The 57,671-nt window shown below is 59.3% G+C and carries 39 protein-coding genes, 2 tRNA genes and 1 pseudogene (1 of these 42 running past the window's edge); 22 read left to right on the top strand and 20 right to left on the bottom strand.

Features of this window, described 5'->3' with window-relative positions; all coding sequences use genetic code 11:
- Positions 1-319, bottom strand: partial view of an ATP-binding cassette domain-containing protein gene (locus tag DSM100238_RS05395; protein ID WP_152355669.1) — the 5' portion only. Its footprint begins 719 nt before the window's first position; 319 of the gene's 1,038 nt are visible here — the first part of the coding sequence; its start codon is at positions 317-319; the stop codon falls past the left edge of the window.
- Complete coding sequence (locus DSM100238_RS05390) at positions 316-1,809, bottom strand: ABC transporter permease (protein ID WP_167511059.1); 1,494 nt, start codon at positions 1,807-1,809, stop codon at positions 316-318. The genes DSM100238_RS05395 and DSM100238_RS05390 overlap by 4 nt, the downstream gene beginning before the upstream one ends.
- Positions 1,810-1,980: 171 nt before the next feature.
- On the opposite strand from DSM100238_RS05390, the gene DSM100238_RS05385 reads away from it, so the two are divergent.
- The 3 genes from DSM100238_RS05385 to DSM100238_RS05375 all read left to right on the top strand — a co-directional run bounded on the left by DSM100238_RS05385 (position 1,981) and on the right by DSM100238_RS05375 (position 5,096).
- The gene (locus tag DSM100238_RS05385; protein ID WP_240812361.1) at positions 1,981-3,855 is read left to right on the top strand and encodes a DUF6541 family protein; all 1,875 of its coding nucleotides are present in this window, start codon (positions 1,981-1,983) and stop codon (positions 3,853-3,855) included.
- A gap of 317 nt (positions 3,856-4,172) precedes the next feature.
- Positions 4,173-4,448, top strand: coding sequence for a hypothetical protein (locus DSM100238_RS05380; protein ID WP_152355667.1), 276 nt, complete (start codon positions 4,173-4,175; stop codon positions 4,446-4,448).
- A gap of 360 nt (positions 4,449-4,808) precedes the next feature.
- Positions 4,809-5,096 (top strand): DUF5963 family protein, encoded by a 288-nt coding sequence (locus tag DSM100238_RS05375; protein WP_152355709.1) that lies wholly within the window; start codon positions 4,809-4,811, stop codon positions 5,094-5,096.
- 607 nt (positions 5,097-5,703) lie between these two features.
- Here the strand turns inward: DSM100238_RS05375 and DSM100238_RS05370 are convergent.
- A tRNA-Ser gene (locus DSM100238_RS05370) sits at positions 5,704-5,788 on the bottom strand.
- 560 nt (positions 5,789-6,348) lie between these two features.
- On the opposite strand from DSM100238_RS05370, the gene DSM100238_RS05365 reads away from it, so the two are divergent.
- On the top strand, positions 6,349-6,975 hold the full coding sequence (locus tag DSM100238_RS05365; protein WP_152355666.1) for a DUF5701 family protein: 627 nt from the start codon (positions 6,349-6,351) through the stop codon (positions 6,973-6,975).
- Positions 6,976-6,980: 5 nt separating this feature from the next.
- On the opposite strand, the gene bcp is transcribed toward DSM100238_RS05365, so the two are convergent.
- The 5 genes from bcp to DSM100238_RS05340 all read right to left on the bottom strand — a co-directional run bounded on the left by bcp (position 6,981) and on the right by DSM100238_RS05340 (position 14,720).
- Complete coding sequence (bcp, locus tag DSM100238_RS05360; RefSeq protein WP_167511058.1) at positions 6,981-7,496, bottom strand: thioredoxin-dependent thiol peroxidase; 516 nt, start codon at positions 7,494-7,496, stop codon at positions 6,981-6,983.
- Positions 7,493-8,740 carry a DUF3322 and DUF2220 domain-containing protein gene (locus DSM100238_RS05355; RefSeq protein WP_152355664.1) on the bottom strand — a complete coding sequence of 416 codons (1,248 nt, stop codon included), beginning with the start codon at positions 8,738-8,740 and terminating at the stop codon, positions 7,493-7,495. The genes bcp and DSM100238_RS05355 overlap by 4 nt, the downstream gene beginning before the upstream one ends.
- A complete protein-coding gene (locus DSM100238_RS05350) occupies positions 8,737-12,246 on the bottom strand; it encodes an ATP-binding protein (protein ID WP_152355663.1) in 3,510 nt (1,169 codons plus the stop codon). Before DSM100238_RS05350 ends, DSM100238_RS05355 begins: the two co-directional genes overlap by 4 nt.
- Positions 12,246-13,085, bottom strand: coding sequence for a DUF4194 domain-containing protein (locus tag DSM100238_RS05345; RefSeq protein ID WP_152355662.1), 840 nt, complete (start codon positions 13,083-13,085; stop codon positions 12,246-12,248). The genes DSM100238_RS05350 and DSM100238_RS05345 overlap by 1 nt, the downstream gene beginning before the upstream one ends.
- A gap of 105 nt (positions 13,086-13,190) precedes the next feature.
- The gene (locus tag DSM100238_RS05340; RefSeq protein ID WP_152355661.1) at positions 13,191-14,720 is read right to left on the bottom strand and encodes a DUF3375 family protein; all 1,530 of its coding nucleotides are present in this window, start codon (positions 14,718-14,720) and stop codon (positions 13,191-13,193) included.
- A gap of 189 nt (positions 14,721-14,909) precedes the next feature.
- Between DSM100238_RS05340 and DSM100238_RS05335 the strand changes: the two genes are divergently transcribed.
- The 3 genes from DSM100238_RS05335 (at position 14,910) to DSM100238_RS05325 (ending at position 18,310) form a co-directional block, all read left to right on the top strand.
- A complete protein-coding gene (locus tag DSM100238_RS05335) occupies positions 14,910-16,037 on the top strand; it encodes a cation diffusion facilitator family transporter (protein WP_152355660.1) in 1,128 nt (375 codons plus the stop codon).
- 732 nt (positions 16,038-16,769) lie between these two features.
- Positions 16,770-17,234 (top strand): Hsp20/alpha crystallin family protein, encoded by a 465-nt coding sequence (locus DSM100238_RS05330; protein ID WP_152355659.1) that lies wholly within the window; start codon positions 16,770-16,772, stop codon positions 17,232-17,234.
- 815 nt (positions 17,235-18,049) lie between these two features.
- Complete coding sequence (locus DSM100238_RS05325; RefSeq protein ID WP_152355658.1) at positions 18,050-18,310, top strand: hypothetical protein; 261 nt, start codon at positions 18,050-18,052, stop codon at positions 18,308-18,310.
- 148 nt (positions 18,311-18,458) lie between these two features.
- On the opposite strand, the gene DSM100238_RS05320 is transcribed toward DSM100238_RS05325, so the two are convergent.
- Positions 18,459-19,850 (bottom strand): metallophosphoesterase family protein, encoded by a 1,392-nt coding sequence (locus DSM100238_RS05320; protein ID WP_152355657.1) that lies wholly within the window; start codon positions 19,848-19,850, stop codon positions 18,459-18,461.
- A 338-nt stretch (positions 19,851-20,188) separates the two neighbouring features.
- Between DSM100238_RS05320 and leuA the strand changes: the two genes are divergently transcribed.
- Positions 20,189-22,102 (top strand): 2-isopropylmalate synthase, encoded by a 1,914-nt coding sequence (gene leuA / locus DSM100238_RS05315; protein WP_152355656.1) that lies wholly within the window; start codon positions 20,189-20,191, stop codon positions 22,100-22,102.
- A 235-nt stretch (positions 22,103-22,337) separates the two neighbouring features.
- Here leuA and DSM100238_RS05310 read toward each other — a convergent pair whose 3' ends face one another.
- Positions 22,338-24,773 carry a transglycosylase domain-containing protein gene (locus DSM100238_RS05310; protein WP_152355655.1) on the bottom strand — a complete coding sequence of 812 codons (2,436 nt, stop codon included), beginning with the start codon at positions 24,771-24,773 and terminating at the stop codon, positions 22,338-22,340.
- 480 nt (positions 24,774-25,253) lie between these two features.
- Here DSM100238_RS05310 and DSM100238_RS05305 point away from each other — a divergent pair, with 480 nt between their 5' ends.
- Positions 25,254-26,399, top strand: a complete 1,146-nt coding sequence (locus DSM100238_RS05305) for an inositol-3-phosphate synthase (RefSeq protein WP_152355654.1) — start codon at positions 25,254-25,256, stop codon at positions 26,397-26,399.
- Between the two features lie 691 nt (positions 26,400-27,090).
- Here DSM100238_RS05305 and glf read toward each other — a convergent pair.
- Positions 27,091-28,248: a UDP-galactopyranose mutase gene (gene glf, locus DSM100238_RS05300; RefSeq protein ID WP_026503348.1), complete on the bottom strand. Its 1,158-nt coding sequence runs from the start codon at positions 28,246-28,248 to the stop codon at positions 27,091-27,093.
- A 266-nt stretch (positions 28,249-28,514) separates the two neighbouring features.
- Entirely contained in the window at positions 28,515-29,246 is a 732-nt protein-coding gene (locus tag DSM100238_RS05295) for an MIP/aquaporin family protein (protein WP_152355653.1), read from the bottom strand.
- Positions 29,247-29,698: 452 nt separating this feature from the next.
- Between DSM100238_RS05295 and DSM100238_RS05290 the strand changes: the two genes are divergently transcribed.
- From DSM100238_RS05290 to DSM100238_RS05255, 9 genes are all read left to right on the top strand, one after another.
- Positions 29,699-29,772, top strand: a tRNA-Lys gene (locus tag DSM100238_RS05290).
- Between the two features lie 1,295 nt (positions 29,773-31,067).
- On the top strand, positions 31,068-32,297 hold the full coding sequence (locus tag DSM100238_RS05285) for a glutamyl-Q tRNA(Asp) synthetase (RefSeq protein WP_152355652.1): 1,230 nt from the start codon (positions 31,068-31,070) through the stop codon (positions 32,295-32,297).
- A gap of 63 nt (positions 32,298-32,360) precedes the next feature.
- Entirely contained in the window at positions 32,361-33,191 is an 831-nt protein-coding gene (locus DSM100238_RS05280; protein WP_152355651.1) for a YggS family pyridoxal phosphate-dependent enzyme, read from the top strand.
- Positions 33,192-33,208: 17 nt separating this feature from the next.
- Positions 33,209-33,532, top strand: coding sequence for an acylphosphatase (locus tag DSM100238_RS05275; RefSeq protein WP_152355650.1), 324 nt, complete (start codon positions 33,209-33,211; stop codon positions 33,530-33,532).
- A gap of 378 nt (positions 33,533-33,910) precedes the next feature.
- Positions 33,911-36,085 (top strand): DUF7604 domain-containing protein, encoded by a 2,175-nt coding sequence (locus tag DSM100238_RS05270; protein WP_167511057.1) that lies wholly within the window; start codon positions 33,911-33,913, stop codon positions 36,083-36,085.
- Entirely contained in the window at positions 36,082-36,255 is a 174-nt protein-coding gene (locus DSM100238_RS09340; protein ID WP_167511056.1) for a hypothetical protein, read from the top strand. The genes DSM100238_RS05270 and DSM100238_RS09340 overlap by 4 nt, the downstream gene beginning before the upstream one ends.
- 128 nt (positions 36,256-36,383) lie before the next feature.
- The gene (locus DSM100238_RS05265; RefSeq protein ID WP_167511055.1) at positions 36,384-37,928 is read left to right on the top strand and encodes an isopeptide-forming domain-containing fimbrial protein; all 1,545 of its coding nucleotides are present in this window, start codon (positions 36,384-36,386) and stop codon (positions 37,926-37,928) included.
- A 282-nt stretch (positions 37,929-38,210) separates the two neighbouring features.
- Positions 38,211-38,912, top strand: coding sequence for an HTH domain-containing protein (locus tag DSM100238_RS05260; protein WP_152355647.1), 702 nt, complete (start codon positions 38,211-38,213; stop codon positions 38,910-38,912).
- Positions 38,903-39,757 carry a class C sortase gene (locus DSM100238_RS05255; RefSeq protein WP_167511054.1) on the top strand — a complete coding sequence of 285 codons (855 nt, stop codon included), beginning with the start codon at positions 38,903-38,905 and terminating at the stop codon, positions 39,755-39,757. Before DSM100238_RS05260 ends, DSM100238_RS05255 begins: the two co-directional genes overlap by 10 nt.
- Positions 39,758-39,817: 60 nt before the next feature.
- On the opposite strand, the gene DSM100238_RS05250 is transcribed toward DSM100238_RS05255, so the two are convergent.
- The gene (locus tag DSM100238_RS05250; protein WP_152355645.1) at positions 39,818-40,495 is read right to left on the bottom strand and encodes a hypothetical protein; all 678 of its coding nucleotides are present in this window, start codon (positions 40,493-40,495) and stop codon (positions 39,818-39,820) included.
- A 222-nt stretch (positions 40,496-40,717) separates the two neighbouring features.
- On the opposite strand from DSM100238_RS05250, the gene DSM100238_RS05245 reads away from it, so the two are divergent.
- Positions 40,718-41,338 (top strand): rhomboid family intramembrane serine protease, encoded by a 621-nt coding sequence (locus DSM100238_RS05245; protein ID WP_152355644.1) that lies wholly within the window; start codon positions 40,718-40,720, stop codon positions 41,336-41,338.
- 36 nt (positions 41,339-41,374) lie between these two features.
- On the opposite strand, the pseudogene DSM100238_RS05240 reads toward DSM100238_RS05245, so the two are convergent.
- The 6 genes and pseudogenes from DSM100238_RS05240 to DSM100238_RS05215 all read right to left on the bottom strand — a co-directional run.
- A pseudogene (locus DSM100238_RS05240) lies at positions 41,375-41,623 on the bottom strand (substrate-binding domain-containing protein); the annotation flags it as partial.
- 195 nt (positions 41,624-41,818) lie between these two features.
- Complete coding sequence (locus DSM100238_RS05235; protein WP_338071667.1) at positions 41,819-42,586, bottom strand: hypothetical protein; 768 nt, start codon at positions 42,584-42,586, stop codon at positions 41,819-41,821.
- A 144-nt stretch (positions 42,587-42,730) separates the two neighbouring features.
- Positions 42,731-43,282 (bottom strand): hypothetical protein, encoded by a 552-nt coding sequence (locus tag DSM100238_RS05230; RefSeq protein WP_152355642.1) that lies wholly within the window; start codon positions 43,280-43,282, stop codon positions 42,731-42,733.
- Positions 43,279-44,355 (bottom strand): hypothetical protein, encoded by a 1,077-nt coding sequence (locus DSM100238_RS05225; protein ID WP_152355641.1) that lies wholly within the window; start codon positions 44,353-44,355, stop codon positions 43,279-43,281. The genes DSM100238_RS05230 and DSM100238_RS05225 overlap by 4 nt, the downstream gene beginning before the upstream one ends.
- A gap of 344 nt (positions 44,356-44,699) precedes the next feature.
- Entirely contained in the window at positions 44,700-49,469 is a 4,770-nt protein-coding gene (locus DSM100238_RS05220) for a DUF6531 domain-containing protein (RefSeq protein WP_167511053.1), read from the bottom strand.
- A gap of 700 nt (positions 49,470-50,169) precedes the next feature.
- The gene (locus tag DSM100238_RS05215; protein WP_152355639.1) at positions 50,170-50,448 is read right to left on the bottom strand and encodes a pyrophosphorylase; all 279 of its coding nucleotides are present in this window, start codon (positions 50,446-50,448) and stop codon (positions 50,170-50,172) included.
- A gap of 147 nt (positions 50,449-50,595) precedes the next feature.
- Between DSM100238_RS05215 and DSM100238_RS05210 the strand changes: the two genes are divergently transcribed.
- A complete protein-coding gene (locus tag DSM100238_RS05210; RefSeq protein ID WP_152355638.1) occupies positions 50,596-55,089 on the top strand; it encodes an FtsK/SpoIIIE domain-containing protein in 4,494 nt (1,497 codons plus the stop codon).
- Between the two features lie 265 nt (positions 55,090-55,354).
- Here the strand turns inward: DSM100238_RS05210 and DSM100238_RS05205 are convergent, their stop codons facing one another.
- On the bottom strand, positions 55,355-56,233 hold the full coding sequence (locus tag DSM100238_RS05205) for an ADP-ribosylglycohydrolase family protein (protein ID WP_152355708.1): 879 nt from the start codon (positions 56,231-56,233) through the stop codon (positions 55,355-55,357).
- 344 nt (positions 56,234-56,577) lie between these two features.
- Between DSM100238_RS05205 and DSM100238_RS05200 the strand changes: the two genes are divergently transcribed.
- Both DSM100238_RS05200 and DSM100238_RS09335 read left to right on the top strand, forming a co-directional pair.
- Positions 56,578-57,381, top strand: coding sequence for a hypothetical protein (locus tag DSM100238_RS05200; protein WP_152355637.1), 804 nt, complete (start codon positions 56,578-56,580; stop codon positions 57,379-57,381).
- A 50-nt stretch (positions 57,382-57,431) separates the two neighbouring features.
- A partial coding sequence (locus DSM100238_RS09335; protein WP_167511052.1) for a hypothetical protein occupies positions 57,432-57,671 on the top strand: 240 nt, incomplete at its 3' end.

Below are 57,671 nucleotides of genomic sequence, written 5' to 3'. Positions count from 1 at the left end.
GACGACGATGGCGCAGCTCCTTGTCGATGTGGGACGAAGCGCGGGTCGCGGTGTCGGCGTGTGCTACCGTCCGCGCGCTGCGGGCGTGCGGGGTGTGTGCCGCGTCGTCGCTGCCTGTGGCGGCTGCCTTGGTGTCGGTTTGCGCGTCGGCATCTGCGTCGGTATCGACGTCGGCAGAATCCGCAGGGTGCTCATCCGTCGCAACGGTGTCATCCGCGGTATCGGTGTCATCGATGACGACGCTGAATTGCACGGCTTCCGTGGATTCGTCCAGCTGTTCGATCTGGTCGGCCTTGACGGGCTCGTTGTTCTCGCTCACTTGGATTCCTCCTTGGTTTGTTCGGCCTGTGGCGCCGGGGCAGTGGTGTCTGCGGTGTCTTCGATGGGTTGCGTGGCGGGAGTGGCGCGCGGCGCGAACAAGGTGATCCTGCGCACGGCGACGACACGGAACATGGCGATGAACGACAACACCAAGCAGACGAGCAGGCCGTAGCCGATGGTCTGCCACACGAGGCTCGCGGATATCGTCACGTCATACCCGCCGGCGAGCTGATGGGCGAGGGGCGTGGTGCCGAATCCGCCTGCCAGTGTGCCGATCGCGAAGCCGAATACCGTGGGGAACAGCACTTCCAACATGAACTGCCATGCGATGCGCGCCTTGGTGACGCCGACCAGCATGGCGGTTGCGATTTCGCCTCGGCGGTGCACCAAACCGAGCGCCACCAGTACGATCAGCAACAACCCGCCGACGATAAGCAGCACAATACGTGCGATGCGCAAGCGTTCTGCCAGCTTGCCCAGCGGCTTGATGCTTTCGGTGTAGGCCTCAAGCGAAGTGGAGACGATTTCGTAGCCGGTCGGCAGCTTCGCCTTCTTGACCAGCGCGACGAACTTCTTGTACGCGCTCACGCTGTCAAGCGTAAAGGTGACCTGGAGATCCGGAACCGCCCATCCTTTGCCGGTGGTCGTGTCGAAGTTGTTGATGGCGAAGGCGTAGTAGCCGACGAAAATCGCGTTATCGCGATTGTCTTTCGCGAGTTTCGTTGATGCGGCGGCCTTCCCGTCCGTGTAGCGGTAGATGCCGGCGACCTTGAGCTTGACGGTGGTCTTCGCGTCGGTGGGGTTGGCGATGGTGAAGGTGTCGCCGACCTTGAGGTTGTTCTTCTTGGCGACGGTTTCCGAAATCAGCGCCGAAGTCGAATCCGTGCTGGAGGTGGAGTAGGACAGGTTCTTGCCCTTGACGATGGTGAAGGCGCCTTGTGCGTTGGCTTTGGCGGCTTCCTTGCTGTAGAAGGTGCGCAGCGTGAACTCGCCGCCCGTCTTGCTGGCGTCTTGGTCGGCGGTTCCCGCCACCGCTTTGAACTTGGATGTCTGCCTGACCGGCACGGATTCGGTGAAGGTGTAGGTGAAGCTGACGCTGGCGCTCTGCGCGGCGCTGGCGTAGGTGGAATACTGCGTCCACGACAGGTAGTTCTTGGTCCAACTGGAGTCGGCGCCGTTGTACTTCGACTGTACGGACTGCTTGAGTTTCAGGTCGAGCGTCGGTTTTTGGGCGTCGTAGCCGGAACCGTACGCGGTGTCGCTTGCTTGGATGACCGCAGTGGAAAACATCGTTCCGAAGGTGACAATCAGGGCGGTGATAGTGGTGAGCAGTGAGCGCCACTTGTGGCGTTTGAGCGCTGCCCATGCGTTCTTGAGAACGAACATGCGGTACTTCTCCAGTCTCTGGCGGTGCTTGCCGCCGGGTGCGTACATGATGGCGTTGGCCGGGACGCTCCAGTCAGCGGGGCAATAATCCCATACCAACACTATTGCTAGTCTACGTTCATGTAGTCTTGCGCGACACTGACATTGTACTTGTGAAATGCTGAGAAATCCTTGAATTTGGCGTATGCGCGGCGGATTGTCCTGATTTTTGCGGTCTGTCTCGCTGGTATGCGGTCAATTCGTGCCACACATCGGCTCCGATAGAATGAGGGGGTGAAGTTTGCTCGTTGGATGCCGCCGGTGATCGGGGTGGGTATTGCGTTTGGCGTGGTGATGGGATGGTTCCCGCACACGTCGATGATCTGGCATTATCCGTTGCAGCAGATTGACGCTCCGGCACATTATTATTTCATCCGCCGAATTCTTCAGGAGGGGCTTGGCGCAGCGACGCACCTGTGGCCGAATGACGCGTATTATCCGCCGCTGTTCCATCTGCTTGCCGCCGGGCTGGTGAAGGTGGCGTCGGTGTTCGGCACGGATATGCCGATCTACGCGGCGGTGAACATCGTATGGCTGGTGACTTCGGGGATCGTGTGGCCGGCTGGCGTCCTGATGCTGTCCACATACTGGACGCGTTTGGTGGACAGCCGCCTGTTCTCCGGCGCAATGGCGATTATCGTGCCCGTGCTGTCCGTGTCCTCGGCAAGCCATCCGTTCCTCATGCTCGCCCGAGGGCCTCTATTCGCCTATGGATTGGCGACGTCCTTGCTGCCGTATTGGTTATACGCCACGCTGCGCTTATGCGATGCCCTGATCGACCGATGGCGGCGCCACACAGACGACAACACGGGGCAGCCCGCAGCGGCGCAGCCACGCATATGGCCGTGGATTGTGGGATTCATCGCTATTGGTGGGCTGTGCGTATTCGCTCATCCGCGCATCGTGTTCTCCTGGCTGCTGCTTATGGCACCGTTCATCGTGCTGCGCATGCCATGGAAAGTGATCGCAGCGCTCGCCGGCGCGGTCGTGTGCGGGGCGGTCGCGCTGTTCGTATACATGCGCGCCTCCTACCAATCCAACCGATACAGTAATCCGGCGTCATGGTTCCACACTTTTGTGCCGTCATGCAGCGTGCCTGAAGCGCTCCGCACCTTTATCACAGACAACATTTCCGGCCCGGCCGGCTGGCTGATGGCTGTCGTGACCGTGCTTGCGCTGGTGGTCATCGGGTTCGTGATCGCACGTCCCCGGACGGTATTCCGGCATGATGACGGCGAGGACGGAGGATATCGCAACACCCGCAAAGACGCGATCTCCTTGGTCGTTGCCTGGTTGTTGCTCATGCTGCTGTTCGTGTGCTCGACTTCGCTGACCGGATGGTTCCCCAACATCGTTGCCGCAGCGTGGTATCGCGCCGACACCCGGCCGCTGAGCATGATTCCGTTCGGCATGATTCCGCTGCTCGTGTTTGCTGCGTGTGCGGCGGCAAGCACAGATGCGTCGGTGTCGGTCCCGGCACCGTGGAACGGCGGTGTGCGCACGGAGCAGGGTATTCGGCTGACGTGCGCCGTCTTGCGGCGCATCGTTGTTGTTGTTGTGCTGGCTGCGCTCGCCGTCGTCTGCCAGTTCGGCAATACGGAACGGGCGGCGTTGTCGCAATCCGTCTATCGCAATGTGCAGCTGACTGATGACCGACCGACTGAGCAGCTGACATCCAGCAAATACCACGCGCTCAGTGAGGTCGTGAAGGTGACCGGCACGCGCGCGGTCATCATTTCCGACCCGCTCAACGGCTCGATGTATGCCGTCAGCCTCTACGGCGCCAACATGTTCTACCCGATATACAACCCGATGAAAGAGAAGAACGGCGCGAAATTTGAACAGACGGAGCTGGCGTTCGCTTCGGGTGAGGGCGACCGGCTGTTGGGCACCGTCTGCCCGCTGGGCAATGGGGAAGCTGTGTACTTCCTGGCGATGGGCCCCCAGGCGCCGAGCCTGCAGATGTTCACCTTCCGTCAGCAGTACGACATGTTCCATGACGAGAAGCTGATCGACGGGTATGTGAGGAGTGGCACGCTTGTCAAGGTGCGCGATCTGGGGCGGTATGGACGCGGCTGGGCGCTGTATCGTGTCGATTGCGCGCATTGAGTGGTGGTGAGTTCGGTGAGTGGCGGTCCGCACGAATGCCATCGTTGGCGGTGTTATGGGCGGCGAACTGCAAGTCGAATCAACAAACCCGTGACATTTGCCTATATTCCGCGTGTCTATCTCTTGAGGACGTTCGCGATATGGGTAATCTGAGACTAACAGTGTGATGCACGGTACACGTAGCTGGTCTCGTCGGTTCTTCGGGGGGGGGCTCAAGCCCGTCGTGCTTCTCCCTGTTGCACAATGCTCGTGCAGCCGCTTCGCAATAGTGCGTTTGCGTGCGAGCCGAGCGCATCGAATGAATGAAAGAAGCGACAATGGCCAACGACAAGAACAACAAGGATGTCAAGGATGTCAAGAAAGCGTTCGGTGACATCGATCTCGTGCTTATCAACATCGTTGTTTTGCTGATACTCCTTACGATAATGCTTCCTTCGGGCGAGTGGACTCCGATGGCGGTGATCTGCGTACTGATGATGCTCAACGTCACCGAGATGGTGGCCAAGATGACGAAGAAAGTCGCCAAGCGCGCCGAGCGGGAAGGCAAGATCCCGCAGCAGGGGGCCGGGGCTAAGGCGGCGGCCTCTGAGTGAGCCGGGCCGGCCGGCATTGTCGGCCTTAGCCGGTTCTCGGGCCTACCTCGCCGGTCCCGCCGGACTGCGGTGAGGCGCTGCAGCCGCCGGCATCATCGGCACTTCTGGCGTGTATCTCGCATTTCTGTAGTACCTCGCAAACCATATCTTGCATTAGCGGGTTCAAAAACTGCGATATCCGAAGTATGGGCCACGGAATATCAACGCCGCTACTCGCCCGTACCGCCTTCTGTGAACCCGGTAATGCGGGATACAGATTGCGAGGTACTACACAAATGCGAAATACAACGGTGTACCGGGGCAAGCCAGACCCGGAGACAATGCCCGGACTATCGCATCAAGGGGGTACCATTGGGGTTCATGAAGAAAAAAGGCATCGCTATCGCCCTAGCCGTCGGATTCGCAATCGCAATGGTGCTGATGGGCATCTCGATCTACTTCGGCTACACGGAAGCCTACCGCACCAATGCCAGTGCGCTGACCGTCAGGATGTTCGGCATCCCCATCTACGAACTGACCAAGCGCGGCGAGGCGTACACCGGGGAAAGCATGGGTCCGTGGATGGGTTTCGTATGCGCGATCTGCATGGCGCTCGCCGTTGTTGTGGAAGAAGTGGTCAGCGCGGTTAGTAAGGCGAAGCGGCGCTGAGTTTCCTGGGGTTTGGCGGATGGGATGCGTATGAGCGCGTTGTGCGGAGAATGCGTCATTGCTGCGGCTGTGCGACGATTCAGTGTTTGCCAAGGCTGATTAGCACAAGACTTGTGTCGATTCAGCAGTTGCGTACTGACCTCCATTGGGAAGTAGTGAGAACCTAGTGGGCAGTGTCAAGGGAACGAGAGAGTCGGCGTAAGCACTCATTGAGTGAAAAATATTGATGGGGATCCCGAGGGGATGAGCCATGCCATTGCAAGATTCCTTTTTGACTAAATTGTGAAGTGTGGCACTAGCGAATTTCAAGCTTCGTCCTGAATATCGGCCAGTTCTTTTCTCGTTGCTTTTGTCTTCGAATACGCGAGTTGTACGGCAGCGCCGTGAATCAAGCATGTCCATGTGGCTCTCCAATCGTGAAGGTGGTACGCCGATCTGACCTACCGTACGTACCACCTCCCCTACCGCGGATATCGGCTTATCGGACGGTGCGAAAAGGCATTTGAAGGTAAGTCTGCGTTCGGTGTGAATCGTCGCGAATCAACGGAATGGAGCCGTTTTTCGGCATGAAAAAAGGGTTTTGAGATTTCGCTCAAAACCCTGCGTGCGGAGGATACGAGATTCGAACTCGTGAGGCTGTTACACCAACACGCTTTCCAAGCGTGCGCCATAGACCACTAGGCGAATCCTCCATTGCTTTCGGAAACCCGCATATGCGTGTAACCGGGCAACTCGAATAGAATACCACGAACCATGAGACATGCAAACTTACATGGGTGTGTCGGAACGATGGACTGACAATCCGGAGTTCTTGCGGGAGATGTGTCGCAGGGTGTGCTGGATGTCGTACGGGTTGTGTCGGATTGTCGCGGATGTTGGGATATCTGTGGGTTGTTGGGGGTATTGATAGACGGGGAGTGTGGGTTGTGGGCGTATCTGCGAGTTGCCGGGGTGTGGGGTGTGCGGGGAGTGTTGGATGTCGTGCCGGTTGCGTCAAGTTGTCGCGGATGTGTCGATGATTGCCGGCAGTTGTCGGCAGTTGGCGGCGTCATCGCACGGGCAAGAGCATATAGGTGCGCATCTGCGGATTCCCGCGGGGTGGAACGCCGGTACGCAAAACCGCACGCGTCGTTGGCTCGCCGCCGGCATGCGATTCGTTGCTCCTCACGCGGATGTCCTACACCAATCCGGCTGAGACCTCAGTGCGTAATCGACGGTTGCCCGCTCATGCAGATGTCCTACACTTGGGGGTATGTCCATCGCATCACAGGAAGCACTCAAACAGCTCGACCGCATTGTCGCGCTCGGCTACCCTGATGTGGCCGATATGAGCGCCGAAGCATTCCGCGCCCTCGCACGTCCGCTCATCAGCGCGCTTGACAACAGCGATCTCGGCTCCAATATTCTGCTCGTGCCGACACGCGAACTGGTGTCCCCAGAATCCTTGATTTCGCGAACCAGCATCAACCGCATGGCGGGTTTCACAACGATGCCGCCGCGCGATATCGCCAGTTTCCTGCCGCAGGACGGTTTTGAGCCTCCAGAGGGTCCGTTCTACCTGGTCATCGATCCGCATACCGGCACGGCGTATGTCAACCGTGAACCGGATGTCGCGCGCAAACTCATCGATTCCGACGAACGCCTGCCGCTCACGCTTGAGGAAGGGCTCGCCATCGCCACCCAGCACCCGGACTGGTTGGTGGAGAAGAACGGGTTCAACCTGCTGGGATCGCGCAGCGCCGACGGCCGTGCCCCCAGCATCTGGATGAGCCAGAACGCTCCTCGCTTGGGCGCGGTGTGGCCGAACTCGCGGCACACATGGCTGGGCAACGCCTACTGCCGGTCGCGCTGCGGCGTATCGTTGTTCCACTGGGCGTGATCGGCTTAGCGCTGCATCCACTCTTGATCATCGAGCTTGTCGAGCGTCTTCAACAACGCATCAACATGCCCTTTCGCGCGCACGTTGTACTTCGCGACGCGGATGATGCCGTCACCATCAATGACGAATGTCGAGCGAATCACACCTACATGCACTTTGCCGTACAGCTTTTTCTCGCCATACGCGCCATAGAGGCGGTGCACGGTCAAATCGGGGTCTGACAACAGCGGGAAGGTCAGGTGGTCCCGCTCCCGGAAGCGCGTGAGCTTGTCGATCGGATCCTTCGACACGCCAAGCACGGTGAATCCTCGCGCCGACAGCCGGGCAAGATTATCGCGAAAATCGCACGCTTCCGTCGTGCAACCGGGGGTCATCGCCGCCGGGTAGAAATACAGGACGATATTCCTGCCGCGCAACGCGGATAGCGTAACCGTGTCTCCCGTGTCAGAGGGAAGTGTGAAATCCGGGGCCGTCTGCCCGACCTCAAGCCGTGCAGGTGCCGGATGCGTGGTGTCTGTCATTGATCCTCCTCGTATTGATGATTGATAACCTGCCATCCGAATGAGCGCAGCACATCGACGGCGTCGACCAGCGGGATGCGTTCCTGTTCGACGCGCAGGTACTCAGGTCGGCCGGAAGAGCCGGCGCCGCAGACCATCCGGTACAATTCGCGCTCGCCGGGATTGAGCGTAGGCGTTGCCTTGGGGTCGCGCGTCGCGATTGGAGTGCCTTCGGGCTTGAGATTCGTGCCGAACCATGAGTACCGTCCGTAAGCCTCGATATCCATGAACAGCGACCGGCATCGCACCCCAGCCTGCCTTACGGCGTCAAGGATTTCCAAGCCGTCGGCATCCATATCGCCCCAATACACGACCCGGGCCCCATAATCATCCCCGCAATTATCCTCGCAGGCAGCGCCAAGCCACGGCAACAACGAGATCGACGCTTCGATCGCCCTGCCGCAACCCCACACGCACAGCCCGTCCCTGACCGGCGGCATACCTTGGTACGTATCCTTGTTCTCCACAATGATGACGAATCGGACCTTGCGCTCACGGGCGGGCTGCCATGCCTTGGTGATCACCATCTCCGGCTCGTCGGTGTACGCCGGATCGAGCCACCGCATGCGCAATTCTGTGGGACGTTCGGAAAAATCCAGTGAATCCTTGCCGCACAAGGTGCATATGGCATCACGCCGTTTGATGTGCGTCTGATCGAGCCATTTCGCACTGAATCCAGCGAGCGGAACTTGCCGTGGGGTCATGCCGGCGGCATCATGGGTGGCGAAGAACCGCGCAGCTCGGATCAGCAGCGCGATATCCGTATCGGATTCACGATCCAGCGTTTTCGCCACGGCCGACGAAGTTTCACGGGAAACACCGAGCTCGCGGGTCAGCAGGTCGATGCGTGTGCGCGCCTTGCGATACTGCCGTGCCCCCTGGCCACCGACCACGCGCAACGCCGTGGCCTCATCCGCTACGGTGACGGTGTCGATCAATGCTACGGGCGTGACCATGAGCCGGCGTTTCAGTGTCGTCAGGCAACCTTGGTGTTGCGCCCAGTCGCGCAATGTGTTGTTGGCTTTATGCCAGTCGGGCGCTTGCGAGGTCAGTGTGCGCTGGTCCGGCCATCTCACGGTGAAGGTCAACGGCCATGCCGGCGTGGCATCATAGCGGTGCCGCGCCAGGTATGTTGCGACGATGTCGCGGATCGCCTCGGGCGCTTTCGCCGCATCTACACCGCGTGCGCGTGAACCCGCCATCATTGCGCTCCGGCAGAATCGCCGGCAGATTCCGCGCGATGGTTGGAGGGCTCGCCGAACGGCCCGCCGTCCGCGTGTGCGCCGACCAAGTCAAGCTCCTGCAAATGCGAATGCTGGTCCTCGTCCTTCAACACCACATAGCCGCGTGTCGCCATTTCAAGGATCTCACCGGTTTTGCTTTCGGGCGCGGACACGATGACTTGGAATCCCAGCCGCGGCAATACTGCGAGTGCGCGCTGCGTGTACCGGCCATCCGCTTTGATCAGCGCCTCGTCGAGGAACAGCGTGGTGTAGGTGGGGTGTCCGCTGATATCGCCGCCCAACAGATAGATGAGCGCAGCGCCATAGACGAAGGATGTGAGTTCCTGCAACGCGCCGCCGGACTTGCCGCCGGTCGAGGAGATACGTTCGTCAGGGCCATCGTCATGATGGACGACGGCGTAGAAGGAACTGCGTGCGCGGGAATCAAGATCCCTGGCGCCGTACTGGCGGATTCCCGCGGTGTCGCGGACTTTGGCCAGCTCGTCACGCAGGAGTTCGACCATGGGCTTGCAGCTGTCGAACGCCTGTTTCGCGCTGCGGCTGTCAGGAGCGGTGTCGGACGGTTGCTCGGCCTGCCAGCTGTTGAGCCGCCCGATGGTGCGGCGCAACGTGCCGTTGAAGGACGCGCTGCGTGGCTTGATGGTGACATCGAGGGTGAGACTGCCGTGACGCGGGCCGAACTGCTGGTCGCGCAACATGGAGTTGATGCGGTCGAGCTGGTCGCGCACTTCGCGCTGGTCGTTGTCGAGGCTCATACTCAATTCGCTGAAATCGCGCTGCATCTTGTCGACACTGTTGGCGATTTCTTCGGCAGTCGCCGTCTTGGTCACAATCTTGGACAGATCCTCCAACTCGTCCTCGTAATACCGGTAGTCGGCCGCCGTAGGAGTGACGGTTGTGTCGTCTGCGGCCCAACGGGCAAGATAGTCGGACATGCGCCGTTCGACGGATGTCCGCGCTTTGTTGGATTGCGCTGCCGTGTCGCTGATGCGCTTGGTGATCGCATTGCCCACCATGGCGAGCACCCGCTCGTCGAACCGGCGGATTCCAGGTTGCCCAGGCAGGACGGTCATATGGGCCAGTTCGCCGGCCACAGAACCGGTCGCCGCACTGTACGCGGTGGACAGCAGTTCGGCGACGGCATCCGGCAGCGTCGGTTGTTCCGGAGTGTCGGTGATCTGCCCTGCGCGTTCGGTCAGCCACGCTTCGGCGGCATCGACGGCCTGTTGCGCGTTGGCGGCGGCGAATTGTGCCTTCGTCTGCGATGCCATCGCGTCCTGCAACGTGTGCTGGAGCCGGTCACGCCGTTCGGCGAGTTGGGCGAGTTTCGGATCGCCCCGCAGCGTGTCGATGTCGTGCTCGAGACGTTCCACTTTCGCTTCGGTGCCGGCTTCGTCAACTTCCGTCCACGGAAGATCAGCGATTTGGGAAGACAACGTGCGCAATTCATCCAGATGACTTTGCTGACGTTTGATGTCTTCCCCATCCAAGTCGCACTGTCTGAGCTGTTCGGACAGACGGTCGATCTGCTGTTTCAGCCCTCGCAGGTACGCTTCGTCGGCGAAACCGATGACATTGTTGATGCCTTTGGTGCCATACGAGCCACGCTGACCGGCTTTGATCTGCCCGTCCGGCTGGATTTGCCGGGCGGTGTCGGCGTCGTCGATATGTTCGACGCACAGCGCGTCAAGCCGTCGCGACGAGGTTTGCTCGCGCAGCCATCCCAGGAATGGAGAATCCTCGCGGAACCGCAGTTTGCCGGACAGACGGTCGTTGCGCTCGCCGTCCTCCCCATGTTCGCGGGTGCCGTTTCGATCGTCGATATTGTCAATATCGATGAACTGCCAAGTGCGACGGAACATGGTTGACGGGTCGATGGTGCTGACTTTGCGGGCGAACCCCTGCTCACGGCGACGATCGACCAGAATGATTTGCGCGATAGGCCCATAAGCCACGTTCATCGCGGTACGCCACCGTTCTTCGTCTTTGCGCACGTCCATCAGCTCGGCGACATAGGGCAGATCGCGTTCGCTCAGTCCGGTCGCTTGCGCGATTGCTGCCCGGTCGTCTTCCATTTCTTGCGTGATACGGGTGCGTTTGCGGCTTTGCCGTTCGAAATCGCGCTTGATCGGGTCGAGACGGTCCGTAATGCCTTTGCGGCGGACGACGTAAGCGTCCCGCTGACGCTCGAGCTCAGCGCGTTGCGCATCCGCGTCTTCGATGAAATCTTGGGCTTCCTGCCGGCGCTGTTCCCATGACGTCTCGGATTGGGGCATCGGCTCGTCCGCCCGGGTGAACGCCTGCCGGATGCGTCCGACGGTGTGACGCATCCGTTCAAGTTCCTGCATTGCTTGTGCACGCTCGTTTTCCAGATGAGTCAAGGTGTCGCCGCCGGCGCCGTGCATCATCTCGCTGACTTCGTCGAGTTCGCGCCGCACGTCCTTGACTGTCGCATCGGCCTTCTGGCACTGTTCCTGCTGCCGTTCCAGCTGTTGACGGTCTTGCGGCAACTGTTCGCGCACGGCGGCAGCCAATCGGGAAAACACCCACGAACTCAGCGTCGCCAGTCCGGCATCATCTTGCGGGTCGGCGACGTGCAGATCGCGGGTCTGCTCTGCCGCCTTGTGGTATTCGGCGTATTCGTCGCGGATTTCGCGCAATGCGTCCATCTGCCGGACGTTTTCTTCCATACTGTGGAAGTTCTCGGCGTACCGGTCGTAATCTTCAACCGCTTCGCGCGCCTTGACCAACGCGTTCGGGACATCGAGCACACCTTGCTTGAAAATATCGTCCAGCCGCGAAGGCGCATCCGCAGATTGGATTTTGTACAGCAACCGGCATGCGGCCGCTTTCAGTCCCATGCGTGTCCACACGGATTCATGGAAGATCTCGGCGTTCGAAACCACCGCGCACCCCGGGTACACCTTGCGCAACTGGTCGGCGGTGAACGGCGAGGACCGGTACCCGTCCATCTTGCGCGGGTCGATCTCATGATTCCAAGACACGTATTGGCGCCGCACGCTACCGCGCTCGTCACCGGGGGACAGGTACAGGAATTTCGCGCATGAGAGCGTCTCACCGCCCATACGGTTCACATACGTGTCCACAATCGCGCCCCACACCGCGGTCGGCGTACCGTCCTCGGCAGAACCGCGCAGATAGACAGCCGTCCCGCCCTCCGCGTCATCCGCCACGGCGGTCATGCCACGCAGATACGTGTAGTCGCTGCGTTCGGAACGCCCTGAATTCGATGCCTTGTTGAAGGCCGTACCGGCAGGGTAAAGCAGGGAATTCTGTGCGTCCACCAGCGTGGATTTGCCGGACTCGCTGGCGCCTGCGAGCAGCGTAATCGGCATGACCGGATCCATGGACGGGCGGAACACGTGGTAGCCCTCATACGATCCCCAATTGACCAGTTGGCGGCTGGCAAGCATCCAATGGTCCGCCATCAATGCTTCGTCGGTCATCACAACCTCGTTTCTTCGTCGGTTCCAGCAGTGGTCGCATCGGCATCAGTCTGGGCATCTTCTTCAGGAACATCCGTCTCGTCGGCGGTGCTGTCCCCGCTTTCGCCCAGCCACTGTTCGGCAAGTTCAGGGGTGAGCACGGCGGGGACCAGCGGTGTGATGCGATACATGTCACCAGTGTCTTCCACCGAGGCAAGATACCCGTAGGTGGTGCAACGCGAAATCACACTGCCGATGCGTTTCATCACGCCTTCCTCGTCATTGCGCGAGGCAAGCCAGCCGGCGCCCGTGGTCAGCGCGGCACGAATGTCGTCCGCGCTGATGATCCAGTCCTTCGCCGGCACCCGTGAGCTTTCGTAGCCGAGTACGCGAATACGCAGCAAGGCCACCATAGCCGCTTCCTCGCGGGTCAGCGATGCTCTGGTCTTCAAGGACCGCGCCCCCAGATCGTCCGCCGCTACCGGGCGCGCGTACATGACTCGGTAGCGCGGGATATCGACCAGCTCGAGCAGATCATTGTTGAGCGAACGGCGAATATCATCCACATGGTCCAGAGCCGTCTCATACACGTCATCGGTGATGAACCTGTCGCGCTTGAGCTTGATGGCGACCGTCCTCGCATCGAGATCCATCGTGCTCGTATCCCCGGGGAACAGCGCATGCGGATTATCGGCGGGGTCGATGTCGATATCTCCCATCGTGCCGAAGCCCGCACCGGTATGCTGCACGGCGTCGGCATCGTCGGAACCGTCCTTGCGGTTGTCCGCCGCGGCATCGGCGTTGCCGCCCGTGCGTGCCGTGCCCATGGCGGCCATCATGTCATCAAGCTCATCGGTCATTCGTCCCGTCCTTTCCCACATGTTTCACGGTGTTCCAGCTGCCGCGTCCGCTCGCCATCGCGACAATCCGTCCTGTGTTTTCCGCCCGCAGCCGGTTGCCTGCCGTCATGCGTCTTCTTCGATGATCCCACGCACCACGTCAACGTCCGCGAGCACCGGCCGTGTACGCCACGCGCGTGTCTTGCCGTCCGCGCAGATGCAACGCCACGTCGAGAACTGTCCGTCATCGTCCACGCGCAACGCTCCCAGAAAGCCGACCAGTTCGCTTTCACGGCGCTGCGAATCGTCCAGCTGGTTGAAGCTCGCCGCGATGTCAATCCGTCCGTCGCGCATCGTCGGATTGCGCATGATCAGCGACAGCATATGCCGCAGCCGCGGTCCGCCCGCCTCGACCATCGCCCGCAAATCCACATCGGCGAATCCGGGATTGTCGTCGTCCTGGGGCAAAGACATGGTTTCCAAGCTTGGCGGAGCCGCGAACGCCATCGGGCGCGCCGGCCGTGTCGGCAGCGGGGACAACGCGGCCGCATTCACGTCAAGCGAATACGGGCTCGGGGACGTCTCGCCATTCCTGATATCACGGCTGATCGCTGCAAACAAGCGGTTGAACGTGTCCAACGCCGTGCGATACCTGGTGTCGCTGCGCTGCCGGACCAGACGACTCACCGCCTCATCCGAGACGCGTACCTGGTGACGGACATCCTCAATCCCCTCGTAAATCCGTTTCAATTCAGCGCGCACCTGGTTGAGCAGCTGATTCGGCTCGCCATGCAGATAGGGGCTTCTCGCGATATCCTGCACCGCATCATCGATTTGCCGTCGTCCTTCATCCGTGACAATCACTTGGAATGCGTCCTCGAACCGCCGCCCGCTGTCCGATTCACGCATCGAACGACGGTAGCGTTCATGGTATGCCGTAAGAATCTCGTCCACGCTCATCGACCGTTCCTGCATGCGTCGGCGCAGCGCATCGCCATTGTCGCGTTCCTCGAGCGCGAGCTCATGCAAATCGACCGGCACGCCACGCAAGGTGTTGTGCACAACAGCGATGATGTCCTCGACGTCCTTGTCGCTCAGAGATTCCACCGCTTCGCCTTTACGAAGCCTGTCGATTTCCTGCTCGCGTTCCTTGACTTCCGCCTCGAGCAACGCAATGCGCTCGCTTGGATCGACGGTCAGGCGTTTGCGGGCGTTTTCGACTTCCATGATGATGGAATTCGCCTGAGCGCCGGACAGCGCGCGGGTCGTGTCCTCAAGTTGGGACAACGCGTCGATCGCGCGGTGAGCGCGGGCGGTCAGGCGGTACAGATAATGGTGGGACGCGGGGTCATACGAGTTTGCGAGCCACGCGTAGTCGCCTTCGCCCTCGCGGGTGAGTTCGACCAAGGTCTGATGCGCGCTGTCCTGGGCGGTCTCGCCGTCTTTGTACTGCCATTCGCCGTCGTGCGAGAGCTCCTCAAGCGCGCCGGCGAGCCGCATCTCAAGCGTCTCCTTCGGCAGCTCGGCGGTCAATGGTTTGAAGCAGGTGCGCAGCAACGCGACGTACGTCATCGCATGATTGCGCAGCAGCAGTCGAAGCACGCCTGTTTCATAGACCGGCCGCAGCCGTTCCAGTTGCGCCTTCACGTCGCTCACGAAACTGCCTCCTTCTGCTCTGTGCATCGTCGCCGCCGGTATTTCGCCCGGAATGTCGCGGAACGGCACATCGAACATCATTTTATCGGACACGCATGAAGACCGCGGGCGTCCGCAACCGCCCCCGGGCTATGCTGGAACAGGAATCCGGTATTGAACTGTTGTGATACCGGGCCAAGGAGGACGACGATGGCCACACAAGATCGCAAGGAAGACGGACAACAGGCGCAACCCGTCGGCATCATCCATGATGTGCCACGTAACCGGCCGCAACCCAACGGCAACGCCGCCATGAATCACGATTTGGCCCCGGACGGTACGGAACCACATAATGCGAAGATCGGTATCGCCGTCATCGCAGCGCTGCTGGCGAATGTGATGGTCGCGGCGGTGAAATTCGTGGTGTTCCTGATGACGCATTCGGCTTCGATGCTGTCCGAAAGCGTCCACAGCCTTGCCGATTCCGGCAACGAGCTTACGTTGATCATCGGTAATAAGCTGTCGCATCGGCCGCCAAGCCGCAAGCATCCGCTCGGCTGGTCGCGGGCGCGATATCTCGCGTCATTCATCGTGGCAGTCTCTCTGTTCGCCATCGGTGGCGTATATTCGGCGAGCGAATCCATTGCGAAAATCCGCGAGGTCGTCTCCGGCGGGCCGCAGGCACATGTCGTGAACGTGCACAGCATGACGATTGTGCTGGTCGTGACTGTCATCTGTGCGGCGATCGAGGCATGGAGCCTGCACAACGGGATCAAAGAAGCGAAGGAACGCTTCGAGGAAACGCATGATCCGGGTCCGTTCAGCCTCATCAAATTCTGGAGAGGCACGAAATCGAGTGATTTGGCGGTCGTACTCGCCGAGGACACGCTTGCAGTGGTGGGTCTTGCGTTCGCGTTCCTCGGATCGCTGCTCGCGATTCTTACCGGCGACGAGATCTGGGATGCCATCGGCGGCACGAGCATCGGCGTGCTGCTGATTGTGGGCGCGTTGCTGTTGGGCGCGCAGGTTGCGTCGCTGCTGATCGGCGAAGGCGCAAGCGATCACACGTACCGTACAATCACGCAGGTGCTGGCGGATAATCCCGATGTCGAACGGGTGCTTGCCGATCCGGCGGCCATGCATTTGTCCGAGAAACGCATTCTTGTGCTGCTTAAAGTGCAGTTCCGCAACGAGACCGAACTGGACGACGCCGTCGCGATCAACCGGCTTGAAGAGCAACTGCGCGCTGCCATCCCGTATTACACGCTGGACATCGTTGTGGAACCGGATACGTATGATCCGGTCAAAGCCGCGAAAATCGAGGACTGGGTGGACTGAACGGAGCGGGGTCTGCTGCCGACGATGGGCGGCGACATGATCTCCCGAGGGTTGTGGGAGTTTATGTCCTCGGTGGCCGTGATTGACGAAAGTCCGGTGTCGCGTGGGAGTTTATCGCGTTGCTGCGGTTTCGTCGATAAACTCCCATCGGGTTGATTTCATGGGTCGCGCCGTATCAACGATGTCGTTGGGAGATTATCTCCAAAACACGACCCGCGGATTGATCTCCCGGGAGTTTACCGTGCTCGGGGCGAATCAGGCGCAATCTCCCGAGGGTTGCGGGAGTTTATGCCGTCGGCGGCCGTGATTGACGAAAGTCCCGGTGTCGTGCGGGAGTTTATCGCGTTGTTGCGGTTGCGCCGGTAAACTCCCATCGGGCCGGTTTCATGGGTCGCGGAATATCAACGATGTCGTTGGGAGATTATCTCCAAAACGCGACCCGCGGATTGATCTCCCGGGAGTTTGTCGTGCTTAAGGTGAATCGGGAACAATCTCCCTCACCCGGCTGGGCATGGCGTCATGTCAAGCGTCCGGAAAACCCGCACCCGAATGTTTCCCCACGGTGAAAATCCGGAATGAACCCCGGCGTGGGAAGTTGGATGAAGTGAAAGGTCAAGGTCAGGAGCCCGGGAGGGTTCCGGACGCGGGTCTACGAAACCGATCGTCGGCACGCACATGTCGCACGGTCGGCTGCCAAGCCGCGTTGGCTCCAAACGTGAAGGAGTACCGATTATGGCTATGTTTCCGGCTTTGATGAATGACACGATGTTCTCAGATTTGTTCGACGACCCGTTCTTCGCGGGTTGGCGTGACGCGGCAGACGAAGGCCGTCAGCTTGCTGCCGCGCAATCGAGCAGTCTGATGAACACGGATGTGCGTGAGACCGATCACGGCTACGAGGTCGCGATGGATATGCCGGGCTTCAACAAGGACGACATCAACATCGAGCTCAAGGACGGGTATCTGACCGTCTCCGCGCATCGCAATGATTCCAAGGAAGACAAGGACAAGGACGGCAAGTGGCTGCGCCGCGAACGCTACGCTGGCACGTGCAGCCGCACCTTCTATGTCGGCGACGACATGAAGGAGTCCGATATCCACGCCTCGTACAAGGACGGCACGCTGCGTCTGCAGATGCCGAAGCAGGAGGCCAAGGCGCAGGTTGACCAGCCGCATCGCATCGCGATTGAGGGCTGACAGCCGCTGCATGCCGGTCGATGCTATGTGCCACGGGCTGTCGCCGATTGCGTGAATCAATGGTGATTGTGCGCAATGGCGAGTGTTGACGTCGCCCGCTGCTACGTTGCCTACGCTGACTGATAGGCGGGCGGCGAGACACATAGCCAAGACCTGATGACGGGGACGGAGGTGAGAACCTTCGCCCCCGTCATTGTGTTTGGGGGAGTTGCGGATCCGCGTGGGGTGGCGCCGGGGATGATTGCCGGGAACGGTGACGGATGTCAGCGCAGACCATGGCGTGCTGGTCGCCATCACATCCCCTTTACTTGGGTAGTGTACATGCGGGTGGTGTCACAGCGGCGAGACAAGACCGTTCTATGACCGGATATCGGCTGCGGCTCTAACCGAGGTCTTGCGTGTCCGCCCGGCTGATGCTTACAGTGGCGTTGCCGCTGCGGAAGCTTCGAAACAGCTGATGTGTCGAGGGGTTTGATTCGGTTGCCGCGGCGGGTTGATGGTTGTCGAAGGCGCTGCAAGAAGAAAGGAGCCGGCTGACATGTCTCGTATGATGATGCGTTCCATCGAAGGAATCCGCCGAATGTGTCGCATGGCAGGGTCCTGTTCGGTTGCGATGCCTGTGAACGTCGCTGTCCGTTGAGCTTGCGGCGGTGGGCGGAATCGTGGAATAGCGGTGATTGAACCGCTGTTGATTCCCTGTTGATTCTTTGTTGTTGTCCGCCGCGCTGGCTTGGCGCTCTCCGTTTGACGTTCGCTGGAGCGATGCCGTGGGGGCCGGAAGAACAACAACGTATGTATTGACAACGAATGCACTGATGATGAATCTGCCAATGGCGGGGTTCACTGACGAAGAGGTGACGATGATGAAATATCAAGGATATGAAGGACATAAGGGATATGAAGGGCGTGAGGCGCCAAATGGGCAGTCGTCGGCGGACACGATGGTGACGTGGGAACGTCGGATTTGGGAGCGGCGACTGCAAGCGAATGCGGATTGGCAGCGGCGTCAGCGTGGGCGACGTGTACGTGCACGGCTCCAGCCCAGTGCCGCGGGCGGGTATCTGCCTGCGGTGTGACTCGGCGGTCGCATGGGGCTTGATTGCTGCCGGTTCGGTGAGGAGAGCCGGTCGTCTATCTGCCTGGGGTGTGACCGCGTAGCCGCACCGCAGGCGGATACCAAGACCGAGGCAGTAAATCCCGTCCTCCCTTCTGACGTTGCCGCCCCTACCGCCGGCGTCGGTTCGCGGCGATTGCGCCCAACAGGCCTGCTGTCGCAATCCCAATCGTTCCCGCAACTTTCGGCCGGCGCAGTTGATTGCGCACGGTCGCGGCATCCGCGGCACCGTAATCGCCAAGGAACAACCGCAGCTTGTCACGCACCTGTCCGCCGCCGAGCTCGCCCCACGTCATCATGCGCGTCTGGTATGCGGCAGGATCATCTTCGCGGAAGATAAGCAGTCGCACCCCGCGCGCATCGGCGTCAGGCCCGTAGCTGGCGAACCCGCAGGTCGGCGCGTACCCCAGATCCAGCCCACCGGCATGCCCGACATAGGCGTTTTTATGGTCGTGTCCGGCGAACAGCGCGAAATACCCTCCTGCGCGTCTCATCGCTGCGACCTCGCCGACGTTGATATCCGCGCAGTTTACTGATTCTCCAAGCACGGAGCCCGGCCGGCACACCGTTTCATCGAGCAGGAAGCAACGTCCGGAAAACGCCCGCGTGCCTTCTACGGCGTTCATCGTCCACCACGGCACTTCGCGCAGGCAATCGTAGAACTCTTGCGTAGGGATGTGCTGGAAGGCGATTGCGGGAACAGGCAGATCGTCGCCGTTGCGTGCACACAGCTCGTGTTCGGCATCAGCAAGCCAATCGATGGCGGCGGCAGACGGCACACCGTACCCGTCGGAATCCACAAGATCAAGCCCGCTTCCCTGCACAACCGGATGCGCCCCGGAACTGACCGGGCCGGTGGAAGGCACGGCTCGCGAAGCGTCCCCGTCAAGCGCGTAATCGCCGGAATTGATCATCATCACGCCCATCGCGATACGCCCGCCGCCGCTCGACATCACAGGGAGGGCGAACGTGCCAGGTTCCAGCGCGAGCGGGCTGCTGCCGGCGACCGGATTGAGACATCCGTCGATTTCACGGTACAGGTCGTCCTGCTCGTCCACATCGATGCCGCACTGGAAGTCGTGGTTGCCGTAGGTCGCGGCGAACGGCACCCCATGGGCGGCAATCGGCCCGAGGAATTGCGAGAATGTGGACCTCACGTGCTGCCATGCACGCTCCATCAGCGTGGCTTCGTCGGGTTCCGGCAGATGGTTGCGCCGGCATTGTTCTCGCTGCGAGGGCACGCGTTCGAGCGCGGCTTCCAAGCGGCTGACGACGCGCACATGGTCGCCGGGCCTGTCGCCGCGGCGGGAGACGAACGTGTCGATGTATGCGGGGTCGTACCCGCGGATTTGGTCGCCGGTGAGCACGACCAAATCCGGGTCTGCCTCCTGTACGGCGTCGCCGATGAGTTGCAGGGTGTCATCGCTGACGCGGGGACCGTCTTGGATGTCGGAAACCTGAAGAATGCGGAATGTGCCGTCGTCGCGGAATCGAAGCGTCATAGTTCCCACTCTACGGCGATGTGCCGGGGCGGAGACGTCTTATGCGCCGTATGATTCCGATTGTTCATCTGCGGTACATGAGACGTTTCTCTGGGCGCGATGTCTTCTGGTTAGCCTGCGATTGCCGACACGCGGGCGGCTTGCGCGCGGCGCGGGATTGTCCGGCTTTTCATGGTCATATCCCGAAACCTCTCGAAGGAATATGAATACCTCCCGGTAGGATGAAACCGTCCGTGTTACGCGGAGGTAAACGCGTAATAAGGCACCCATCGGCGCGGCTTGACCGCGCGCGAAACGCTGCCGTGGTTTTCGCGGCACAACCAAGATAAGGAGGAGTGATGGGTCAGGATCAATCATCAGTATTTGATCTTGCGGCAGTCGCCGCAGCGTCCAACGGAGGGAACAACGACCCGCTGCTGCCTCCGGCACGATTCATCGGCGGCCCGCAGAAGCCGAGCAATATGCCGTACAACAAGTATGTTGCGTACGACAAGCAGGTGCCATTCGAGTTTCCTGAGCGTACGTGGCCGAACAAGAAGCTGCGTCGCGCTCCGCGCTGGTGCTCTGTCGATCTGCGTGACGGCAATCAGGCGCTGGTCAACCCGATGGATTCCGAACGCAAGCTGCGGTTCTGGAATCTGCTGGTTTCCATGGGCTTCAAGGAGATTGAGGTCGGCTTCCCGAGCGCCTCGGAAACGGATTACGATTTCATCCGCATGCTGATTGAGCGCGAGCTCATCCCCGACGACGTGACCATCATCGTGCTCACCCAGGCGCGTGAACACCTGATTCGTAAGACGTATGAATGCCTGCGCGGCGCCAAGCGCGCGGTGGTGCATTTCTATAATTCTGTCTCCGTGCTGCAGCGCGAGGTCGTGTTCCGCAAAGACAAGGAAGGCATCAAGAAGCTTGCTACGGATGCCGCCACGCTGTGCAAGCAGCTTGAGGGCGAAGCCAAGGGCACGGACCTCTACTACGAGTACTCTCCGGAGTCTTTCACCGGCACTGAGCCTGAGTACGCGGTTGAGGTGTGCAATGCGGTGACTGACGTGATCAAGCCGACGCCGGATCATCGTATGATCATCAACCTGCCTGCGACGGTTGAGATGACGACACCGAACGTGTTCGCAGACGAGGTCGAGTACGTGTCGAACAACCTCAAGGATCGCGAGTCCATCGTGCTGTCCTTGCACCCGCATAACGACGAGGGCATGGGCGTGGCCGCCACCGAGCTGGCTGTGCTGGCTGGCGCCGACCGTGTGGAAGGCTGCCTGCTGGGCAACGGCGAGCGTACCGGTAATGTCGATTTGGTGACGCTCGGCCTCAACCTGCTTACTCAGGGCATCGATCCGCAGATTGATTATTCCAACGTTCCGGAAATCCGCAAGACCGTCGAATACTGCAACCAGTTGAAGATTTCTGAGCGTCACCCGTACGCCGGCAATTTCGTGTTCACCGCGTTCTCCGGGTCTCATCAGGACGCCATCAAGAAGGGCTTGGAAGCTCGTCAGGTGGCGGCGGAGCGTGCTGGAGCCGATCTCGACAAGTTCGTGTGGCTGGTGCCGTATCTGCCGATCGACCCGAAGGATATCGGCCGCAGCTATGAGGCGATTATCCGCGTCAACTCCCAGTCTGGCAAGGGCGGCATGGCCTACCTGCTCAAGACGAACCACAATCTTGACCTGCCGAAGCGTCTGCAGATCGAGTTTGAGAAGGTCGTGCAGGCTTACGCTGACGAAACCAAGCGCGAAGTCAAGGACGAGGACATCTGGCGCCTGTTCAAGGACGAGTACCTGCCGGTCGAGGATTCCGGTGCGACCGCCGCGGGTGCGATTGTCGGCGACCATGGCGATGAGACTCTGAAGCAGTGGGGCCGTCTCAAGCTGCTCAATGTCTCTGTCTCCTCCGGTGAGGATGGTTCTGACACCGTAATCAAGGTGAAGATGCTCGACCGCGGCGCTGACCTTGCCGACAGCGGTGATGACCATATCCGTGAGCTGTCCGGTATGGGCAATGGCCCGATCGCCGCGTTCATCAACGCGGTGAGCAGCTTGGGTATCAATGTGTCCGTCATAGATTATGTCGAGCATACGATGACCGCAAGCACGGACGCCATGGCGGCTTCCTATGTGGAATGCCAGATCGGCGATGAGGGTGACAGCCAGATTATCTGGGGTGTCGGTATTGACTCGTCGATCATCACCAGCTCGCTGAAGGCGATTATCTCCGCGATTAATCGTTCTGAGCGCTGAACTTCAGCCTGAGTCGAGCATCGGCTCACAGCGATGATTCGGGCCCGGCCGCCGCATGACACGGTGGCCGGGCCCGTTGTTATCTGGATTGCGGTTGTGCTGTGCCGGACGGGTTGTGCCGTGCCGGACGGCGGACGGTTCTCACTTCCCTTCTTCTTATACAAACTGGCTACGCTGAGAGGCTTCTCAGCGTAGCCAGTTTGTATAAAAGAGTGCTCAGCGGTGACGAGAAAGGTCACTGCTGAGGCGTGGTGCCGTTGCCGCCGGTAGTGCTGTCTCCACCAGTACCGTCCGCTCCAGCTCCCGTGCCGCCGGCTCCGGTTCCGCCGGTTCCTGCGCCTGCGCCAGAGCCGGCGGAACCGCCGGATGTTGTGGCGCCACTGTTGCCCTCATCGGTGGTGCCGGTTGAAGGCGCAGTGCCTGCATTCGTAGTCGCTGAGGCGGAGGGGGACGGGCTGCTTGAATTGGAAGACCCGGAGTACGAGCGTTTCGTACTGCTGCGCCCGGTCCCCCACGTGCCGTCCGGCCCGCCGACCTTGCCGTCGTCGGTCGCTGTCGGGAATGCGATGTCCTCGGTTCCGTTCAACGCTTGTTTCATGAATTCGGTGAACAGGTGCACCGGATACTCAGAGTGCGTATACCCGTTGAAATCGACGATTTCCTGCGGATTGCCGTTCGCGTCCGGGTACCACATGGCCCATGTGCTGATCAGTTGGGGCGTGTAGCCGACGAAGGAGGCGGCGTATGCATCGTTTGCGGTGCCGGTTTTGCCGGCGATGGTGCGTCCTATGGATCTGGCTTCCTTGCCGGTGCCGTATTCCACGGTGCCTTCCATCGCTTTGATGACCAGGGCGCAGTCGTTCTCTTCGAATACGCGCTCGTCGCCGGTTTTCGCGGCGTACAGCTCTTTGTTGTCGGAGCTGAGGACTTTGGACACGCAGTGCAAGGTGTGCTTGACTCCGCCGGTGGCTATGGTCGCGTGCGCTTGTGTGAGTTCCTTGACGGTCACCGAGTTGATGCCGAGTACGTTATACGGCGATGTTTCGTCGATGTCGCTCGTGATACCCGCCGAATGTGCGATTTCCGCGGTTTTCTGCGGGGTGAGTTTCTCGTTGAGGTTCATGAATGCGGTGTTCACGGAGTATGCGGTGGCCTTGTACAGATTGATGTAGCCGTAACTCACATTGCCTGAGTTGGCTACCGAGCTGACCAGTCCTTTGAAGGTTTGTGGTGAGTTGCCGTTGAACACGGTGTTGAAACTGACGCCTGCCTGTGCGGCCCCCAGCAGTGCGAAGGGCTTCATGGTCGAACCGGGTTCGTAGGTGGCTTGCGTGGCGTTGTTGAGTTGGTGGGTCAGATAGTCGTTGCCGCCGTAGATTGATTTGATGCTGCCGTCTCGTGGGTCTGCCGCCAGCGCGCCGATTTGCATGCCCTCCGGCATACCGGATGCTCGGTTGTCTCCTACGGATTGCATTTCGTTTTGCAAGGTTTGGTCGAAGGTGGTCACAATCTTGTACCCGCCGGTTTCCAGCTCATCCTTGGTGAATGCTTTGGAATTGACGAGCTCTTGCTCAACCATGGTCAGCAGATAGCCCTTGAACCCCTGATAAGTGTTTTCCGTCGTCTGGGTGATGGTTTGCGGCATGGCGGCCTCTTTGGCCTGCGTGGCCGTGATGTAGCCGTCTTCTTTCATAATGCGAATCACACGGTTGAATCGAGAAGTCGCCTGTTTGGGGCTGATCGCCGGATCCCATGTACTTGGCGCCGGAATGATGCCGGCGAGCATGGCGGCCTCTGATACGGTGAGATCTTTCGCGTCCTTATTGAAATACGCTTTCGCGGCGGCTTGGATGCCATATGCGCCGCGCCCGAGGTAAATCGTGTTCATATAGTTGCACAGCACGGTGTCCTTGGACTGGGTCTGTGCAATTTTGATGGCGAGGATCGCCTCGCGTAATTTGCCTTTGTACGTGGTTGTTTCACCGAGATAGTACCGTTCCGCGTATTGTTGGGTGATGGTCGATCCGCCTTGCCGCGACCCGGTACGCAGATTGGTGAGCAGGGCACGGGCGATGCCGCGCAAATCGATGCCCCTGTCTTGGTAGAATGTGCGGTTTTCCGAGGCGACGATGGCTTGGCCGACATATTTCGGCAGTGTCGAGCAGTTGATGATTTCGCGATTCTGTGCGGCGTAACTGCCGATCGGCGTGGTGCCATCGGCATAATACACGGTGGTTTTCGCGGCCATGGCGACTTTTTCGGGCTGCGGGATTTCCGTAGTCACATAGAGATACGCGAAAGCGCCCGCGGCGACTGCGATGAACGTGCATATCAGTCCCAGCGACCATTTGAGGATCAGATGGCGGCCTTTGACGCGGGTTTTCGGGCCCTTGCCTTCGGCGCGGTGTGTTCCTGGACCGCTGTGGCGTGTCGCTGCGACCCGGCGTGATGACGCGGCGGATGAGGTGCGGCTGTTGCGTTGGCTGTGCGATCCGTGCGCGCGATGGGAGCCGTGCTTGGAGTCGTGCGCCCCGCTTGGGTTGCGCGATGCGGAGTTTGAAGCCTTTTGTGAGCTGTAGGAATCGTATGCGTCGCCCCCGCTGCTGCGCGTGGATGATGCGCTGCGCGCGCTGCGTGGGCGTGATGAAGCACTACGTTTCTGTGAAGCCATGGTTGCAACCGTAGCCGGAGCACCTGAAAAACCGTCCTTTGTGAACGGAACTCTCACAAACTTGAGACTCGCTGATGATAGTCGGGGAAACATGCCGTGCCGCTTACTTGCCGTTTTGCTGACCTCGATTTCTTCGAGGTCGGGGACTGGGTCGCGTGATGCTGCTGCCGATGCCTCTCTCGCGTGCGACCCGCGAATCGCAGCGGTCGGGGTGCCCTCTGTCTGCGCTTCCACCTTTGCCAGGTTTGAGCATCCCAAGCTTGAAGATCCATGTTCGCGGCATGCCGCGCCTGAATCCGTACCCGTGTCGGGGGTCCGCAAAACCATGCAACGAGCTTCGATTTGTCTGAACAGGATGGACATAGTATCGTGATTCGCTCCGTTTGGCGATGTTTCTTCTTGATTTCGTGTGTGCTTCTCCAAACGAAACGGTATGCTTGAAGTTTGGAATAACGCAACGCTTAGTTAAGAGGAGTCCAAATGAGCATTCGCGTGGCAATCGCTGGCGTAGGCAACTGCGCCTCGTCTCTCGTTCAAGGCGTCGAATATTACAAGGATGCCAAGGACGATGAGAAGATCCCCGGCATCATGCACAACGTGTTCGGTGGGTATCGAATCAAGGACATCGAGTTTGTCGCGGCGTTCGACGTTGATGCCGCCAAGGTCGGCAAGGACCTCAACGAGGCAATCTTCGCCAGCATGAACAACACGTACCAGTTCTGCAAGGATATGCCAGTCTCCGGCGTCACCGTGAAGCGCGGTCCGACCGGCGACGGCCTTGGTGAGTACTATCGTCAGGTCATCACCGAGTCCGATGCCGAGCCGGTGGATGTCGCTCAGGTGCTGCGTGACACCAAGGCCGACATCCTCATCAGCTACCTGCCGGTCGGTTCCGAGCAGGCTGACAAGGCTTACGCCCAGGCCGCCATCGATGCCGGTTGCGCGTTCGTGAACTGCCTGCCGGTGTTCATCGCATCCGACCCGGAGTGGGCGGACAAGTTCCGCAAGGCCGGTCTGCCGATTGTCGGCGACGATATCAAGAGCCAGGTTGGCGCTACCATCACGCACCGCGTGCTCGCCCGCCTGTTCGAAGACCGTGGCGTCCGTCTTGACCGCACCTACCAGCTCAATGTCGGTGGCGACATGGACTTCATGAACATGCTTGAGCGCAAGCGTCTGGAATCCAAGAAGATCTCCAAGACCCGCGCTGTCACGTCCATCGTGCCTCACGAGATGGATCCTCACAATGTGCACATCGGCCCGTCCGACTATGTCGCGTGGCTTGAGGACCGCAAGTTCGCGTTCGTGCGCCTTGAGGGCACCACGTTCGGCGATGTTCCGCTGAATCTTGAGTACAAGCTCGAAGTGTGGGATTCCCCGAACTCCGCTGGTGTGGTCATCGACGCGCTGCGCGCCGCCAAGATTGCGCTTGACCGTCATCTGGCTGGCCCGGTGCTGTCTGCTTCCGCGTACTTCATGAAGTCCCCGGCCGTTCAGCACGAGGACGGCGAGGCGAAGGCCCTCGTCGAGAAGTTCATCACCGGCGAATCCGAGGCCAATGAGGCCCAGCTTGACGCCGATGTCGCGGCTGCGAAGGCCGCCGGCAAGGACGTGTGGCACGCCTGATTGGGTGCGTTGCGTGTCTGGCGACAGATGATTGTTGATATTTGCCGCCAGATACCGTGATTACCCGTTATTGATAACCGTCTGCCGACGCTGAGAGATTTCTCGGCACAGCAGACGGTTTTTCGTTGCTGCGGTAGTGTGGCTGGGGCGGTATCTGGCTGTAGTGTGATTGTCTGGTCGCGCGGCGGGCGGATACCGGTGCTTCTGGTGCTGTCCGTCCGGTTATCTGCCCGCGGTGCGACTGCTGTGTCGCATGGCGGGTGAGTATCGGGGCGAGGAGGCCTCCCAGCGGCGGTATCTGTCTGCGGTGTGACTGGCCTGTCGCATGATACGTGGATGCCCAGGGGAATGAGGTTGGCCTGTATTTCGTCAAGTCGGCGTTTCGTCTTGGGACTGCGGTGTGCTCTGCCGGTCGCATGGCGGCGAGGTGTCGGGATGATTGGGGTGGTTGGCCGGGGTATCTGTCTGCGGTGTGACTGCTGTGTTGCATGGCGACGCGATTGGGGCGGTTTTCCGGCGTGCGCGGCCGATAGTTGCCGGTGATGCGACTGGTCAGTCGCACCGGGATGAGATACGTTTCACGCCAAGGCCTACCGTGGCACAGTACGCGAACGCCGGCATGGAATCAGCAATCCCATGCCGGCGTTTCGGCGTTCCAGCGCGATCCGATGCGATCGCCATCGCCTCGGTCTCAGCCGAGCAGCGGTGCCACCTGTTCCTCGTAGGCGGTGAGCGCGGTGTCGATCACGTTGTGCATGTCGTAGTACTTGTACGTACCCAGACGGCCGCCGAACACGACCTTCGGCTCCTGCGCGGCCTTGGCGGCATACTGCTCGTACAGCGCCTTGTCTTCCGCGGTGTTGACCGGGTAGTACGGCTCATCCTCGCGGGTGGCGAAGCGGCTGTACTCTTCCCAAACCACCGTCTTGTCAGGGTTCTGGGAATCCTTGCGTTCGGGGTTGAAGTTCTTGAACTCGATGGCACGGGTGTACGGCACGTCGGAATCTGCGAAGTTCATAACCGGGCAGCCGAAATGGTCGCCCTCATCGTAGCGGACTTCCTTGAAGTCGACGGTACGCCACTTGAGGTCGCCGAGCTCGTAGTCGAAGTAGCGGTCGACCGGGCCGGTGTAGACGACCGGCACCTTGCCCACGAGTGCCTTCTTGTTCAGCGGCTGGGATTCGTCGAAGAAGTCAGTGTTCAGGGTCACGTGGATACGTGGATCGTCAATCATGCGCTCCATCCACGCCGTGTAACCGTCCTTGGGTAGGCCCTCCCAAGTGTCGCGGAAGTAGCGGTTGTCATAGTTGAAGCGCACGGGCAGGCGCTTGATGATGCCTGCCGGCAGTTCGCTCGGATCGGTCTGCCACTGCTTGGCCGTGTAGTTCTTGATGAACGCCTCGTACAGCGGTCGGCCGATGAGCGAGATGCCCTTGTCGTTGAGGTTGGCCGGATCTGTCCCTGCCAGCTCGCCCGCCTGCTCGGCGATGAGCGCCTTGGCTTCGGCCGGGGTGTAGTGCGCATGGAAGAACTGGTTGATGGTGCCCAGGTTGATCGGCAGCGGGAACACTTCGCCGTTGTGCGTGGTGTAGACGCGGTGGACGTAATCGGTGAACTCGGTGAAACGGTTCACATATTCCCAGACGCGCGGGTTGGAGGTGTGGAACAGGTGGGCGCCGTACTTGTGGATTTCCGCGCCCGTTTCTTTGTCCATGTACGAGTATGCGTTGCCGCCGATATGATCGCGCACATCGATGATTTCCACCTTCGCGCCATGCTTTTCGACCGCCTGTTGCGCCACGGTCAGGCCGAACAGGCCTGCGCCGACGATTACCAGATCCGCGTCCATGTATTGTATGCCTTTCTGCTTTCGGAACCGTGCTGATGCGGGGTCGGCGCCAGAATGGCATTCCCGTCCCCGCTCGGGAACCATTGGATTTCAGTCTAGTCCACTGTGTACCTAGAGTCGGATCGGCGTGGAATAAGCCAGCCGGTTGCGCTTGAAACCTCGGGACACATACAAAACCCGGCGACGGTGCGCACTGGTATGCTTCACCGTCGCCGGGTTGGATGCCGTGAACAATCAGATGATCCGGTAATCGGACCATCCGATCATCAGGCGAAAATCGTCTTGAACAGGAACGCGCCCAGAATCGCGCCCAGAATCGGCGCGACCACCGGAATCCAGGCTTCACCCCAGCGGGAGCCGCCCTTATGCGGAATCGGCAGCAGCTGGTGCAGCAGGCGCGGCATCAAATCGCGGGCAGGATTGAGGCCTGGGCCGGTCGGGCCGCCCATCGACGTGACCAGACCCCACACAATGAAGCCAACCACGATGGATGCGGCGGCCGGGTCTTTCTGGCCCCACGGCATGGACAGGCAGCACAGCGCGCCGATCACGAGCATGAAGGTGCCGAAGAACTCGTTGAGGAAGTAGTTCACGCGGTCGTTCTCGGCGTCGGTGGTGCAGAAGGTGCCGAGGATTGCTTCGGCGTCTTCGGTGTCACGGTAATGCGGGTAGTAGGTGACGTACACAATCAGCTGGCCGACGATCGCGCCAAGCAGCTGGGCGATGATGTACGGCAGCACTTCGTTCCATGGGAACAAGCCGTTGACGGCCTGGGCGATGGTCATCGCCGGATTGATGTGGGCGCCGGAGACCGCGCCGAACATGAGCACGGGGAACATGACGCCGAAGCCGTAGCCCATGGCGATGTTCAGCCAGCCGGCGTGGTGGCCCTTGGTGTTCTTGAGTTCGACATTGGCGACGGAACCGTTACCGAATACCATGAGGATTGCCGTACCGACGAATTCGGCGGCTAGTTTGACGAAAAGTGAGTAAGTCACTGCTCTGCTTCTCTCTTGTCTTTCTTGTGTTATCTGCGCTTGCGCGAAGAAACGAATGGATTCGCGTGCCTGGGCGCCTGTGCCTCCATAGGCCGCATGACTCCCAGACGTGGTAGGCGGTGGTCGTCGGCGCCTGCCGGCTTCGGGCATGATTGGCCCGCGGCAGGGTTCGCGGATGGATGCGCCGGACGTCGGCGCGAGTGCTAGTGTAGCGGAAACCATGGTCTTGATTGCCGGATGGTAGGTGACGTTGCCGGATTCGTGTGATATACGTCGTGATGTTCGTGATTCGCCGCCGGTCGGGTTGTTGTTTGGCCGTGGATTCATCGTGGTTTGATTGCGAATGGACCACGCACCCCGAGAATGCGACACGCCGAAAAGGGATATAAGTTGCGTTCGAATCAGAGGCGAGTATAGTAATCACTCGGTTCGAGAAATCGACTAACCAACTTGCCCCTTTAGCTCAGTTGGTTAGAGCAGCTGACTCTTAATCAGCGTGTCCGGGGTTCGAATCCCCGAGGGGGCACTTTCAACCGCAGCCATGGCTGCGGTTTTTTGGGTTATAGGCCAAAATGTGTGTCCGGCATCGAAGCGAATCCTGGGGTTATAGGCCAGTATGTGTGTCTGCTGGTGGGGTGTGCGGGAGTCTTGATTGTTGCTCTGGTCGTGTGCACGCCCTGTATGCCGTGGCATGCGAAGCTGAACGGATATCGACGGAAAACGGCAGTGGAGGCCCCGTGTTTTGCGGTTCGCGCATGCCCGGGCATACGCAAACCTGCAGTATGGCTCCCGGACAGTGCGGGAAGCCTTCTGTCTGGCGCACGACGTATGTCATGACATGCGCGACCCGGCACATTCGAATCGCCTGTACGCCTTGCGCAGCAACGGGTCCGCGCCGGTTTCGGACACACATTTTGGCCGGGCTCGAAAGTGGCGGCATGAGGATTCGAAACCGCGACACGCCCGGCAGGACAACCCCTCACACCCGATTCCGGACACACATTTTGGCCAATAACCCGGTTTTTTGTTTTTCAGTGCCTTGTCCACGATTCAAGTGCGCGGAATCTAAGGTCAGAATCTTGAAATCTCCCGTTTCCGCTTCGATTTCGCGGCTATCGAGAAGAACATCTGAACATCTCTCCCGGGGTTATAGGCCAGTATGTGTGTCTGCTGGTGGGGTGTGTGGGAGTCTTGATTGTTGCTCTGGTCGTGTGCACGTCCTGTATGCCGTGGCATGCGAAGCTGAACGGATATCGACGGAAAACGGCAGTGGAGATCCCTGTTTTGCGGTTCGTGCATGCCCAGGCATGCGCAAACCGACGGTATGGCTCCCGGACAGTGCGGGAAGCCTTCTGTCTGGCGCACGACGTATGTCATGACATGCGCGACTCGGCACATTCCAACCGCCCGTACGCCTTGCGCCGCAACGGGTCCGCGCCGGTTTCGGACACACATTCTGGCCGGGCTCGAAAGTGGCGGCATGAGGATTCGAAACCGCGACACGCCCGGCAGGACAACCCCTCACACCCGATTCCGGACACACATTTTGGCCAATAACCCCTCTCCCGCACAGGCCGATTTCGCGAGATGTTGGATTCGTCGGGTGTCGGTGACCAAAGGCAGCGGGGCGCGGGAATAGTCCTGAACATCATCGTGCTCTTAGTCGCACAGCGTCCAAGATGTGTGGGCAGCGGTGACGTGCACATCGACGATGAGCCTGTCAGGAGAGGTGAAAGCGATGGGCCGTCCCGACCGGCGCCGTATCAGCGGTCGGCCTGTCGGGACGGATTCAGCGGTTAGTCCGCCGGATAGACTGCAAGCGTGGAATATTCAGCGGTTATCGGACGTTTGGCACCATCGCCGACCGGGCGTATGCATATCGGCAACGCGTATGCGGCACTCGCTGCTTGGCTGGGCGTGCGCTCACAAGGCGGCAGACTGATACTGCGGATTGAGGATGTCGACACCCCGCGTGTGGTACAGGACGCCGACCGGTGGATCATGGATGATCTCAACTGGCTCGGGCTGGATTGGGACGGCGACCCGGTATACCAGTCGGCGCGACTTGACAGATACCAGCAGGTACTTGAGACCCTGAGCGGCATGACCTTGAGCGAGATAATCCAGGAATCCATCCCAGAAGACGGGTGGTGCCCATCTGCGTCCCTGAGCATCCGCCATATGCCATTGCCATACGCAACCGTCCACACAGCAGGACACCCGGTGCCGAATACGAGACCGCGTGCGGAATCACCGCTGATATACCCGTGTTTCTGCTCGCGTGCCGATATCCGGGCCGCATCCGCCCCGAACGAAGGCGACGGCTTCATCGTCTACCCGGGGACGTGCCGTACCATGCCCGCCGCCGAGCGTGACGCCCGCGTCAGCCGTGGCGACCGTCATTCCTGGCGTATCGCGGTGCCTGAACCCGGCAATCCCGCAGGTGCGATCGCGTTCGACGATGAGGTGTTCGGATCGCAGCACATCGATCTAGGACGGCAGGTCGGCGATGTCGTCATCCGACGTTCCGACGGATTGTTCGCCTATCAGTTTGTCGCCAGCATCGATGATGTCGATATGGGTGTCACCCAGATTGTGCGCGGTCGCGATTTGCTGCGGTCGACGGCGATCCAGCTGTGGATCCGCCGGGCACTGGGGCACGCGTTGCGGTCGCAGTCGCAGACGCTGACGCGGACACTATCGCAGCCACGGCCGCAGCAACAACCAGAGCAGCAGCAACGGCTCCGGTCACCGCAACTGGCGCAAACACCATCGCGCGCGGCGACTATCCCACAGTTCGCGCATCTGCCGTTGGTCGATGACATCTCCGGCAAACGCCTGGCAAAACGCGACCATGCCCTCGACTTAGGCGTACTTCGCGAAGAAGGAGTAAGCCCCGAGCGCATCATCGGCTATTGCGCGTGGATGCTGGGTCTGCTGCCGCAACCCGTGCCATGCCGGCCTTCCGACCTGCTTGATGGTTTCACGTGGAACACCATCGCCGATCATCGGGACGATCATCGCTGCGATACACAAGACCTACTACGATGAGAACGAGGCAAACAGAACAACCCGCGGAGACCAGCCGCGTCAGCGGGCGGATGTGAGGCATGCATGACAGCGTATATGGATCACAAGGATCTGGCGAACGAAACCATCGACGCGAACCGGGCGCAACAGATTGCGGACGGCGTGCATCGTGTGTTGGACCGCATCGCCCAAGCTGAAATGGAAGCCGGCAGGGAGCCTGGCTCGGTCAGATTGCTTGCCGCCACGAAAACGCGTGATGTTGGCGAGATCATGGCCGCCATCGACGCCGGCGTGCGGATGATTGGCGAAAACCGACCACAGGAAGTCGTCGCCAAGGCGGCGGGACTGGCACGGCAATGCGCGTCGCGCGGTTTTTCGCTCGGCGTTGCAACCAGCGACGGCGATGTACATGATGACAATTCGGAGCATCATATCCCCTTCCATCTCATCGGTCAGTTGCAAAGCAACAAGATCGGCAAGGTGCTGCCGGTTGTCGAAACCATCGAATCCGTTGATTCCCTTGATCTCGCGCAGAAAATCGCTCGTCGTGCTCTCGCGCGCGGCATCACCACAGGTGTGTTGCTGGAAGTCAACGAGTCCGGCGAGGAATCAAAATCAGGGTGCGACCCGACGCAGGCAGTCGATCTCGCGCGGCAGATCGGAGCACTTGAAGGCCTTGATTTGCAAGGCCTGATGACAATCGGCGCACACGTTGATGATGAAGCGGTGATTCGTCGTGGCTTCTGCCATCTGCGTGAGACGCGCGATCGGATTCTCGCCGCCGGTACGCCCGGAACCGCGCATTGCCATGAACTGTCGATGGGCATGACGAACGATATGGCGCTCGCCATTGCCGAAGGCTCGACCATCGTGCGCGTGGGAACCGCGATTTTCGGCCCGCGCGCGTTCATCTGATCAAAGGTCGGCTTGGGATGGCATCGCATGCGGATACGCCACGGTCGCAATCGTCACGGTCGCAATCGCGTGTGCACATGGTGGTGACCGGCGTGGTGCAGGGGGTTGGCTTCCGCTACTTCACGGTGATGGCCGCCCGCCGGTATGATTTGACCGGCTGGGTGCGCAACCGTATGGATGGCTCGGTTGAGCTTGAAGCCCAAGGTGCCGGGATTGATGTGGAACGGTTTGAGCGTGCGGTGGAAGGCGGCCCGCGGTGGAGCCGCGTCGAGCATGTCGATATTGACATTGTGCCGGTAGTGCCGGGGGAGCGGGGCTTTTCCGTTCATTCGGATCGCTGATTGCTTATATGGCCTGCACCGCTGGAGGCCATGGGGCGTGATGCCGGCGGCCGCGCAAACGTACCGCATCCAGGACGGTCGAGCGACTTTCGGACGATAATCAGCGTTTCCACACCGCGGAGTGTCCGATAATCGGACAAATTTTTGAGATAGGGGAAAATCCGCGGAAAAACAAGGGTGGAAGGGGGAGTGTCGCGGTCAGCCGGAACCATGCCCGCCGGCGACCGTCACGGGGGAACGGTCTTTGCATCCCCATGATATCGGGGTGAATATGGGGGTTTCGCGCAGCGTGGCGCGGATTTTAGACTGCCGCTATCAACCACGCAACGGGCGGTCTCCGGCATGGAAGCCGCGCTTGACGAGGGAAAGCGAGGAGCCATGACACGACGACGGGATGGCGGCACGGCGGGAGGAGCACGGCACCGCCGACATACCACGTATCGGAATACAGCCATATGCGCATTCGCGGTGTGCGCGATGGCCTTGTTCAGCATGCTGGGTTGCGCGCTGTCATACGGGGCGTCCGCCGAAGGTGTTGCACACGCCGTAACGGCACAACCGGCACAACCGGCACAGCAGACGGAACCGCTCGCCGACCGGCAGACGGAAGGAATCCCAGCGGCTCCCGCAACCGAAAACCATGCGGTACGTCCTATGGCCGACCGCGCGACCGCGCAGCTTCCCGAACCGGAGCATACGAAAACCATCGAACGCCTCGATGATCAGCGCTACCGGCTCACATTGAGCGTCACGGGTGCAGAACATATCGACGGCACTGTCGAGCATACAAGCGCCGACGTGGTTCTGGTGCTGGATTCCTCCGGCAGTATGGCGCAATACGAGGATCCCAGCTGCCACGGGCCGAGCAGTACATGCCTGACCCGATGGCAGGTGGTCACGCAGGCGGCGCAACGGCTTGCCGCACAGCTGCTTGACGAATCCACCGGCGGCGACGTGCGGATCGCGGTGGTTGATTTCGATACTGATGCGCGCGTCATTCCATTCGGTGACAAGCAGTGGACCGATGATGCGGATGCGTTGTCCGCGGCCCTTGACGGGTTGGATGCGTCGTCGGCGACCGGCGGCGGCACGAACTGGGAAGCCGGTCTGCACTCCGCGAACACCCTGCTGCATGGCAGCACCGCTGAACGCCGGTATATCGTCATGCTGTCAGACGGCTCGCCGACGTTCCGCTCTTCTGCCATGGGCGGCGATGACTGGAACGAGCGCTACGGCGTCTACGGCAATGGAACTTCAGACCCTGCCAGCCGGTGCTTTGACGCGGCTGTCGAGGAGGCCAACAGGCGGGCGGACGGGACGGCACTGTTCACAGTGAGCGCCGGACAGGCCGCAGACGCGAATATGTCCAGCTTCGCGACCGCAACCACAGGTGTCCATTATTCGGGCACGGATCCGGACAGTCTCGCGCAGGCCTTCGACGATATCGCCATGATCATCACATCCACCGTCCGGTATCGTGACGTGAGCATCAGCGACACCCTGTCCTCATGGGTGATCGCCCTCGACGACAGCGGATCGCCAGCCATCGGCGGAGACGCAGTCGTCACACCCACGGTCAGCGCGACCAAGACAGACGGTTCCACAGTATCCACCGACGGCATCGTCGCCGCCTTCGATCCGGTGTCAGGATCCCTGACCTTGCAACTGCCGGCCGGCAAGACCCTCGACCCGGAAACCACCTATCGCGTGTCCATCGAAATCACCCCGACCGCGGCGGCATACCGCAGTTTCATCAGCACGGGCACGTATCCGGATACCGGAGACGAACTGACCGATGCCCCCGGCAACACCACCAGTTCCGGACAGCCCGGATTCTTTTCGAACGCGGAAGGCTCGGCGTTGCTGCGCTACCGAACCGTCACGGTCACCGTCAGCGGTGACAGCAGTGAAGAGAGCGTATCCGACGAACTGACCGCGGCATACGCGCGGCCGGTCGTGCAGGTGGCCGCGCCGAGTCTGACGCTTGTTAAAACCGTAGACAACACCCACGCCACCGCATACACTCCCGCGCAGCCTGCGGCATGGAATCTGTTGGCATCGCTGGTCTCCGCCTCCGCCCCACAGCCGGGAGCGTCATCCGAAGACACGGCAAGCGAGAGTGGAATCAGCCCTGCCGCGCCGTCGCAACCAGCGCAGGATGACAATACCGCCTCATTGCCTGCAACAGCGGTCGAACCGGGAACCTACCGGCTGGCGGAAACACACAACGATGACTACACCGTAGACGGCAAACCGTACCCGAATTATGCGCGATACGAGTCCGGGAGTTGGACCTGCGCGGATGCGGCGGGCAACCAGCTCAACGTCTCGTCGGAAGGTGATGTGGCGATCGCGCCCGGAACGCAAGCCACCTGCACGATAGTCAACACCGCGACCCCTGCTTTGGCCGACCAGATTCCTCTGACCGGCGCCTCCGGTATTCATCTGGATCGTCCATGGCTGACATTCGCCGTAGGGCTGCCGCTCGCCGGAACAGGAGCGTGGATCCTGAGGCGTTCCCGCAGACGAATGGTTGAAAGGAACACCCGATGAGTGTGAAGACCCCGCTGATTCCGCTGACCCCGGTGCGTGCGGCACATGCGATTCGCGCCGGCGAAAAACACCGATTCGGCGCCCCTCGCTCGCCGCCGCATGCGATTCGCGCCACCGCAACACAGACCATATGCACATCCAAGCCCACCACGACCGGCACCACACCGTAGGAGGAATCATGACATCCCTGATACATATCGTTTCGCAGGCCTGGAACAGGGCCTCATCAAGAACAAGCCACCCATCATCGCCGTGGAGAGACAAGCCATCGCCGATCCGCTCGATTGCAGCGGCAAGCGTGGCATTGCTCGGCATCGTCGGAATCGGAGCGGCGGCGCTCGCCCCGACTCCAGCCACTGCGGCAGACAACGACAAATCCATCATCATCCAATCCGGTTCGCGCGGCGAAATCATCGGACACACCTTCGCCGTCGCACCCATCGCCACATTCAACAGCGACGATTCCACCGAACTGACCACCGTCAGTGCCGCTGATGCAGCAGTCCGTCAAGCCATCAAAACGGCACTGCAACAAGAAGCGCCCGAAGATGCGGACCCGCTGATGTGGGCGCAGGCCGTCAGCGGCAACCCGATCGACCAGAGCACCACATTCCCATGGGCGGCGAATGCGAGTTCGCGCCTATTCGCTGATGCGCTCGCCGATTACGTCACAGCAAACGGCGCACAGCACACCGCGACACAAGACCCGCTGACCATCACTGGGCTGCAAGGCGGTTTGTACGCAATCGTCGATGTGACGGAGAAACTGTCCGATGGCGTCACGGACATGCCCGAATCCGTGCGCTCGCTGACCATGCTGGTCGGCACGAAACACGAGAAGTTCAACACGGACGGCAGCATCATCGTGAAAAACGAAGCGTACCGCACCCCGCCGAGCAAAAGCGTGACCGGCAGCCATGACGGCACGGTTCGTGTGGGCGACGAACTGACATACCGCATCACCGGAACCGTGCCATCAACGACCCGCAAAGGTGATGATTTCACCTACGTGTTCGAGGATTACGCGAGCCGTGGCCTGACCATCGACACCGGGAAAGGCAACATCACCGTGACTTACGGCAACAACGGCACTGCTCTGCCGGCGGCCGACTATACCGTTGATCCTGCGGATACGACAGTCACCGGCAACGGCGTGGAGGATGGGTCGGATCCCACCTTCACCGTGACCATCGCCCGCAGCGTGCTGGATACGATGCAAAGTGTCGCAGGAGAAGCGTTCACCGTGACCTACAAGGCGACTGTGAACGAGCATGCCGCCGACGACCAGGTGGCCAGCAACAGTGCCCGAGTGACTGCAGGCGGTGTGGCATCAGGAAAATCCAACCAAACGGATGTGTATACCAACACCTTCGAATTCCAGAAGTATTTCGCGGACGGTTCCACGGTGACCGGCGCGCAGTTCACGCTGTATGACGCGGATAACAGCAAGCCGGTGCAGATGCTCGGGCAGGATTATCAGGCGGGTGTCGATGACAACGGCCGAGTCACCTTCTCCGGACTTGAAGACGGCACCTACACCGTACGTGAGACGCGCGTCGCCGATGGTGCCGCCCAGGTGACCGGCTCATTCAAAGTGACGCTCGCGTACGACGCTACCGCCAAGCGTACTGTCGTTACGTTCAGTGACACCGGGCTGGACCCGTATGATCTGGTCACCGTGGCACAGGACGGTGGCATCCGGGTGCGCAACGTCAAATCGTTGACCGAACTGCCGTTGACCGGTGCTGCCGGCGGCATCGTGATTGCAGGATCGGCGGCGGTACTTCTCGCACTTGCCGGTGGTGCGCTCGTCATCGTCCGCAGGATGGAGCGGCGCATGTGACGGCGTGCGGGGCGGCTGAGGCCGATAAGCCCAATCCGGGCACACGGCCATGAATATACGACGTGCGCGGGCGCGCGATCATGCGCAACCACGACAGCGCACAACCGGGCAACATCGCACACGGTGTGCTGTTCGGATGTACGCTCGGGGCGTATATTCAGGCTTCATCAGGTACTATGCTGCCCCAATGCCGTTCCGAGCGGTTGCCGGCTGGCAGGGGAATCCGGCCGGCACCGAATCGGAAGTGAACACCGTGATCAACGTGAACAAAAGGAGACGACGATGACGCGATCAGCGCCACATCGCCTGCTGGTTTTGCGACAACTCAGCCGTGCTCGACAGCGGCTGGACCTGCCGGACGGCACATTCACCGCGGAAGAGCTGAAATATCTGCGATCCCTTCCGGCTGTAGCCGCGGTCAGTGCAGGCAGAATACGGTATACGGAGGCGTTCAAGCGCATCTGCATGCGCCAATATCGGCAAGGCAAGTCACCGGCACGGATTTTCCGCGAAGCCGGCTTGGATTCCGCGTTGATCGGATACAAACGGATTGAGCGGTGCATTGCCCGGTGGCGCAGCATCGGCACTGAAGAGACGCCTGAACAGCTTGCCGAAGACCAGGCGTACGAGCGGGATCTCGACCGCTGGCGTCAGGCGCAGGCGCATATGCGGTCGGGGACCGGTGTCAACGGGAAGAGGGTTGCGCCGTCGAGTCTCCCAACCGCGTCTGGCATGTCTGCCACGCCCGCCTCGCTCTCGTCGAGGATGGTTTCGGCGGCGGCAACATCCCCCATGAGCGTTGCCCGCAATTCGAACGCAACCCCCAATCTCCGCGCGTCTGCCGCCCATCAATCACAAGCAGACAGGCGGCAATCGGAAGATTTGCGTGACTTGCTCATTTCCCAGCAAATCCGCCGGATTGTGGAACTCGAGCGTGCCATCGAAGCCATGCGGGCGGCGTGCACATGCGGGGCATGCCGGTGAAACGGCGAATCATCGCCATGCGGATCGTGGCGGCGCTGCTCCTCGCCGCGGCGATCGGCCTGATTCTGCTCCCGCCTGCTGTACGCGCATGGTCAACGGGGCGTCTTGCCGCAGCGGCGGACGACCATGAACGTGCCGTGGCGGCATGGCCGAGCGCAAAACGCGACAGGGCACTCGCCCAAGCGAAGGCGTACAACCGTTGGCTGGCGGCAAGCGGACAGCCGACACTCGGTGTCGCCCCGGACAGTCATGCCGCCGAAGCGTACCGGTCGGCGCTTGCAACCCCGGACGGAGTGATGGGCGTCATTTCGATTCCGTCCATAGGAGTCCATTTGCCGATCAGACACGGCACATCGTCCGATGTGTTGTCCGCCGGTGCCGGGCATCTGATGGGAACAAGCCTGCCGGTGGGCGGCGCATCGACTCATGCGGTGATTACCGCCCATCGCGGGCTTGCCGGGGCGTCCATGTTTACCAAGCTCGATGGGATGGCTGCCGGTGACCGTTTTTCCTTGACGGTGCTTGGCTCGACCATGGCCTACCGCGTCGATCGGGTGACGGTGATCAAGCCGGAAGACACTGCGATATTACGGATTTCTGGCACGGAGGATCGCGTGACGCTGATGACGTGCACTCCATACGGGGTCAATACGCATCGTCTGCTGGTTTCTGGGGTGCGTGTGCCAGACGCCACTTCCGCCAAGGACGGGGTTGACATGCCGTCATCATCGCAAGGGGTGACGGCGCGTATGCTTCGTTGGAGCGCGCTCGCCGCGGCGGGCCTTGTTGTCGGCGTGGGTATCGGATGCGATGTATGGCGTCGCCGGCGGGAGCGGATGCGATGAACATGAAGCGTGCATACGCTTAATCTGCCGGGAACGCGAGTATCAGGCTGAGAAGCGGTGTTATAAGCCGTGATGTGTTGCGTGGGCGCGGATGGTCGATTCCTCGTCAAGGGTGACGGGCGGGTACTCGTCCGGATGGTGGATGAAATCCTGGATCAGCAGCCATTGTCTGCGCGAGATGCCGATGCGCTCATCCGGGCGGACCATGAGTATTGGCGCCGCAGGATTCCACGCCTCGATGTACTTGGCTCGCGCCGGATAACATTCTTCGTCATCGAGCCAAATAACCGGTGACGGATCGTTTTGATAGGTCTCGAAACGCAGCCGGGAGAATATCGTGTCGAGTTTGCCTGAGAATCGCCCTTGATTGGTGACTGGGTCATACCAGTGTACGGTATGCACAACATCTGGATCCCAGCCGATTGCCGGGTCGAGCGTGCTGACACAATACGGTTGCCAAGTGGTCAACCAAGCCAGTTCGATGGTGCCGGCGACGGCGAGCCTATACATATCGTCAGCCAGCTCGCGAGACCAGCGGAGTCGGTATCTGCCGGGCGGCACTTCGACGACAAGATTGCCGGTGAGCCGGAACGCGCGCTCTTCGCTATACAAGGATGCGCGCGGATCATCCGGTTTGATCCATTCGGTGTGCCCAACTCCGCCACGACGTTGGACCTTGCTGTCGGGGAAGGCATTGAGGACGCCATCGAAATCGGCGTACATCACCGGACGGTTCATGGCTCCTCCTTCCCGGTAGTTCCCGCTCGCGTCAGTGGTGCGGGTGCGGATTGCTGTCACGCCAAGCGGTGACGTGCAAGACACTGTACTCTCGCGCCGGGAAGTTGCGCCGGGAAGCTGCACAAGCGCAGGCGCAGCCGCGAAACCGCCGCAGGGCACGGGCGTTGTCGGCATCGGCAGGGTCGGCTGATACAGTGAGACGCATATTGAAGGAGATGACAGATGGACACGATTGCCCAGACCACGGCGGCCATAGCCCCGGCGACGTTTGTTTTGATTGCGATCAATATCCTGGTGTTCATCGTCGAAACGGCGGCGGGCGGCAGCACGAATCTCGATGTCGCACGGCGTTTTGGCGCGATGACGGTTTGGGATCTCGAACATGGCCAATGGTGGCGCATGATCACGTCGATGTTCGTGCATTTCGGCATCACTCATCTGGCGTGCAATATGCTGTCGCTGTTCAATCTCGGGGTGCTGGTCGAGCGGATGTTCGGCTCGGGCGCGTTCGGCGGGTCACTGTTCATGCTGGTCGTGTATTTCGTGTCCGGATTGTGCGGCAACCTGCTCACATGGCGGATTCAAAAGTCCCGTGGCGAGTATTATGTGGTGTCCGCCGGGGCGTCGGGCGCGATCTGCGGATTGCTGGGCGTCTATGTCGCGATGCTGTTCGTTCCCGGTCTCAGCCAGTTCCTCGACTTCAAATCGGTGTTGCTCAATGTGGCGTTGTGCATTGCGCCTGGCCTGACAAATAAGGAAATCAACATGTGGGCGCATCTGGGTGGCTTGATCGGCGGCATTGTGGTCACGATGGCTTATATTGCCGTGCTGTTCGTACGGTGATGCCGCGCGCACGATAGCCTGCGGTTTGATCGGCTGGTCGCTGCCAATGCGTTGAAGGATGCGTTCAACGGATGTGGACGCGATCCAATCGATCATCGAATCCATTGTTGCAAGCGGCGGCTGGAAGTATGCGGCTTCCTCGATATTGTCGAAGCCGATCACCTGCACGCTGTCCGGCACGGTGATGGCGTTGGCGACAAGCGTGAACAGCGCGCCCATCGCCAGCTGGTCGTTGAATGCGATGATGCCGTCGAATGGTATCGCGGTATCGATGAGATGCTGTGTCGGCTGCAATGTTGGGTGATCGCCGGTTGTTTCCGGTCGTATACACCGCGGAATATCAACGATGCTGCCGCTGTCACCCGGTGCATCGGACCCTGATACGCGAGATATCTCGCGGCAGGTGCTGCAGATAGACAGGTGCTACAGATATCGCAGATGGCCGCGAGGCACACTCCATGTGCTGGCCGGAGGGAGAAATCAGAATCCGAGGTGCCCGGGATATTCGCGGATGGTTGGTTCCTCATCGAGTGTCAGTTCAGGGAATGTTTCAGGATCCTGGATGAATTTCTTGATGATGCGCCACTGTCTGCGGCTGATTCCGATTCGTGCGTCCGGACGGATCATCAGTACCGGTGCCTTGGGGTGGAGGGATTGGATTCGGTCCGCCGCGGTCTCGTAGCATTCCTCGTCGTCCAGCCAGATGACCGGTGAGGGGTTTGCTTGGGTGGTTTCGAATCGCACCCGGGAGAATACCGTGCTCAGCTTGCCGGTGTACCGGCGTTCGTATGAGATGGGATCGTACCAGATGGCGGTGTGTTCGATGTGTGGATCCCAGCCGAGCAGAGGATCGAGGATGCGTGAGCAGTATGGTTGCCAGGTGGTCAGCCAGTTGAGTTCAATATCGCCTTCGGATGCGAGTCGATGCAAGGTTTGTGCAATGTTGCGTGACCAGCGGATGCGATAGTAGCCGCATGGCGTGCGCACGATGTCGTCGCCGGTGAGTACGAATGCGCGTTCCGTGCTGTACAGTTGCGCGCGCGGATCGCCGTCATCGAGCCATTGCGTGTGCCCGACGCCCCCATTGTCTTGGATGTCCTTGTCAGGGAACGCGTTGAGCACTCCGTCGAAGTCGGTGTACAGCACCGGACGGTTCATTGACTCTCCCTTCGTCGCGCTCTGCGACCGCTGGATCTGCGGTCCGATTTGCGCGTGCTTCCATGCGATGGTACGTACGTTCGCTAGCATACCGCGCAATGTCGCGGAATCGGGAGAATTGTCCACAGTGTCGTGCTGTTTGTGTCGTACAGACCCGGAAACAGCCAATGGCGTATCTGCACTGTACGGGCGCGTCGAGCGTGCGGCAGCGATCGATGCGCCCGTCATCGGCGGTTACCGGTGCTGGTTGATGAGCTTGGTGAGTTCCTCCGCGCGCTGATGGCGACGTTTGGTGCGGCTCGCCAGATTGAGCAGCCCAGGCTTGGGGGCCAGTGTGATGGCGTGTTGGGTGCCGTCGTCGATGATGAGGTGACGGCTGTGCTCGTCCTCGCGCAAGGATTGGATAGCAGAATACGGGATGATCTCAGTGTTTCCAGGGTTGATTTCCAGTCCGCATATACCGTCGACTGGGTCGTCGGCCCCCTGCACAATGGACTCGTCGCTTTTCCACAGGTGCAGGTTAGGGCTGATGAAGATCGCGTCCTCCAGGAGCATGAGTTCCCGCGTTTCTGTCAGGACATGCTTGTCGTTGACGGACACGATTTCGTCGCTGTTTTGCACTTCGACGATCCCGTAATCGACGAGCCCGCGCTCGCCGCTGTGGGATGGGCCCGCGGTGCCCGCAGCGATGGCTTCCTCGCATGCGCTGACCGGCTGGTACCCGTAGGCGCGTGCTGTCTGGTCGGCGGATGCGGGCCAGTAGTTGGTGATGTGTCCTGCTTTCATTGGATTTTCCTTTCCTTGTGGTTGGTATCGTCCGGGGTGTTCAGACAGGTTTGTTGCCCGGTGTCAGTTGTTGTCTCGGGCTGGTTGGTGTCGCGGTGTTGGTATTGGGTGATGCGTGCGGTGAGTTGTTTGGCTTGGTCGTGGCGTTGCTTGGTGTTTTTGGCAAGGCGATTGCCGAACTCGATGATGCTGTGCTTAGGCGTTAGGGCGATTTCGCATGTCGTCTTGTCTGTGAGTGTGAGGACCAGGTGTCGGCTGTACTGGTCTTCCTGGAACGTTTCGATCGTGGAGTAGGGGATGAGCCAGGTGTGCGCGGGGTCGATTTCCAGTCCGAGTACGCCGTTGAGCTCGTCGGGGTCGCTTGCGTCGGCAGCTTCGCTTTTCCATAGCTCGCGGTCGTCGTAATAGAAGATGGCGTCTTCGAGGAACAGCACGTACCATGCGCACAGATTGTTCGCGGCGTCGTAGAGGATGGTCTTGCTGTTGACGGATACGGCGAGGTTGTCGGCGTATTCGATGACGCCGTAGTTCACGAGCCCGTGTCCTGCGGTGCCTGCGGCGATGGCTTCCTCGCATTCGCTGACCGGCTGGTACCCGTAGGTGCGTGCTGTCTGGTCGGCGGATGCGGGCCAGTAGCCTGCGATGTGCCCCGGATGCATTCGGCCGGTCGCTGTCGCCGGGGTTTTGTGCTGGTGTGATGATGGGCTTTGGGAGGGTGGAGCGTTATTGGCGGCATGCTTGCTCAGGCGCAGTTCGGATAGCTCGGCTCCGAACCAGAGCATGGCCAGGTAGAGAACGCTGCCTAGGGCCGCCTCCTGTACTTCCGGTATGAACAGGAGTGGCAGGGGGACGGCGGGGATGAGGGCCAGGGGGATGGCAACTGTCAGCCAGGCGCCGTGCAGCAGGGGTGGTACCATGCCGACAAGCAGGCTGCACACGCACAGTGAGCTGACGCGCGCCCACCCGGACCTGTTGACGAGCAGGCATGCGAGCGCGATCGCAATCACCGCGCAGATGATATTCAGTGCGAGCCTGGTTCTCTTGGCGTGTGTACCCGCCTGAAGCCATTCCATCGCCGCGTTTGCGCTATGAGGCTCGCCTAGCAGCCGGCAAAAGATAGACAAGCTGATAACGAGAACTCCCAGATATAGCAGCATTCCGGGAACGATCTGCCGTGTCATCATGAACAATGGTAATACAACCATCAGGTACAATCCCACGAAGCAGAACAGCATCTCCCATCGGTGTCCTCTCAGAAGCGCCATGATGAGCCCCACGACGAACGCATACACCAACACTGCGGCAACCATTCGCCAGTCTGTATGCCTGTTGCGCACCAGCAAAACTATCGCCACTATGTCTGATATCACCATGACGTCCCAACCCTCGGTCAGGATTGACTTCATGTTCTTCTTCATCACCATAATCCAGTCACCGTGCCAATGATGTCCGCAGGCATACCGAATGCGCTGCCAATTAATGAATTACGGACGAGCTTCGGCCCATTGGTCCCTGTTCGCAATTTCTCTATGCTACCCGTCCCGAAGCGGGCCAATTGATTCATACTGTTTTCTCCATTGGGAACGGCATGGAACTTCTTTGCAGCACTTCCAGCGCCTTTATCAATAGGGAGAGATAACGCTGCGGAGATTCCAACATGCTTGAAGTCGACTTTTCCATCGCCGATACGTTGTGAAATCAAACTTTCGGAGGCGCCAGAAGCCATGGTAAATACCCTACTCGCCCAGACGGATCCGCGGAATGTTGTCGCTACAGTAGGTTCGGCCAGGCCGCTCATGGCTCCTCCGGCAGCACCTCCTAGGAATGCTCCAGTAACGCCTCTGGCAGTAAATTCCTGTCCGGGCAAAAGCGATGTCAATGAATATGTGGCGGCGCTTGCCGTCCCTGAGACAACTGCATTCACCCCTGCACGCATTGAGATTTTCTTCACGGCAGATACCGCCATGGCTTTGCTCCATCCTGTACATGATGCATGCGTAGCTGCCCGTATAACCGCATTTCGCGCAGCACTGATTTCAAAGCCTCCGACACCGCCTAATACGCCGGACAATGCGACTTCTCCCCAGCTGACATTGCCTGTGGTGGCTTTTTGGATGATGGTATCCGCTCCGGCACTGAGAAGAGCCATGCCTGCTGGGCCTCCGACTCCCGTACACATCATTGCGCCGCCGGCTATGACCATCGCGCCGCCGGCAAGGTATTCCCAGTTATTCCTTGTCCAGTCTTCGGCTCGCTGCATGAAGCCGGTGTGGCTGTTGCTCCATTGTTCCAGTACCGCCATGTCGGTGACGGGTTTAAGGCCATTGGGGTCCAGTATGGACAAGGGGTTATTGCCGGCGTACTCATACGGGTTCGCGGCCCACGCCACCCCATATGGGGCGGGAACGGGGTCTGGGGAGAGGAATCCGCGCGTTGGGGCGTCATATACGCGGTTGCCCAGCCATTCCAGTCCGGCGAAATGAAGCGTTCCTGCAGGTCCTATGCCTGATTCGTCGGCGGAGAGCCCATCGCTCCATGGGTCTGAGGGGAGCGTCTGGCGCAGCATACGCCATCCAGTCGGCTTCCAAGTGCCGCCGATGCCACATGCTGCTGCCACTGAGCAGATATCATCGCCGTCGAATCGTATCGGTGCCGGTGCGGCACTTGCGACATCCCACCAAACGGCACGGTCGTCGAGCTGTAACAGGTAACCGAGGGGGCTTGTCATGCAGTTCACGGTTCGTGTCGGCCCTTGCGCAGGTGTCCACGAAACCGAGCTGAGATACCCGCTGTCATTCCATTGATACGTTCGGGACGAAGCGCCCGGACCGTGCTCCGAGATGCGTCTGCCTGCAGCGTCATACGAGTAGCGGCGAATGCCGGCGTTGGTTTCGCACTTCACCAATTGTCCCGCGGCATCATACGAGTATACGGTGGTTCCTTGCGGTCCTTGTTCCTTGATGATTCTTCCGCATAGATCGTATTCCCAAGACCGGTGGCCACGCGGGCCGGTGGCAGACACCAATTGTCCCGCGGCATCATATTCGTAGCTTGTGGTTCCGTTCTCGTCGGTGATAGAGAGAATACGATCTTCGTCATCCCGTTTGATTGTTGTTTGCGAAGATCTTGTCGCTGTGCCGGCTACAGAATGCATCGTAGGCCAGACTCCCGAATATTGCCATGTCTGCAGTATCTTGCCTGATATCACCGAGCTGACTCGCCCGGCGGCGTCGTAGCGGAAACTCGCATTGCCTGCGGTGGGGTGCGATATCTGCGAAACCTTGCCGGCCGCATTGTAGCGGTATGTTGTCGTGCGCCGGTCTGGGCCCGTCATGGAGATGCGCCTGCCATCGGCATCATAATGCCATTCGACAGCGCCTTCAGGGCGTTCATACCGCGTCAACAATCCGCGGTTATCCCAATGCAGGTGTTCAATCGTTGCATCATTGGCAACTGCCATGTCATGCCCGCCAGCATCGCGGGCAAACCGTTGAACGGTGTGACCGTTGACGGTGAACTTCTCCAGATTCCCTTGGCGGTCATACGTAAATTCGGACAGCTTCCCGTCAGGGTCCTTCTGCCAGATCTGCCGTCCGGCACCATCGTATCCCGCCGTGATGGTCCGCAGCAGCGGGTCGGTTGCTGCCACGCATCGGCCTTGCGCATTCCACTCGTAGCTGGTTTCGCCGCCCAAGGGGTCCCGGACCGTGACAGGACGTCCCAGTGCATCGTAGGAAAGCGTGGTAACGCCTCCCAGCGCGTTGATTATCTCGATAATCTGCCCGGATGCATCATATTTGAACTTGCGCAATCCGTTCCAGGTGTCGTACAGGGCGGTGACCCGGCCGCACTTGTCGTACGTCCAGCGCATCATGCCGTCGCCGGGGCGTTTCAAGGTGAGCATGCGGCCACATGCGTCATAGGTCGCGCTTGCTTCATCTCCGGACGGAAGGATCTGCCTGACCAGATTGCCGTCCTCGTCATACTGGAAAGTCGTGGTGCCCCCGCCCGCTTCGGTCACCGATGAGAGATGGCCGGTAGCGTCGTATGTGTAACGTGTCGATAGTCCCGTTGGCGTGACGAGCTCGGTGATTCTGCCTGCGGCATCGCGGTGCAAGAGCGTGCGTCCGCCTTCGGGGTCGAGCATTTCGACAGCTCTGCCGCATCGGTCGTAGACGGTTGTGCTTGCCGGGTCTTTTCCTCGCCGTTCACTGATGATGCGTCCCAGCGGGTCTGCGGTGAGCGTCGTACTCATCAATCCGTCGCTCATGGAGATTTCCCGCTGTTTTCTGTTGATATGGGCCGATACGGTGACACCGGAAGGGTCTTGGACGCCGGTCAGGTCGCCAGTGGCTGAATACCGGTAGTTCCACGCATGTTTATCGGGGTCGAGAATCGTCGTCAGTCGAGACAGGGAGTCGTGGATGTATTGCCATTCACTGCCATCCGGCAGGATAACTGCGTTGAGGTTCCCCAGATCGTCGAATCTGGATTCGACCGAACGTCCCAATGCATCCAGATGTTGCTGTTCTTCACCGCGCTCATTGTATTCAACACTGTCCGTCGAGCCATCGGGCCGGGTGATTGAGCGGATTTTCCCGCCCAAAGTGTACGAGAAACGCCATACGGCACCGTCGGGATCTTTCCGGGAAATGAGGCGTCCGTTTGCGTCATATCGGTAGTAGGTCGTGAATCCTGCCGGGGAGATGGCTTCGGTAATGGCTCCCGCGCTGTTGTATTTCCACCGGGCGGTACGATTCATGTCATCCGTCATGGCGGTGAGATTGCCGCGACTATCATGCTGGAATTCGATATGTACGCCGGTCGGATCGGTGATGCCTGTCATCAGGCCCTCGTGCCAAGTTAGCGAGGTCACCCCTCCAGAAGGGTCTGTAATCCGTATGGGCTGCCGCCCCTCGCTTGCGTAGTCGAAGAGTGTGACTTCATCCTCGCCTGTCGACAATGTGCATAGACGCCCCAGGGAATCATAGCTCCATCGCAAATCGGCGCCTTCGGGCGTATGCTCTCGAACAAGTCTTCCGTGCTCGTCATATGAGCGAGCTGTGACGGAACCATCGCGTTCGATAATTTGCAGTGCATTGCCCCACCGGTCATATGACAGCGATTGCCGTCTGCCGTGCGAGTCGATAATGCCCACGCATCGGCCTTGTGTGTCGGAAATCCAGGTGTTAGAACGCTTACCGTCCTCATCGCAAACCACTGTCACGCCATTGGGGAGATAACGGTAGACTGATGTGCGCCCTGTCGGGGAGGTTTGTGACAGCAACCTGCCGTCATCCTGGTATGTGTTATGCACTACCTCCACGCCGTCCGCGTCCGTTACTGCCTCGATCATCCCATTGCCGGCGTATTCGTATGCCCTGGTACCTGTGGGAAGCGAAACGGATATGAGTCTGCCATCCGTTTCGTATACATACTCGGAAGCGGAGGACTCCATACTGGCGGACGAAATCAGTCCGGCATCGGACCATTCCAAAGAAATACGTGCTCCCCGGGCATGGACCAAAGCGCATAGGCGTCCGTGTTCATCGCGTTCGCATGAGATCCAGTCCCAACGGTCACTGCCGTAACCTGACAGTCTGCCAGAACGTGTGAACGTTCGTATTGCGTTGTGTCTGTCCTTGATGATCCAGCCATCGTCGTCCGCTTCCAGCCAGTACGAGTCTCCGATTGAACGGCTCCAGCTGTTGCCTTGCCTAGGGAAGGCAACGATTCGTCCGTCTGCGCGTCTCCATGATGCTCCATCCGCATCGAAAGAGAGCATTTCATCGGCGACGCTTGACCATCCGATCCCCAGTGATCTGATTTCCCGGTCGCCGGAGTTATACACGCGTTCGAAGCGAAGCGACGAGCATCCGCCGGTGTAAGCCATATCGGTTTCTGTCTCGATGAACGCACCCGTAGCGGTATTGACAGGGTCATCCGCATACCCGGTGGTGGTTTGGACGCCATATAACTTGGGATCCTCAATCGACAGAGGCTCGCGGGCTACTTTCACGCCTACGCTGCTCAGTGCTTCGAGTATCGCGGCATCGGGCAATGTCGACAAGGCATGCTCGCCGCCGGCTGCCGCGAACGCGTTCGCCAGGGTATTCGCCCACGACGCATCATTTGCATTGGCGTCGAGATATCGCGAAAAAGCCCCGATAACGCCGTCGCAATTCACCCCACCCCACCGGCAAGAACTGCGGAATGTCGAATAGGCGCTTGATACCGACGCGAGCCGTTGCCGCAGTGACCCGTCTGCACCGATACTGTTGGATGCGAAGGCGCGCAGGTTCGAAGGGCGTGCGGAGGTATATCCAGAATGTGATCCGCTCGCAGAGCCGGGGGCGGGGGTTTTCCGAGAACCACAGGCGGGGACAGGGGTGTCAATGACGACAGGGGTGGCCCCGGCTTTTACCGGAGGGGTGTCGCCTTGCCCTATGAACCAATCCCGCGCTTTTTCCCACCAGTCATCATGCTGTGAAGCCCATTGCCTCGCGGTGTCTCTGCGCTGCTGTTCCTTTCTGGCCTCTTCCGAGACGCGGCGGACGGCTCGCGCCACCGCGTTCAGGCTGGTTGATAGATTCGATGCGTCCCGCGCACGGACTGCTGCATTGGAGCGGAATATTTCAGAGAAGTAACCTCGGAAATCCTCAAGGGCCGTCCTCTCCCAGGAAGATCGTGAGCCTGTCTGATTGTCAATCGATTGAGCCGCTACTTCGCACGCTTTCGCAAAATGCTGCGCATCCGCGTGATTAAACTTCACTCGTTCATGAATCGGGCCCAAATCGACCATCGTGTATACCTCTCAATGTCACAGCATCAATACGTAAAGCGGGCTTCCCCGCATGGCTGCGCAGGGAAGCCCGGAGAAGGAACGCCTAGTTCGCCCCGCCTGCGGAGAAGATATTTGCCGCGATTTGGTCTAATTGTCCACGAAGCTCTTCCAGCTCGGACTTTGCTTTGTCCAGCGCCGCTTTTGTCTCGGGCCACGTCGTGCCGCGGAATTGGTCAGCAAGAGGGCCGTCCCATACATTTGGATCTGAAAGGATTTGTCCCTGTGCATCCAGCTGGCTGATCTGATCGGTGAATCCGCCGTTGATGATTGACTGCATCTGTTTGATAGCCGTCTTGGCTTCTTCGGAAGACAGAATACGCATAGCAAACCTTTCTCGATGCGCTGTTCGTCGCAACAATGTTATCTTCATGAAAGCTGAAATGATGTTGGATGCTCGAATATTGGAACATCGTCAAGATTGGATATTCTCGTTGGGTACCATCAACATGCACAGATCAAGGAGCAGATTATGCGTGTGGTCGTTGACGTTGCTGCGCGAGAGTACGAGGTAGATATCACGCGTTTCTCTCCAGATGTCACTCTCGGAGAACTCATCCAAAGGGTGACTGGGCAGGGCGTTTTCCCCGAGCAGTCCTTGTACTGTGATGAGTTTCGTTGTTCGCCGAACGATACCCTCGCCCAGACCAATATGGTCGAAGGCATGATTATCTCTGATCATCCGTTATGCTCGCCTGGGAGACTTGAGGGATGGGTATTGTTTACGTCCGGTGGTCTGGATGCCGGCGCAATGCATACGATTCCTGCGGGCGGCATCCTCACCGTAGGCCGTGCGGCTGATTGTGATATCACATCACAATCGAGATTGCTCTCAAAGCACCACTTTTCCCTGCGACAAGAGGGCGATGGGGTGTGGGTGACTGATAATGGCTCGCTTAACGGTACCTATGTTAATGGTCAACAGGTTGATGCGAAAGGTCTTTTCGTTTGTAATGATGCGGTTATCACGGCTAGTGGTGTCGCGTTCACGCTCAGAAAAGCACCGCATGAGCATCGAGCGCCGAGTCCAGGATCCTTGCATAATCTGACTGCATTCTCAACTGCACCGTTTAATCGTCCGCCTCGGGCAGGGCGCCCGGGGAAACCGGCGCCCGCGGAACCACCCGAACACCGGAATGTCTCGGCGCCGGCAAAATTCAATCTGGCGGCGATCATCGGGCCGCTGCTCATGGCGGGCATGATGGTCGTAGTGCTGAAAAATTGGACATATGCGGTATTCGCTGGATTGAGTCCGATCATTGCGCTGATGATGTGGGTGGAACAGCGGATACGCCAGCATCACGAGAAGAAGATCGAGGAATCGCGGTATCGCTCGGCCTTGGAAGAATTCAGGGAACAATTGCGGGAACAAGCCGATGCTGAACGGTTGCGGCGCCTCGACAGCTTGCCTGATCCAGCGGTCTGCGCCCGTTATGCGGCGTTGCCTGATACCAGGTTGTGGCAGTGCAGGCCTACTTCAGACGATTTCCTGACGCTCAACGCCGGCATCGGCTCTGTGCCTTGGCAACCGGTCATCAACGAGCGGAACCGCCAAAGCGATGAAGTCCAGCACATCATCGATGAGAACTGTATACCGCAATCACCGGTGGAAATAGATCTGAACCATGCAGGGGTCGTAGGTGTAATCGGCGATCGTGAGTCCGTTCTAGCTGTGGGGCGGAGCCTGCTCATCCAAGCTTGCGTGCATGCAGGACCGGCTGATCTCGCCTGCATGGTGTTTTGCGATCCGGGGCGTGAGGAAGACTGGCATTGGAGCACGTGGCTGCCGCATACAAGTATGGCCGGCACTCGCGAGGGGGACCGTTGGACCTCATGCAATCCTGAGCGCAGCAGTTCGTTACTGCATGCATTGAGAGAACATATCGATGCTGTTCCTCAGCCGGCCGCGTTGCTTGTTGTCGACAGCGATGTGCTTACGGAAGGTAGGGATTCACCTGCACGGGATCTTCTTGGGCATGGCCGTGTCGATATCCCGTCGGTGATGGACAAACGTACGGTTCCCGTGTCGGGAATAGTCATTGCGCAATCCGTTGAACAGCTGCCTGCGTCATGCACGGTGATTATCGAAGCGACAAGGTACGGCGAGGGCACCGTCCGATATCCTGAGCGGAATATAGAGATTCACGATGTCGTGCTTTCCGGAGTCAGTGCAGACGTCGCGTCGATAACCGCGCGGCACCTCGCCCACTTCGATGACCCCGAGCTCACGGGCTCGAAGGAAGAAGTGCCGTCTCTTGTCCGCTTACCCGATTTGCTTGGGATACATACGTTGAGTGGAAAAGAGATTATCCAATTATGGGAACGAGGCAGCAATACGGTCTCTACTCCGATTGGTGTGGGGAAGGACGGTCCCCTGCTCCTCGATTTGGTGAAGGACGGTCCGCACGGGCTGGTCGGCGGCACCACGGGTTCAGGGAAGAGTGAGTTTCTCCGTTCGCTTATCGTTGGACTGGCGGCATGCAACTCACCGGAAAAACTCAATTTCATCCTCGTTGATTTCAAAGGCGGGGCAGCATTCAAGGCTTGCGAAAAGCTTCCACATACCATCGGTACGCTATCGAATCTTGATCCGCAGCTCGCTAACCGGGCCATCCGCGCCTTGGAAGCTGAAATGAGATACCGGCAAAGACTGTTCGCGCAGGCAGGGCCGGAAATAGACAATCTTGATGCCTATATGGGCACAAATCCAAAGGAGCGGCTCCCGCGGCTATTGCTGGTCGTGGACGAATTCGCTATGCTGGCCAAAGAGTACCCTGATGTGCTTTCTTCACTGGTCTCAATCGCTGCCGTTGGACGTACCCTTGGTGTGCACATGATTCTTGCAACGCAGCGTCCCGCCGGGGTGGTAAATGACGATATTTTGGCTAACACCAATCTGCGAGTATCGTTGCGTGTGCAAAGCGCCGCGGATTCAACCAGTGTCATCGGCGTGCCTGACGCTGCATCGATTGCGCGAACCCAGCAAGGACGGGCATACGTCAAGCTCGGACAGCATGATATCAGTCTCATTCAAACCGCATTGGTAACGGGTACCGTGGAGACCGATCGCGTAGAAACGCTTGGTGTCAGACCGGTGGTGTTCGGGCAAGCGCCGGCAGCATTGAAACGACAGAACGGCAGGCTTGGATCGCGTACTGATTTGGATAACATGATCGAGGTTATTGCCAAAGCGAATTTGGAAGCAGGCTATCGTGCACCGAGAAGGGTGTGGCCCGAACCCCTGAAGGACACTATTCCACTGAGAGGTTTTGAGAAAGGCGTCTCGGAAGAATCCTCCGTAGGAGGGTTCAAATGGCCGATTGCCGACTTCGCACTTGCCGATGATCCTGATTGTCAGCGTCAAATTCCCGCTGGATGGAACATGGATGAGGGCAATATCATATTCGCTGGATTGCCGAATACCGGGGCGACCGCAGCTCTGACATCACTTGCATTGACATTGTGCACGGCGGTGTCGCCGGAACAACTTGATGTACTTACCTTGGACATGGGTGCGGGGGAGTTGCAGTCATTGCGGCATTTGCCTCACAGTATTGGCTATGCCGGCTCGGGAATCGCCATGCGGGAGAAACGCTTGCGACTGCTTGGATATCTTCGAGCTGAACTGGATCGAAGAAAAGCCGGCGAACATCGAGAGCGAAAGCTGCTAGTACTGATAAATGGCTTGGCTGCGTTGAAAGACGAATATCAGGACTATGCGGGTCTGGAATTGATGGAGGGGCTATATCAGGCTTGGGCGGATGGCCCGGAAGTGGGGTTGTATTGCGCCGCCAGCACTACTCGTGTTCGTATGATCCCTTCGGCGATTAGCGATGTGACGACACAAAAATGGATTTTCCGACTGTCTGAACCGTACGACTACGCAAGTGTTGGAATACCGCGTGAGGAAATTCCCTCTGCAGTATGTGGCCGCTGTGTTCCCGTAACGACACATCTTCAGACGCAGGTCGCCTCGCCATCCATTTCTAGCGATGAAGCTGTCGAGCGCGTTCAGGCCATGTGGCATGGTTGCCGCGAGAAAGACGCGGTGACCAAAGAGCTACCCGAAAGCGTGCCGGTAAGCGGCATCGGGTGTGCCGCCGATATCGCATCGCAGACATGGCTTATTCCTGTCGGTTTGCGTGCTACTGATCTACAGCCGGCGATGCTTGAACTCTATCCTGGTGAACATGCGTTGATTGCTGGCCCGGCAAGGTCCGGGAAGTCGACATTGCTGATGGGTCTCGGGCAAGTTCTCCGTGAAGCCGGATGCGAAGTCTGGGCTATTGCTTCACGGCGCTCGCCGCTAGTTGAAAGTGGCGGTATCAAGCGCATCGCAATTGATGCTGATGATCGAGCTTCGTTGCTTTCTGAAATTGTCACAAGAACTGAGCCGACTGTATTGCTTATTGATGATGCGGAAAGAGTCGATGATGCCGATAAATCATTGGCACAGCTAGCAGAAAGTGAACAAGATAATATACACATTATCGTCTCGGCGCGGTCGGACGATCTTCGTTCTATGTACACCCATTGGACAAAGTTGATAAGAAAATCAAGATGCGGTGTAATTCTCCAGCCGAATCCTGATTTTGATGGTGATTTATTGGGCGTGCAAATTCCGCGCAACACGGCAATGGATATGGGTGTCGGCCGCGGATACGTATGTGTGAGCGGGGTTGCGGTCCCGGCCCAAACCATTCGCCCTGACTGTCTTGCCGATGAACATTGTGAACAATCCCCGATAACGACGTCATCGACTACGCAAGAGGCGGATACAAACGCAGTTATTCCATCTGCTGATGCCTCTCGTCCGGAGTCTGAGGCCATTCCCGTGCCGCCTCCTTTCGAGTCTGCACCACCGCTGCCTGTGCCCCTACCCCATACTGTGACTATGCCAGTGCCGCTTCCCGGGCAAGACGCCGATCATGCGATGCCTCCGCTTCCTCCGGCTTCACGCGGCTGAGCCAAGGTTCGTCCTGAGCCAAGGTAATATCAGTACGAGCAATTGGCCTCTTCTTTGTATTGTTTTCACGCGTGCAACCAGGAACAAGGCCGATTGCTTTTCCCTCTCCGGACACACTTTTGCACCACAATACGGGCATAACCCTCGCGGCCATTATAGCGAAGTTCCTGAAAGGTCGTCAGCAGATAAGTATCCTTCGGATTTGCCATTGTCCTCATGGTTGCTACTCCTGTGTGGCATGGCATGACGTTTGACGTGCGAACTGTCATCTATTGTCAACAATAGTGCAACGGTCAATCACATTTTTGCCACGAAGCAGATGCAGCCATTCATCCGGAATCGCACCCATACCATAGACGATTCCGGCAAGACCACCCGCCACCGCGGCTGTCGTATCAGTGTCCTCTCCCAGATTGACTGCTTCAAGCACGCAATCCGCATACCTCGTGGTGGTGGTCAGACACCAGATCGCAGCCACCAAGGTATCGATAACAAAACCGCTGGATGCAACGTCCTTTCGATTCAGTTTGGGGATGATCGTCAAATCATCAACCCCTACTCCTGCGGTGGTTCTAGAAGCGACTCCGCTCAAAACGTATGCGACTCGTTTGTCATGCAATGCCTCGAGCGGCGACGCGCCATCCCGCAGCAACCGCGCATACCGAACATACGTGACACATGCTTCACAACTTATCGGATGAGCGTGCGTAATCGCGCTCACTGAGCGGATTTCGTCGTCGACGGCATCCGTGAACGCCAGCGGGACGATGCGCATGAGCGAGCCGTTGCCGTTGTCGCGCTCGCCCGCCAATCCGTGCCCGCTCGCGAGTGCGCTCGCTGTAGCGCCGCCTATGTCGAATCGCCGGTCAACGTTGTAGTCCTGGCTGTCGCGCCACCGTATGAACTTGTCACGCATATCCGCAACGTCCACTCTGCCGAGCTCTCGCAACGAATCACAGGTTGCCAAGGCCATCCCAGTGTCATCGCTCCATGTGCCGACGGGCTGGTGCCAAGCCCCAACTCCACCTCCGACTTCGACGCTTCCATTCGCGCGGTCCCATGCCATGCCTGTGCATGTGAAAGTACCGCGAGCACTGAACTCGAATGGGACACCCAATGCATCGCCGACAGCTTCCCCATACATGGCGTCTCGCAGCGTCCGCGCGGACCCATCTGCCAACTTACCCCAATGCCAGATTGTGTGCTGAACCATCATCTTTCCCTTCTGTTTTGGCCGATTCTGGTCTGCCGTATTCTCGCAGTTCCCTTGCCTGCGCCCCTTTTTTGTGGAGCACCATCGTTACTTCCGAGTGCGGTGGTTCGCAACCGGATTGAGTATCATCGTATCGCCGCGACACGCCGATACAGACAGTTGCCGATAATGGCATGTCTAGGCCGAAAATGGGATGCACACCCATGTGCGATGCCGTGTACCAAGAAAGGTATAAGAGCACGAGGGGAACGAACATACCGCTCGAGGAGGAGTCCATGATGAACGAGTCATTCGGTAGAGCAGGCTACGACGAAGTTTCCAACCAAGAACGCCGATCGGCTGACACCTTGATTGGCGATGATTCCCAACCGATCCGCATCGGATATCCCCGGATGCAGCAGACGGCACAACGCGAGTGGAGGCAAGCCGCTGACGAGAATCGTAACGCCTACAACATCCCGATTGCAGCAGCCGTCACCGTCACCATCGCGTGGATGATTGCGTCAGTATTCGTCAACAGATTCGTGCGAAGCATCATGTTCGGTATTACGCCAATTGGGTTTGCCGCCATCACTGTCCTGGTCGCGCTTCGATGGCGAAAACAGCCTGAAATCTATACTCGAGCCCGTATTTGGGTGTTGAGATTCGGCGCAATCGTCACTGTCCTGTGCGCTGTCTTGTTCATGCCATCCGCCGTCCGACACCTCCTGGACGTCCCCTATCTTGATATGCCAAAACGAGTTGTACTCACCAAGCCGAGTGTGAGTTACGAAGAAGGTACTTGGCACGGTGCAACTGAAGCCGTCAATGATTTGCTTGACCATACGCCGGAAAGCTATTACGTTCAGGCGCAGGCAACACTGCAGCATCTGTACCCGCAGAAATACCGCATCGGTAAACAGGACTTCCTGGCATGCCAGGAGGCGATGAATACGCGGGGAGAAGCATCGGAACATGATGACGGAACTTGGTATGGGGTGCTTGATTACCTTCCGCATTCGAAAGAAAGTGTGTCACTCACATGTGCAGTTGGGGCACCGCCAGTGGATGGTTCACTCGAAACGACGTTGGCTGATTGAATCGGGAATAGTCGGGGTACGCAAATCTGGCTCTGTGTGCGGCAATGGGCATGAAGGCAACCGGATTGGCTGTGGCTGAGCGCGACGCGCTGGTGTTTTTGGTGTTTTTGTTTGTGCGTTGGTGTTGTTGTTTGGTTGTTGTGGTTTGTTGTGTCGTGTTTTGGTTGGTTGTTGGTTGTTTTTTCGACACGCCGGTGTTTGGTTGGTTTTCCGGGGGTTTTGGGGTGTGTGGTGTGGGGTTGGTTTGCGTGGTTGGTGGTGGTGGTGTATGTTGTTCTCTTGCTGCCGCT

Origin of the sequence: Bifidobacterium apri, from assembly GCF_009299485.1 — a bacterium.
Lineage (GTDB): Bacteria > Actinomycetota > Actinomycetes > Actinomycetales > Bifidobacteriaceae > Bifidobacterium > Bifidobacterium apri.
Note: the sequence above shows the minus strand (reverse complement) of the source record. Positions and strands in the feature narration are given on the sequence as shown.

Excerpts from the sequence above, each read along its gene's own strand:
- bcp (WP_167511058.1), bottom strand. The coding sequence starts at position 7,496 with ATGACAGACACCACGCATCCGGCACCTGCACGGCTTGAGGTCGGGCAG.
- DSM100238_RS05245 (WP_152355644.1), top strand. The coding sequence starts at position 40,718 with ATGGACACGATTGCCCAGACCACGGCGGCCATAGCCCCGGCGACGTTT.
- DSM100238_RS05355 (WP_152355664.1), bottom strand. The coding sequence starts at position 8,740 with ATGATGGCGGGTTCACGCGCACGCGGTGTAGATGCGGCGAAAGCGCCC.
- DSM100238_RS05365 (WP_152355666.1), top strand. The coding sequence starts at position 6,349 with ATGTCCATCGCATCACAGGAAGCACTCAAACAGCTCGACCGCATTGTC.
- DSM100238_RS05205 (WP_152355708.1), bottom strand. The coding sequence starts at position 56,233 with ATGTATGGGGAAGCTGTCGGCGATGCATTGGGTGTCCCATTCGAGTTC.
- DSM100238_RS05335 (WP_152355660.1), top strand. The coding sequence starts at position 14,910 with ATGGCCACACAAGATCGCAAGGAAGACGGACAACAGGCGCAACCCGTC.
- glf (WP_026503348.1), bottom strand. The coding sequence starts at position 28,248 with ATGGACGCGGATCTGGTAATCGTCGGCGCAGGCCTGTTCGGCCTGACC.
- DSM100238_RS05215 (WP_152355639.1), bottom strand. The coding sequence starts at position 50,448 with ATGCGTATTCTGTCTTCCGAAGAAGCCAAGACGGCTATCAAACAGATG.
- DSM100238_RS05305 (WP_152355654.1), top strand. The coding sequence starts at position 25,254 with ATGAGCATTCGCGTGGCAATCGCTGGCGTAGGCAACTGCGCCTCGTCT.
- DSM100238_RS05375 (WP_152355709.1), top strand. The coding sequence starts at position 4,809 with ATGAAGAAAAAAGGCATCGCTATCGCCCTAGCCGTCGGATTCGCAATC.
- DSM100238_RS05345 (WP_152355662.1), bottom strand. The coding sequence starts at position 13,085 with ATGACCGATGAGCTTGATGACATGATGGCCGCCATGGGCACGGCACGC.
- DSM100238_RS05320 (WP_152355657.1), bottom strand. The coding sequence starts at position 19,850 with ATGACGCTTCGATTCCGCGACGACGGCACATTCCGCATTCTTCAGGTT.
- leuA (WP_152355656.1), top strand. The coding sequence starts at position 20,189 with ATGGGTCAGGATCAATCATCAGTATTTGATCTTGCGGCAGTCGCCGCA.
- DSM100238_RS05280 (WP_152355651.1), top strand. The coding sequence starts at position 32,361 with ATGACAGCGTATATGGATCACAAGGATCTGGCGAACGAAACCATCGAC.
- DSM100238_RS05380 (WP_152355667.1), top strand. The coding sequence starts at position 4,173 with ATGGCCAACGACAAGAACAACAAGGATGTCAAGGATGTCAAGAAAGCG.
- DSM100238_RS05310 (WP_152355655.1), bottom strand. The coding sequence starts at position 24,773 with ATGGCTTCACAGAAACGTAGTGCTTCATCACGCCCACGCAGCGCGCGC.
- DSM100238_RS05255 (WP_167511054.1), top strand. The coding sequence starts at position 38,903 with ATGCCGGTGAAACGGCGAATCATCGCCATGCGGATCGTGGCGGCGCTG.
- DSM100238_RS05330 (WP_152355659.1), top strand. The coding sequence starts at position 16,770 with ATGGCTATGTTTCCGGCTTTGATGAATGACACGATGTTCTCAGATTTG.
- DSM100238_RS05275 (WP_152355650.1), top strand. The coding sequence starts at position 33,209 with ATGGCATCGCATGCGGATACGCCACGGTCGCAATCGTCACGGTCGCAA.
- DSM100238_RS05250 (WP_152355645.1), bottom strand. The coding sequence starts at position 40,495 with ATGAACCGTCCGGTGATGTACGCCGATTTCGATGGCGTCCTCAATGCC.
- DSM100238_RS05225 (WP_152355641.1), bottom strand. The coding sequence starts at position 44,355 with ATGGAATGGCTTCAGGCGGGTACACACGCCAAGAGAACCAGGCTCGCA.
- DSM100238_RS05210 (WP_152355638.1), top strand. The coding sequence starts at position 50,596 with ATGCGTGTGGTCGTTGACGTTGCTGCGCGAGAGTACGAGGTAGATATC.
- DSM100238_RS05235 (WP_338071667.1), bottom strand. The coding sequence starts at position 42,586 with ATGCTAGCGAACGTACGTACCATCGCATGGAAGCACGCGCAAATCGGA.
- DSM100238_RS05260 (WP_152355647.1), top strand. The coding sequence starts at position 38,211 with ATGACGCGATCAGCGCCACATCGCCTGCTGGTTTTGCGACAACTCAGC.
- DSM100238_RS05325 (WP_152355658.1), top strand. The coding sequence starts at position 18,050 with ATGATGAATCTGCCAATGGCGGGGTTCACTGACGAAGAGGTGACGATG.
- DSM100238_RS05350 (WP_152355663.1), bottom strand. The coding sequence starts at position 12,246 with ATGACCGACGAAGCATTGATGGCGGACCATTGGATGCTTGCCAGCCGC.
- DSM100238_RS05270 (WP_167511057.1), top strand. The coding sequence starts at position 33,911 with ATGACACGACGACGGGATGGCGGCACGGCGGGAGGAGCACGGCACCGC.
- DSM100238_RS05230 (WP_152355642.1), bottom strand. The coding sequence starts at position 43,282 with ATGAAAGCAGGACACATCACCAACTACTGGCCCGCATCCGCCGACCAG.
- DSM100238_RS05200 (WP_152355637.1), top strand. The coding sequence starts at position 56,578 with ATGATGAACGAGTCATTCGGTAGAGCAGGCTACGACGAAGTTTCCAAC.
- DSM100238_RS09340 (WP_167511056.1), top strand. The coding sequence starts at position 36,082 with ATGAGTGTGAAGACCCCGCTGATTCCGCTGACCCCGGTGCGTGCGGCA.